We start from the raw sequence: 57,275 nt of genomic DNA on the forward strand, positions 1-57,275 counted from the left end.
CCTTGGCGTGACGGCTGAACAGGCTGACGCCGATTTCCTCTTCCAGTTGCTGGATCGCCAGGGTCAGGGTCGACTGGGAAATGAACGCGGTTTGCGCGGCGGCGGAAATCGAGCCGGTCTCGGCCACCGCGATGAAGTGACGGATCTGACGCAGGGTCATCATGAGAAGGGTACCCGGTGGGCGGTTTTTATCGATTGGCCTGAGTGTATATCTGTTTTCACGAAGGGCTGTTGCAGGCGAAGCAACATCTGGAAGCACACTCGCAGGTCGGGCCGGGGCACTTTCGAACTAGGCTGAGGGCCTGATAGATCCGGATAACCCCTGTTTTGGAGGCGGAACATGAACACCCGTGGATTGCTCGATCAACTACTCAAATCCGGCCAGGATCTGTTGCAGAACAAGGCTGGCGGTTCGCAAAACAAACCGTCGGCTGGCGGGCTGGGCGGTTTGCTTGGTGGCTCTTCAGGTGGCAGTGGCCTCGGCGGTCTGCTGTCAGGTGCTGGCGGTGGCGCATTGGCGGCGGGCGCCATGGGCCTGCTGCTCGGCAACAAGAAAGTGCGCAAGGTCGGCGGCAAAGTCGCGATCTACGGCGGCCTCGCGGCGCTGGGTGTGCTGGCGTACAAGGCCTACGGCAACTACAACGCACAAAAAGGCACCGCACCGCAGAACGAACCGCAAACTCTGGATCGCCTGCCGCCGGCACAAGCCGAACAACACAGTCAGGCGATTCTAAAAGCGCTGGTCGCCGCCGCCAAAGCCGACGGCCATATCGATGATCGCGAGCGCCAACTGATCGAAGGCGAATTCACCAAACTCGACAACGATCAGGAACTGCAACACTGGCTGCACGCCGAGCTCAACAAACCCCTCGACCCGACCGATGTCGCCCGCGCCGCGAGTACTCCGGAGATGGCCGCCGAGATGTACATCGCCAGCGTGATGCTGGTGGACGAGGAGAACTTCATGGAGAAGAGCTACCTGGATGAACTGGCGAAGCAGTTGAAGCTGGAGCCGGGGTTGAAGGTGGAGCTGGAGAAGCAGGTGCGACAGTTGTGAATTGCTAACTCATCCAGGCCGATGAACATCATCAAAATCATCGGCCTTCGGAGTAGCAACGATGCCTTTCGCTTCTTGAGCGCGGTAATACGCCTCAATCGTCAACGATGGATCGATACGCGCTTTGACAATGCAAGCTTCCTTTTGCCATGGATACTCTTGTAGCTGCTTGGACAGAGTCTTCAGACCACCTGTGATCCATCCCTTTTCCGACTGATCCCTCCATCGTCTTGGGTTGCGGCCTGTTTTCACATCGTAGGCTGCGGTTACGGGATCAAGATGGCGGCTTTGCTCAAGCACCGGCAAGTCGGGCAATGGCTGCGTTACATCCATGTAGCGCTGCAGGCAGTCCCAGAATGCGAGTGCGTTGGCCTGATCCAGCCCCAGCGAGTGAACCTTGGTGGCCAAGCAAATTTTATTATCCGTGTAGCGGTGATTTAACCACAGCGCATAGTCATGGGAGCCGAAGCCATTAGGAAGTAGCTGAAGCACTGGGTCGAACTCTTCAAATGGGGCAACGAATACCTGTCGGAAACGCCTTTTGAACCTGAGCATGCCGTCAGTTCGATTGAATTCGCTGCCATCGTGCGTGCTGATTTTGCTATGAATCCACAGCAGCGCGTCGGTACCAAGGGACGCTATAAAATACAGAAAAGCGCCCGCCCATAGGGCGATACACATAGAGTTCACACTGAATAATGAGTCTTTTATCCAATAGGTAGCAATTGCACCGGCTACAAATCCCAAGATTTGCATGTGGTGAAGAAATTTATTTCCCGTCATGAATAACACGAGAGAGGTGAGCATCAGAATGGCAGTGGAAATACCAATGATCGCACCTCCTGCTGTGCCACTGTTGCCAGATCCTGACTCTGTTCCTATAGAACCAAAGACCCCCAAAACCCAAGGCGCCCAGATGAACGAATAGCTGATGAGCTTAAGTACAAAGAAAAAATGGGTGGCTTTGCTGGAGTTCTGAAACTTCCAGCGTTTATGGTTGCAAAAGGATTCTACGTCGTTATCGATGTTTTTTTCCGAGTCAGAGAGTCTGATCGCTTCAAGTTGAGAACTGACTTCTACCTCTGGTTCTAAATTGGCGTAATTGCCAAATGCGAGATGAGTGTTAAACATACCGGTTCGGTTTGCATCCTCCGGCCAGCGAGGTGGCGGCAAAGGTTTTTTGCTATCGCTTCGATATGCTCCAATCGTATAAGCCGTATCTCTTTCTGTAATCATACCTTAGACTCGATTATTTCAATCTGCCAATAAGCTGGCGCATCCTCGGCTGGAATATTATCCGGAGGTGTTAGGCGATCTTTAGAAGTAAATGCTTTCCATTTTTTTGGGCTAGGTTGAGGCAGCACTAAAATATCTTCTGCTTCGTTAACGCTGAGCTCAAATTGCGCGCTGATTTTAAGCCCCTCTGTCATTTCGAAGCTATAGCGTTGCAGTGGATTGACATGCGCAACGGGAAGGCTAGGTGACAGAATGTACAGTACACTGGTCGCATCGAGTGGTAAGGCAGAGATCTTAGGGTTTGTCGCCGGTACACGGTTGTATCGTTTGACAGCTAATAATCCAGACTTCTCTAATTTGCTTTGGAATTCTTGTACGATCAATCGGAACTTTTTTTCATTTTCAAACATTGAGAGTAGAGGCGAACTCAAAACTACAGCCCAGTCATTGTCATTCAGCAGTTGCTTTTCAGGAAGCACACATTCCAGTGCTGAGTCAGGTTTTTTTGACCGATTGTTATCTGCGTTTTGTAATGCGATTCGATGAGCCGCAGGTGCCTTTTTGCGCCATTGCGATAAGCGCTCAACAAATATCTGGGGTCTCCCGATGATGCCCAGAAGTTGCTGGTAAGCTATTTTCTGGTCTTTTAAATGGGCAAAAATATCACTCTTGCCAATGAGGCTGTCCAATATTCCTGCCTCGGCAAATTGAATGCCAAAAGGGCCTTTTTTTACGATTATTTCAGTATCACTGTCAGTGAATATATTTGCAGCAATTGTGCCGCCGATAGTCATTAATACGCCAGCCAACAAGATGTATGGATTGACAACCAGACCTAATCCATAAGCGCCCCACAAGCCGCTGCCAACTGCAACAACTCCATACGCTGCGGCGGCATCAGTATCGCCTTGGCTGAAAGATCGGTAACTATCCCAACCACCCAGTATGGCACCTCCAAGGGTTGCGATACCGCCTACCGAACGAAGTAATGGTAGTTTTGAACTACCCGTTTGGTTTTTTAGATTCTTTGCCCAGTTTGTGGAGATTTTCGCTATGTCAAATCGCGGCTTGGTTAGCTTCTGCTCCATTGTTGAACCGAGTAATAGCTTGCTGTGGCTTCCCAGTGCTGCAGATAAATCCAGTGTTGCGCTGGCTATCCCTGCGCTTCCTCGAAGGGACTCATCGCTGCTGGTGAGGTCTTTATAGGCTTTTATCTGCGCCCAAATATTATATGTTGCAAACGCAACCATGAGTGTTGGGATTGTCTTGTTTTTCTCTAGAGCTTGTGTAGCTGAACTCATTTGTACGCGAAAGGCGCTGTAGCTTGCCAGATCCGGGTGGTCCTTGGGTATTGCAATTACGGTTAAGTTGCGCAGGCTTGGGCGTGATGAGGCGCCGGTTCGTGGACTTGTGCTACCTAAAATTCCACCTGATTGATTATGCAGCGTCGCATAGCGATAACTTTTTCTGGTTAGTGCCTGGCGTTCGACTTCAGTGAGTCCACCGCGCAAACCAGCGCCTTGTACACCAATAACGACATAATCCTGTGCGAGCGCTTGGCCTTGTTGCATCAGTTTAATAGTTGCTACTTTTGGTAGTAGCACTGAGAGTGTCGAGAATGCCGGCGTAAATATCCGATCAAGCTGAATTTTTGAGGCATCTTGAGATATTCGCCCAATTTGAGCTACTACACTTGCGCCAAAATTATCGAATAAGTCAGCGAGAAAATAAACGAAACCCTTCCCCGCACTTGGCTGATCCACTGCTCCGGTCAACGTGGAGGTCAGGATCAAAGTACTCAGCCCGGTCAATGCTGGGTCGGGCGCTTGGGCTGTTTTTCGAAGTTTGATAATTCGTTCTATCGTCTCTGGAAGCTGTTCCTGGTTTTTTGCTAATAACAGTGAGCCAAGCGGGTGCTCACCTTTCAATATGGCCTCGCAAATGCGACTTGAGGACGCAGTAATCTCTTTGTATTCTTCACCGGTATACATTGCATCGCAACGATCAGGTAACTGATTGAGCGCCTCAAGTATTTCGGTCATTAAACTGTAAGGCTCTAAGAGGCCCTCATCATTTCTATAACACCAGTCAAGAAGGACTGTATGCACTTTCTTGTCAGTTACTTCAATAAGGCGAGCCAGTCTTGCGGCCAATTGCTCTCGACATTTTTTTCGCTCGTCTTCAAATACGACACTCTGCAATTTGGGCAAATCGACCTTGTCTTTTAAGTCGGCCAATGGCCCTTCGAGTGTGCTATACAAAACCTGAGCATATTGTCCATGTTGTTGATGGGGAACAAGAGCATTCAGGGTCTGCAGATAATCAACACATTCGCGAATTTGCGCCGTCGCATGGCGCACTTCGTATAACGGATCGTCGAGAATCATCCCAATCAGATGCGGGTAACCACGCAGTCCGTTTTGGGTTAGCAAATCCTCTCCAGCCTCCAGGGTCGGTAGAGCCGGCGGTGGCGCGTGTTTGATTTTTTGAGCCAGCTCTTCCTTGCGCTTTTGCAGCTTCACGATTAGCGCATCGGGTTCGAAGGCTGCGAAGTCCGGCGTGAACTGTGCAGGATCTTCCATAGTCGCTTCAATGCTGAAGTCGCGTGAACGCAGGCCTTTGGTCAGTTTTGCGATCGGTGTCGCGGGGTGAATTGATGTCGCCTTCCAGATCGTCGTCTCACCCGCTGTTGCTGCCCAGGCGGAGACCATATTTTGGCTGCGGGCCCTGATTCGGTTTGGGTCTTCTTCCAGCCAGGTGATGTATTCCCACGTCCAGGAAACTTCACTAAAAGCCATGCTGAATTGTCGACCCAAAAAGCGGCCGTCGAGCATCATCGGTACCAAGATCAACTGCTGATTGACGCCTACCGGCTCACGTTTATCGGCGTTGCCTTTTTGATTCGCCACTTTTCGCCAGTGGACCAGGTCGACTTCGGCCAGTTGCCCTTTACCATCAGTAACGAGTTCACGCCAAACCTTGTTGTTTTGGAACACATAGACGCGACCCACTCGTGGCACGCCGCCCTGCAGCGATTCATTGAGTTTGTCGTGGCCGGGCAGGCGAGCGAGAGGTGTGACTGCAAGCACAATATTTTTCTGGAACCTGTCCAGTTCTTCAGTAGTTTTCGCGTCCACCATGACGGGAATCTGCAGGTGCCCGCCGTCGATTCGTTCTACGTTAAGCACCAGCCGGTATTTTTGATCATTCTCGTAGTCGACCTTCTTACGCGTTCCTTCGTTAATGGACTTGTCCTTGAACTCACTCATGCCTTGTCCTCTGGCCCCAGCAATTGCAATTGGCTGCCTGATTCGGGATCGCCCCACACATCGACGATGAGGGCCTCTTTACCTTTTTCGCTGGTATTTCTCGCGGCGGGTTTATTTAGCGGTGCATTGCCCAGGAGTTGTCCGACCGGCGCGGTATCTGCTGGCTTGGGTGGCATTGGCAGTGCCGCTGCAGCTCCCGTCCCGCTAACTGGACTGCCGCCGGAGTTCATGTCTATCACCGGGCCGCTCAGTGTAACGCCACTGGCGTCGATCTTGATGAAACTGCCGCCGCCAATCAGGGTCAGTTCGCTACCGGCTTCCATTACGATTTTGGTGCCACTATCAAGATGAATTTCCTGGCCAGCGTCGATGAACTGGCCGGTGCCGATCTTGATGTGCTGGTTGACGCCCACGGTCAGGTGGTCGTTGGCGCGGGCTTCGACTTTGCGGTCGGCGTAGACGGTGTGGTGTTCTTCAGCCTTGAATTCGGTGTAGCTGTTTTGCTCGACGGTGTCGTGGCGTTCGTTGCCGACGCGGATCTTCTGGTCGTGCTCGATGTTCTCGTCCCAGTCGCGCTGGGCGTGGAGGAAGATCTGCTCCTGACCTTTCTTGTCTTCGATGCGCAGTTCGTTGTAACCGCCGCCGCCCATGGAGCTCAGGGTTTTGAAGGTGCTGCGGGTCTTGTTCGCCGGCAGTGGATAGGGGACGGTGTTTTCCTTGTGGTACAGGCAGCCGCTGATCAGTGGTTGATCGGGGTCGCCTTCAAGGAAGGTGACCAGTACTTCCATGCCGATACGCGGGATGGCGATGCCGCCGTACTGGGCGCCGGCCCAGGCGCTGGAGACGCGTAGCCAGCAACTGGTCTTGTCGTCGGCCTGGCCTTCGCGATCCCAGTGAAATTGCACTTTGACGCGACCGTACTGGTCGCAGTGAATCTCTTCACCTTTGGGGCCGGTAACCACGGCGCTCTGGCTGCCGAGGATGCGCGGTTTCGGGTGGCGCAGCGGTGGACGGTTCGGCACGTCCCACGGGGTGGCCTGGAAGCGGTTGCGATAGCCCTGATGGAAATCGTCTTTCAGTGCGGTGGTGTCGCTGGTCACCGATTCTTCGAGCACCTGCGGCTGCTTGCCTTCGTGGAGGACTTCGGTGAGCAGCCACAGGTCATTCCATTTGGCTTTCGGGTGCTCGGTCAGGGCGAGGAAATGGCCGCTGACCAGCAGCGGCTGATCACTCTTGCCTTCGGCGAGCTGGAAGTCGCTGCGGTGGCGTTCGAGGGCGCGTTTGGCCAGGTGCTTGCCGCGCTCGCGGTCGATGAAACGGCCCGGGTAGTCGTAGTCTTCGAGGTCGGGCAGGGCGTCGCCACGGTTCTCGCTTTCCAGCGTCAGGCGCGGTTTTTCGAAGTCGTAGTCGCGGCGGGTGGTGCGGCTGGTGCGGGTTTCCAGGCGCAGGTCGAAACGCTTGATCACCGGATTGCTGGCGACCATGCCGGAATCTTGCTGATAGGCCACTGGCTTGAGTTTCGGGAACACTGTCTGGTCATCGCCGAACACCAGCTTGTGCGCCGTGGCGCTGTGCTGGAAGTGGTAGTGAATACCTTCTTCCTCGCACAGGCGCTGGATGAAATGCAGGTCCGATTCATCGTATTGCACGCAGTAGATGCGCTCGGGATAGATCGAACCGGTCTTGAATTCGTAGGCGTTGCTCTGGATGCCGTGCTCTTCGAGAACCATGCTGATGATTTTCGGCACCGTGAGATTCTGGAAGATGCGTTGGTTGACGCGGTGCGCCAGGTACGACAGTTGCGGGCGCAGGGTCACCGAATAACGGGTCAGGCGTTTGCCGGAATCACCTTGCGCGGCGCGATAGATCTGGCCGTGAATACCGCTGCCATCGGGCGACAGCTGCAGAAAGGCCGGTTTGTGCAGCAGGGTTTCGAGGTCCAGCGACGGCTGCTCACTGACCAGCTCCACCTCGAACACAAAAGGCTGGCTGATGGCTTCCCGGCCGGTCAGGGTAAACACCTGAAAGTCGGCGGAGAGCCCTTCGATGGTCAGGGCAAAGTGGGTTTCATTGGCCGGCGCGAACATCCCTTGTTCCTCGTGCTGTACAGCGGCGTTCGTCGACGGCCGCAAAAAACGGCTCAACGTACGCGAAATTCTGGAGGGGCGTAAACAACATCGACCAGCAGGGCTGGTCGATGCTTGTAACGATCAGCCGTAATTAAACGACTGGAGCACGCCAGTCATCGGAACCCGAAGTACCGGATACTTCGTGGGTCCAGGTGATTTTGCGGTAGGTGAACTGCACTTCTTCCAGGTGGGTGAAGTGCGAGTTGCCTGGATCCTGGCAGTTGTGCATTTTGTTGTTGATGGCGACGATGATCGCGTCTTCCAGTTTGGTGGTGTAGTAGTGCTCTTGAGTACCTTGAGCCGAAGTACGGTACCACTGGATAACGATTTCGCTCATGCGCTCGCCGGAGGTCAGAGCAGCTTGCAGCAGAGGCGAAGCCTTGTCGTAGACCTTGGTGATGATCACTGGCTTGTGAACGCGCTGACCGGTTGGCTGACCGGATTGTGGGTCACGCGGGATGATCACGTCGTGGCTGAAAGCCTGAACCATGACCTGGTCTTCGTGGCCTTCCTGGTAGGTGTTGCCAACGGAGTCGGCGGTGAAGGCGCCGGCAGTGATCAGGCCTTGTTTTTCGCCGGTAACCGACATGTACGCTGGTGTTGCCATGGGGTGCTCTCCTTGCGGATAAATTTAGGGTGCCCGGGAGGCGAAATCGCCCGGTGGGTGCCTGATTGTTATCAAGGAGCGTGCCAGGTTTGCCAAAGTCTCCGTGATGCGGGGGTTAAACTGCTCTAAAGCTCATGTTTCAAGATGTTTCATGCCAAAATAAGGCGAAAAGTGCGCAACTTCTTGCGCAGTGGTGTGCAAGAAGTTGCGCACTCGGCTACAGGCTCCGGCACATGGGCTCTGTAGCAATTCGAGTAGCGAAAAAACGCGATCAAGTGCGCAAGAAGTTGCGCATAAAGGCGTATTGCCATTACTTGGCGAGATGTCGAGGGCCGCAAATGACCGAACCAGCGCCCCTTTTTGCCATTCCATCACTGGCACGCCAGCCCCGGATTGTCGGACAGTCCCACCCCAGAGCCGTCCTGCCAACCACGTCGGGCCGGCTCGAGGGTTAAAAAGCGTCTTATAAATGAAACACCGCCCTCGGCTATACTCCCCGCATTTCGACTTACGGCACGAGGAATCACTGTGAAGAACTGGACGTTGCGCCAACGCATTTTGGCGAGCTTTGCGGTGATTATCGCCATCATGTTGCTGATGGTCGTCGTTTCGTATTCGCGCCTGCTGAAGATCGAGGCCAGTGAAAACAGCGTGCGTGATGACGCGATTCCCGGCGTCTATTACAGCTCGATGATTCGCGGTGCGTGGGTCGACAGCTATCTGCAGACCCAGGAACTGCTCGGGCTCAAGGAAGGTCAGGGGATTTCCAGCGAGGACGCGGCAGACTACAAGGCGTTTGAGGCGCGCTTGCAGGAGCAGATGGCCAACTATCGCAAAACCATGGCCACTGACGAGGACCGTAGCGAATTCGCCGCGTTCGAGAAGTACCACGATGCCTACATCCAGATTCAGGATGCCGTGTTGGACCTGCATAAGCGCAACCTGGAAGCGGACGCGGTCAAGATGTTCACCGAGAAGCTGACCCCGGCCTGGTATTCCGGGCGCATGAAACTCAACGACATCATTGGCGAGAACAAGCGGGTCGCTGATCAGGCCATGGCCAACATCGACGAGGCGGTGGCGGCGGCCAAGGTCAGCATGTTCGTCTCGCTGCTGGTGGCCGTGCTGGCGGCCGGTGCCTGCGGTCTGCTGCTGATGCGCGCGATCATGGCGCCGATGAACCGCATCGTGAAGATTCTCGAAATCATGCGTACCGGCGACCTGAGCAGCCGCCTGAATCTGGACCGCAAGGACGAGTTCGGCGCGGTGGAAACCGGTTTCAACGACATGATGACCGAGCTGACCTCGCTGGTGTCCCAGGCCCAGCGCTCCTCGGTGCAGGTGACCACTTCGGTGACCGAAATCGCCGCCACGTCCAAGCAGCAACAGGCCACCGCCACCGAAACTGCGGCCACCACCACCGAAATCGGCGCGACCTCGCGGGAGATTGCCGCGACTTCGCGGGATCTGGTGCGCACCATGACCGAAGTGTCCACCGCCGCCGATCAGGCCTCGGTGCTCGCCGGTTCCGGCCAGCAAGGGCTGGCGCGCATGGAAGACACCATGCACTCGGTGATGGGCGCAGCCGATCTGGTCAACGCCAAACTGGCGATCCTCAACGAGAAGGCCGGTAACATCAATCAGGTGGTGGTGACCATCGTCAAGGTCGCCGACCAGACCAACCTGCTGTCGCTCAACGCCGCCATCGAGGCCGAGAAGGCTGGCGAATACGGGCGCGGTTTTGCCGTGGTCGCCACCGAAGTGCGGCGTCTGGCGGATCAGACGGCCGTCGCCACTTACGACATCGAACAAATGGTCCGCGAGATCCAGTCGGCGGTGTCTGCCGGGGTGATGGGCATGGACAAGTTTTCCGAAGAAGTACGCCGGGGCATGGCCGAAGTGCAGCAGGTCGGCGAGCAGCTGTCGCAGATCATCCATCAGGTGCAGGCCCTGGCGCCGCGGGTGTTGATGGTCAACGAAGGCATGCAGGCCCAGGCCACTGGTGCCGAACAGATCAACCATGCGCTGGTGCAGTTGGGCGACGCCAGCAGCCAGACCGTCGAGTCGCTGCGTCAGGCCAGTTTCGCCATTGACGAACTGAGTCAGGTGGCCGTCGGGCTGCGCAGCGGCGTTTCGCGATTCAAAGTCTGATGAGCGAAATCACTGCCAAACGCAGCGCTGCGCCAGTGGCGAAACAGGCGTTGTTCCTGCTGTTTCGCATCGGCAGCGAGCGTTACGCCTTGCGCGCCACCGAGGTCGCGGAAGTGCTGCCGCGCCTGCCGTTGAAGCCGATTGCCCAAGCGCCGAACTGGGTTGCCGGGGTGTTTGCCTATCGCGGCACGGTGGTACCGGCGATCGACCTCAGCGCGTTGACCTTTGGTCAACCGGCCGAGGCGCGCACCAGCACCCGGCTGGTGCTGGTGCATTACCGTCCGGATGAACTGCAGCCGTCGCACTGGCTCGGGCTGATCCTTGAGCAGGCGACCGACACCTTGCGCTGCAACCCCGAGGATTTTCAGCCGTATGGTCTGGACAATCGCCAGGCACCGTACCTCGGCCCGGTTCGCGAAGATGCGCAGGGGCTGGTGCAGTGGGTGCGGGTCAACGACCTGCTGGATGACGCGGTGCGCAGTCTGCTGTTCCCCGCGCCGCATGAGGCGCAGTCATGAGCAGCGATCAGCGTTTTTTCGATTTCCTCAAGGAACGCATCGGCCTGGATGTCACCTCGGTCGGGCCGGCGATCATCGAGCGCGCGGTGCGCCAACGCACCACCCTCTCGCAAGCGGCACACAGCGATGAATACTGGCAACTGCTGCAAGGTTCGCGGGACGAACAGCAGGCGCTGATCGAAGCGGTGATCGTTCCCGAAACCTGGTTTTTCCGTTATCCGGAATCCTTCGCCACCCTTGGCAAGCTGGCGCGCAAGCGGCTGGACGAATTGAACAACATGCGCGCGCTGCGCATCCTCAGCCTGCCGTGCTCCACCGGTGAAGAACCCTATTCGATTGCCATGGCCTTGCTTGATGCCGGCCTCAAACCGCACCAGTTCAAGGTCGACGGCATGGACGTCAGCCCGCTGTCGGTGGACAAGGCGCGACGGGCGCTGTACGGCAAGAACTCGTTTCGGGGGCAGGATCTGGATTTCCGCGAGCGTCATTTCACGGCCGAGCAGGACGGCCATCGAGTCAGCGATGCCGCACGCGAACAGGTGCGTCTACAGGCCGGCAATGTGCTGGACCCGACGCTGCTGGCGGGTGAGCCGCCGTTCGACTTCGTGTTCTGCCGCAACCTGTTGATCTATTTCGACCAGCCGACCCAGAAGCAGGTGTTTGAAGTGCTCAAGCGTCTGACTCACGTTGATGGCGTGCTGTTCATCGGCCCGGCCGAGGGCAGTCTGCTCGGGCGTCTGGGCATGCGCTCGATCGGCATCCCGCAGTCGTTTGCCTTCAGTCGACACAATGATCCGGTACCGGAACCGCTGTCGTTGCCGACCCCGACGCCATTGCCCGTACGCCAACCGTTGCGCAGTCCGCCACCACCACTGCCGGTGCGCCCGCGTCCGTTTGCCAGCGTTGCACCGATGCCTGTCAGCAGCAAAAGCGCCAACCCGGACGCGGCGACCTTGCTCGCCAACATCGCCGCGCTGGCCAACGAAGGCAAAAGCGCCGAGGCCCGTGCGGCGTGCGAGCAATACCTGCGCAGCCACGAACCGGTGGCGCAGGTGTTCTACTGGCTCGGCCTGCTCAGCGACGTGGCCGGCGCCGCGCTCGAAGCCCAGAGTCATTACCGCAAGGCCTTGTACCTTGAACCGCAACACCCCGAAGCGTTGATGCACCTGGCCGCGTTGCTGCAGGCCCAGGGTGACAGCGCCGGTGCCAGACGATTGCAGGAACGCGCCGCCCGCAGCGGCCGCACCGCCGACAGTGAGCGTAAACGATGATCCCGTCCGACACCTTGAACGTCACCCACGAAGACGCCCGGGCCATCGATGATTGCTGGAACCGTATCGGTATTCACGGCGACAAGTCGTGCCCGTTGCTGGCCGAGCATATTCATTGCCGCAACTGCGCGGTGTATTCCGCCGCTGCCACGCGCCTGCTCGACCGTTATGCGTTGCAGCAGGACGAGCGCGACCCGGTGGCCATCGCGGTCGAAACCGACGTCAAAACCCGTTCGTTGCTGATGTTTCGTCTCGGCGAAGAATGGCTGGGGCTGGCCACCCGCAGCCTGGTGGAGGTAGCGCCGCTGCAGGCGATTCACTCGTTGCCGCACCAGCGTTCGCGGGCCTTGCTCGGCGTGGCGAACGTGCGCGGGGCGTTGGTCGCGTGCCTGTCGCTGGTCGAGTTGCTCGACCTTGATGGCAACGCCGCACCGGCCACTGGCGCGCGGATCATGCCGCGCATGCTGATCATCGCCGCCCACGGCGGACCGGTGGTGGTGCCGGTGGACGAGGTCGACGGCATCCACGCCATTGACGAACGTATTCTCGACGCTGCCTCGCGTGCCGGCGCTGAACACCACAGCACGGCCAGCGCCAAATACACCCGTGGCGTCCTGCAATTCCGGGGCCGCAGCCTGCGTTGGCTGGATGAAGAACAGCTGCTGTCCGCCGTGACCCGGAGCCTCACATGACCCCCGAGCAAATGCGCGACGCCTCGCTGCTGGAGCTGTTCAGCCTGGAAGCCGAAGCCCAGACCCAGGTGCTCAGCAGCGGGCTGCTGGCGCTGGAGCGTAACCCGACTCAGGCCGACTATCTGGAATCGTGCATGCGTGCGGCGCACTCGCTCAAGGGCGCGGCGCGAATCGTCGGCATCGACAGCGGTGTCAGCGTCGCCCACGTGATGGAAGATTGTCTGGTCAGCGCCCAGGAAGGGCGGCTGTTGCTGCGTCCCGAGCACATCGATGCGTTGTTGCAGGGCACCGATCTGTTGATGCGTATCGCCACGCCGGCCAATGCTCCGCAAGCGCCGGACATCGAAGCGTATGTGGCGTTGATGGGCCGCCTGCTCGACCCTTCGGCACCGCCCGCAGTCGCGCCGCCGCCGATGGCCGAATTGCAGATGCAGGCGTCACCGGCTGCACCTGCACCGATTGAAACCCCGGCGCCATTGATCGATACACCTCTGGAAGCCTCCGATCCGGCACCGCCCAAGAACAAGCGCACCACCGAAGGTGGCGAACGGGTGCTGCGGGTCACCGCCGAACGCCTGAACAGCCTGCTCGACCTGTCGAGTAAATCGCTGGTCGAAACCCAGCGCCTCAAGCCGCATCTGGCGACCATGCAGCGTCTCAAACGCATGCAGAACAACGGCCTGCGGGCACTGGAAAGCCTCAATGTGCACCTCAAGGAGCACGCGCTGAGCCTTGAGGCACAGGAAGCGCTTGAAGATGCGCGGCGCTTGCTGGCCGAGTCCCAGCAATTGCTCGCGGAAAAGAACGCCGAGCTCGACGAGTTCGCCTGGCAAGCCAGCCAGCGCGCGCAAGTGCTCTATGACACCGCGCTGGCCTGCCGCATGCGCCCGTTCGCCGACGTGCTCACCGGTCAGGTGCGCATGGTTCGAGACCTGGGACGCAGCCTGGGCAAACAGGTAAGGCTGGAGATCGAAGGCGAGAAGACCCAGGTCGATCGCGACGTATTGGAAAAACTCGAAGCGCCGCTGACTCATCTGCTGCGCAACGCCGTCGATCACGGCATCGAAACCCCGGAACAACGCCTGCTCAAAGGCAAATCCGCAGAAGGCCTGATTCGCCTGCGGGCCTCGCATCAGGCGGGTTTGCTGGTGCTCGAACTGAGCGATGACGGCAATGGCGTCGATCTGGAAAAGGTCCGCCGCAGCATCGTCGAACGCCAATTGTCACCGGCAGAAACTGCCGCGCAGTTGAGCGAAGAGGAACTGCTGACGTTCCTGTTCCTGCCGGGTTTCAGCTTGCGCGACACGGTGACCGAAGTGTCCGGGCGTGGCGTTGGTCTCGATGCGGTGCAGCACATGGTGCGGCAGCTGCGCGGCGCGGTGGTGCTGGAGCAGACGGCGGGCGAGGGCAGCCGCTTTCATCTGGAAGTGCCGCTGACCCTGTCGGTGGTGCGCAGTCTCGTGGTGGAAGTCGGCGAGGAGGCTTATGCGTTTCCGCTGGCGCATATCGAACGCATGTGTGATCTGGAGCCACAGGACATCGTGCAGATCGAGGGCCGTCAGCATTTCTGGCATGAAGGCCGACACGTCGGACTGGTCGCGGCCAGCCAGTTGCTGAATCGTCCGGCCAGTCAGAGCAGCGGCGAAACCCTCAAAGTCGTGGTGATCCGCGAGCGCGACGCGATCTACGGGGTGGCGGTGGAGCGTTTTGTCGGCGAGCGTACGCTGGTGGTGCTGCCGCTGGATGAGCGACTGGGCAAGGTTCAGGATATTTCTGCCGGGGCGCTGCTCGACGACGGTTCGGTGGTGCTGATCGTCGATGTCGAAGACATGCTGCGTTCGGTGGACAAACTGCTCAATACCGGGCGTCTGGAGCGCATCGCGCGTCACGGCAATCAGGCCGCCGAAGTGGCGCGCAAACGGATTCTGGTGGTCGATGACTCGCTGACCGTGCGCGAGTTGCAACGCAAGCTGCTGCTCAATCGCGGCTACGACGTGGCGGTGGCAGTGGACGGCATGGACGGCTGGAACGCGCTGCGTTCGGAGGACTTCGATTTGCTGATCACCGACATCGACATGCCGCGCATGGATGGCATCGAACTGGTCACCCTGTTGCGCCGCGACAACCGCCTGCAATCGCTGCCGGTGATGGTGGTCTCGTACAAGGATCGTGAAGAGGACCGGCGTCGTGGACTGGACGCTGGCGCCGACTATTATTTAGCCAAGGCCAGTTTTCATGACGACGCCCTGCTTGATGCAGTGGTTGAGCTCATTGGAGGAGCGCGGGCATGAAAATCGCAATCGTCAACGACATGCCCCTGGCGGTGGAGGCTTTGCGCCGTGCGCTGGCCTTCGAGCCGGCGCATCAGGTGGTCTGGGTCGCCAGCAACGGCGCCGAGGCCGTGCGTCTGTGCGCCGAAAACACCCCGGATCTGATCCTGATGGATCTGATCATGCCGGTGATGGACGGCGTCGAGGCCACGCGACGGATCATGGCCGAGAGCCCTTGTGCGATCGTGATTGTCACGGTCGACCGCCAGCAGAACGTGCACCGGGTCTTCGAAGCCATGGGCCACGGCGCGCTGGACGTGGTCGATACCCCGGCCATTGGTGCAGGGAACGCGCAGGAAGCGGCGGCGCCGTTGCTGCGCAAGATCCTCAACATCGGCTGGCTGATCGGCGAGAAAACCCCGCGCTCGCGCCCGGTGCCGACGCCCCATCGCAGTTCGGCGTCGTGCAAGCGCCTGGTGGCGATCGGTTCGTCTGCCGGCGGGCCGGCAGCGCTGGAAGTGCTGCTCAAGGGCCTGCCACGCAATTTCTCGGCAGCCATCGTGCTGGTGCAGCACGTGGATCAGGTGTTTGCCGCGGGCATGGCCGAATGGCTGGCCAGCGCCAGCGGTCTCGACGTACGTCTGGCCCGCGAAGGCGAGCCACCGCAGGCCGGCGCGGTGCTGCTGGCCGGCACCAACCACCATATTCGTTTATTGAAAAACGGCACGCTGGCCTATACCGCCGAGCCGGTCAACGAGATCTACCGGCCTTCGATCGACGTGTTTTTCGAAAGTGTCGCCAGCTACTGGAACGGCGATGCCATCGGGGTTTTGTTGACCGGGATGGGACGCGACGGGGCGCAAGGGCTTAAGCTCATGCGCCAGCAGGGTTATCTGACCATCGCGCAGGACCAGCACAGCAGTGCGGTGTACGGCATGCCCAAGGCCGCAGCGGCCATTGATGCTGCCGTCGAAATCCGTCCACTGGAAAAGATCGCGCCACGGTTGCTGGAGGTTTTCCCCAAATGAACAGGCTATTCCGCAATCCTGGCCCCCGCAGTATTCAGGTGACCGCCCATGAATGATTTACAGATCGACGACATTAAAACCGACGAAAACGCCGCCATGGTGTTGTTGGTGGACGATCAGGCGATGATCGGCGAAGCCGTGCGCCGTGGGCTGTCGAACGAAGAGAACATCGACTTCCACTTCTGCTCCGACCCGCACCAGGCCATCGCCCAGGCGGTACGGATCAAACCGACGGTGATCCTGCAGGATCTGGTGATGCCCGGCCTCGATGGCCTGAGCCTGGTGCGCGAATACCGCAATCACCCGGCGACCAAGGACATCCCGATCATCGTGCTGTCGACCAAGGAAGACCCGCTGATCAAGAGCGCGGCGTTTTCCGCCGGGGCCAACGATTATCTGGTGAAACTGCCGGACACCATCGAACTGGTGGCGCGGATTCGCTACCACTCGCGTTCCTACATGACCCTGCTGCAGCGGGATGCGGCGTACCGTGCGTTGCGTGTCAGCCAGCAGCAGTTGCTCGATACCAACCTGGTGCTGCAACGCCTGATGAACTCCGACGGCCTGACCGGGCTGTCCAACCGCCGGCACTTCGACGAGTACCTGGAGCTGGAGTGGCGCCGCTCGCTGCGCGACCAGAGCCAGCTGTCATTGCTGATGATCGATGTCGATTACTTCAAGTCCTATAACGACAGCTTCGGCCACGTCGAAGGCGACGAGGCGCTGCGCAAGGTCGCCACGGCGATCCGCGACGCCAGCGCCCGGCCGTCGGACTTGCCGGCACGTTACGGCGGTGAAGAGTTCGCGCTGGTGCTGCCGAACACCTCGCCGGGCGGCGCACGGTTGGTGGCGGAAAAACTGCGCCAGACCGTGGCGGCGCTGAAAATTCCGCACAACACCCCGAGCGACGGGGCGAGCCTGACCATCAGCATCGGCCTGGCGACCATGGTGCCGCAGGCGGGCAGCGATTGCCGGCTGCTGATTTCGGCGGCGGATCGCGGGTTGTACCTGGCAAAAAACAATGGGCGTAATCAGGTGGGCATCGAATAGGTCTCTCGAACCTGCAAATCCCCCTGTGGGAGCGGGCTTGCTCGCGAAGGCGGAGTATCACTCGACATCAATGCTTAATGACACACCGCCTTCGCGAGCAAGCCCGCTCCCACAGAGGATGCGCATCAGGCCATGTCAAGTGAATCGCCTTAACAGCCGCCAGACGGGCTGCCGTGACAGCCTGATTACGTTATACTCGCCGGCTTTCAAAAGTTCGCCAACGAGTGCTGCCCGTCATGGAAATCAACCCGATCCTGAACACCATCAAGGACCTGTCCGAGCGCTCCGAAACTATTCGGGGGTATCTTTGACTACGATCAAAAGCATGAGCGTCTGACTGAAGTCAATCGCGAGCTTGAAGATCCGAGTGTCTGGAACAAACCTGAATACGCCCAGGAACTGGGCCGCGAGCGCTCGGCGCTGGCGCAGATCGTCGACACCCTCGACGAACTGAACGCCGGTCTGGCCGATTGCCGCGACCTGCTGGACATGGCCGTCGAAGAAAACGACGAAGGCGCAGTGGGCGATGTCATCGCCGAGCTGGCCCGTCTCGAGGAAAACCTCGCCAAGCTTGAATTCCGCCGCATGTTCAGCCACGAGATGGACCCGAACAACGCCTACCTGGACATCCAGGCCGGCTCCGGCGGCACCGAGGCACAGGACTGGGCCAACATCCTGCTGCGCATGTACCTGCGCTGGGCCGACAAACGCGGTTTCGACGCGACCATCATGGAATTGTCGGCCGGTGAAGTCGCCGGTATCAAAGGCGCGACCGTACACATCAAGGGCGAATACGCCTTTGGCTGGTTGCGTACCGAGATCGGCGTGCACCGTCTGGTGCGCAAGAGCCCGTTCGACTCCGGCAACCGTCGCCACACCTCGTTCTCTGCGGTTTTCGTCTCGCCAGAGATCGACGACAAGGTCGAAATCGAAATCAACCCGGCAGACCTGCGGATCGACACCTATCGTTCCTCCGGTGCCGGTGGTCAGCACGTAAACACCACCGACTCGGCCGTACGTATCACCCACGTACCGACCAACACCGTGGTCAGCTGCCAGAACGAGCGTTCCCAGCACGCCAACAAGGACACCGCCATGAAAATGCTGCGGGCCAAGTTGTACGAGCAGGAAATGCAGAAGCGCAACGCCGCTTCCCAGGCGCTGGAAGACACCAAGTCGGACATCGGCTGGGGTCACCAGATCCGTTCGTACGTGCTCGACGCGTCGCGGATCAAAGACCTGCGCACCAACATCGAACGCAGCGACTGCGACAAGGTGCTCGACGGCGACATCGACGAATACCTGGAAGCCAGCCTGAAATCGGGGCTGTAAAAGACGCACACAGGATCGCCGATGCAACGCGATCCCTGTAGGAGCCAGCCCTGCTGGCGATTCCCGGGCCGTCAGGCCCGGGGGCAACGAACCTGATGGAATATCTGAAGACATGAGCGACCAACAACTCGACCCGCAAGCCCTGCAACAGGAAGAAAACTCCCTGATCGCCCTGCGCAAGGAAAAGCTGGCTGCCGAGCGCGCCAAGGGCAACGCCTTCCCGAACGACTTCCGTCGCGAAAACTACTGCGAAGATCTGCAGAAGAAATACGCGGACAAGACCAAGGAAGAGCTGGCCGAGGCTGCAATCCCGGTCAAGGTTGCCGGTCGCATCATGCTCAACCGTGGCTCGTTCATGGTGATCCAGGACATGACCGGTCGCATCCAGGTCTACGTCAACCGTAAAACCCTGTCCGAAGACACCCTGGCCGCCGTCAAGACCTGGGACATGGGCGACATCATTGCCGCCGAAGGCACCCTGGCGCGTTCCGGCAAGGGCGACCTGTACGTCGAAATGACCAACGTGCGCCTGCTGACCAAGTCGCTGCGCCCGCTGCCGGACAAGCACCACGGCCTGACCGACACCGAACAGCGCTACCGTCAGCGTTACGTTGACCTGATCGTCAACGAAGACGTGCGTCAGACCTTCCGTGTACGTTCGCAAGTGATAGCGCACATCCGCAGCTTCCTGATGAAGCGCGACTTCCTCGAAGTCGAAACGCCGATGCTGCAGACCATTCCTGGCGGCGCTGCGGCCAAGCCGTTCGAAACCCACCACAACGCGCTGGACATGGAAATGTTCCTGCGTATCGCGCCTGAGCTGTATCTGAAGCGTCTGGTAGTTGGCGGTTTCGAGAAAGTGTTCGAGATCAACCGCAACTTCCGTAACGAAGGCGTTTCGACCCGTCACAACCCTGAATTCACCATGTTGGAGTTCTACCAGGCTTACGCCGACTACGAAGACAACATGGACCTGACCGAAGAACTGTTCCGTGAACTGGCACAGCTGGTGCTGGGCAGCACCGACGTGCCGTACGGCGACAAGGTGTTCCATTTCGGCGAGCCGTTCGTGCGTCTGTCGGTGTTCGACTCGATCCTCAAGTACAACCCTGAGCTGACTGCCGATGATCTGAATGACATCGACAAGGCCCGTGCCATCGCCAAGAAAGCCGGCGCCAAGGTGCTGGGCTTCGAGGGTCTGGGCAAGCTGCAGGTGATGATTTTCGAAGAGCTGGTCGAGCACAAGCTGGAGCAGCCGCACTTCATCACCCAGTACCCGTTCGAAGTGTCGCCGCTGGCCCGTCGTAATGACGAGAACCCGAACGTCACCGACCGTTTCGAGCTGTTCATCGGCGGCCGTGAAATCGCCAACGCCTACTCCGAGTTGAACGACGCGGAAGACCAGGCCGAGCGCTTCATGGCGCAGGTGGCCGACAAGGACGCCGGCGACGATGAAGCCATGCACTACGACGCCGACTTCGTGCGTGCGCTGGAGTACGGCATGCCGCCAACGGCCGGTGAAGGTATCGGCATCGACCGTCTGGTGATGTTGCTGACCAACTCGCCGTCGATCCGCGATGTGATCCTGTTCCCGCACATGCGACCGCAAGCGTAAACGTTTCAGTTAAAAAGCCGCCTAAAACAGGCGGCTTTTTATTGCCTGTCTGGTACAAATGTATCAGTTGGTTAATTTTGCAATAGCAGAGGAAGTCCAGTCGTGATGGTTGCAATCGCTCAAGAAGGTGCAGCGGGTATCGCCACTGCGGTCGCTGAAAGTGTTCAGTACCAAGGCCGCAAGGCCAGCCGACAGGGCAGTGAGCAGCGTCGACAGGACATTCTCGACGCGGCGATGCGCATTGTCGTGCGTGACGGCGTGCGCGCCGTGCGCCACCGGGCCGTGGCGGCCGAGGCCGGCGTGCCACTGTCGGCCACTACTTATTACTTCAAGGATATCGATGACCTGCTCACCGATACCTTCGCCCAATACGTCGAGCGCAGCGCGGCCTACATGGCCAAGCTGTGGATCAACAACGAAGGCCTGCTGCGCGAGATGGTCGTGAGTGGCGACGGCAGCCCCGAGTCGCGCTCGCAACTGGCGGACGACATCGCGCGGCTGATGGCTGACTATGTGCACCGGCAACTGGTTAACCGTCGCGAACATCTGATGGCTGAGCAGGCGTTCCGCCAGGAAGCGCTGCTCAACCCGCGTCTGGCGGATCTGGTGCGCTCGCATCAGCAGATTCTGCTGCAGGGCACCTGCCAGTTGTTTCAGGTATTGGGCTCGCGTGAACCGCAGCAGGATGCCAAGGTGTTGACGGCGATTATCGGACGGATGGAATATCAGGGCCTGCTCAACGACGCCGAGCCATTGGCCGAAGAGGACATGCTCGGGATTCTGACGCGGTATATGCATCTGGTCCTGGCCTCGGTCTGACAGCTGATGGAGGTCCCCTGTGGGAGCGGGCTTGCTCGCGAATGCGGTATCACATTCAACGCTTCAGTTGACTGACCCACCGCCTTCGCGAGCAAGCCCGCTCCCACAAGGGACTGAGCCGATCATCAGGGCGACGCGTGTTCATAGGGAGTATTGAATGAAAGCCTGGCGTGGCGTGCTGATCGCCTTGTCGTTCCTGCTGCTCAGCGGTTGTCTGGTGACTTTCAAGGATCCGCTGCCTGCCAGTGAGCCGGCGCCCAAGGGCCTGCTGGGCACGTGGGCGAGCACCAATGCCTGGGGCGAGCCGATGAACCTGGAGCTGACCCGCATCGGCACCAATCGCTATCAGGCCGTTACCTGGTTCAAGGCCCGACCCCACGAGCGCGAGGCGCACCCGTTCACTGTGTCGCGCCATGGCAGCCGCTGGTACCTGTCGGCGAAAGTGCCGGCGCGTTACGGGGGGCAATACACCATTGCCGGGTTCGAACTCACCGACAAACACGAGCTGGTGGTGTACAACCTCGACCTCGAACAGATCAATCAGGCGATCAAACAGCAAACCCTCGACGGCAAGGCTTTCCAGACCGAGGACGACGGTGACGGCGTGCAGGTCGACAGTCGCCTCGACAAGGTCTTTGCTTACCTCGACGATCCGGCCAATTCCGATGTATTCGTCGAGGCCGCGCGCTATCAGCGCCAGGCCCGCGCCAAATAATTCAGTTTTCTACAGGAGTTTCGGGTGGACGATTACCAGCAGACGATACGCACGCTGTCCGATCGCATTGTGCTGGCACAGACGCCGATTCGCGTGCTCGATGCGGTGAAGTGGGACGAGAACATCCGCAAGGGCTTTCTCAAAGCCAAGGGCAAGGAAATGCCGGCGGTGGATCGTGATTACTACCTCAATCGGCCGCTATCTTTCGATTCGAGCAAGGTCAAACTGGAATTCCAGAACATCGAGCGCGACATCACCCGCCAGCTCGGCCAGTTCAACCCGGTCGGGCAGATCATGCGGCGCATGTGCAAGGAATACCGCATGGTGGTGCGCATGCTCGAAGCGCGCGGCACCGAGGATTTCGGCCTGATTTCGCAAGAGCTGTACGGCGCCGCCTCCGATGCGTTCCACGCTGGTGACCCGACCCTGGCCGACCTTGGCCTGATGATGTCCGACTACCTGAACAACATCGATGGCCGTGGCGACCTCAAGGACGAGCCGAAGATCCTCACCGCCAAGGATGCCGTGCACCTGCTGCAAACCCGGTTGAACAAGGTGTTTGGCGAGGCCGAGGAAACCATCCGCGTGTTCGAGTCCGACGGCATCGTCGCTGACGCGGCGGCGGGCGCCGACTACATCAAGATCCGCACCGACGCGCTGTTCAACGACCGCGATGTGCGCGCACTGGAAGTCCACGAAGGTCTGGTGCACGTCGGCACCACGCTCAATGGCTTGAACCAGCCGATCTGCACCTTCCTGTCCAAGGGCCCACCGTCGTCGACGGTGACTCAGGAAGGCCTGGCGATCCTGATGGAAATCATCACCTTCGCCTCCTACCCAAGCCGTCTGCGCAAACTGACCAACCGCACCCGTGCCATTCACATGGTCGAGGAGGGCGCGGACTTTTTGCAGGTGTTCGAGTTCTTCCGTGAGCAGGGTTTTGAAATGGCCGAAAGCTACGGCAACGCCAGCCGGGTGTTCCGTGGTTCGACCCCGACCGGTCTGCCATTCACCAAAGACTTGTCCTACCTCAAGGGCTTTATCATGGTTTACAACTACATTCAGTTGGCCGTGCGTAAAGGCAAGCTCGAGCAGGTGCCGCTGCTGTTCTGCGGCAAGACCACGCTGGAAGACATGCGCACCCTGCGTCAACTGGTCGATGAAGGTCTGGTGGTGCCGCCGAAATATCTGCCGGAACAGTTCCGCGACATGAACGCGCTGTCGGCGTGGATGTGCTTCTCCAACTTCCTCAATCACTTGAGCCTGGACCGGATCGAGGCGGATTACTCAAACATCCTCTAATCCACACACAAATCCCTTGTAGGAGTGAGCCTGCTCGCGATAGCGGTGTGTCAATCAACATAAATATCGACTGACACACCGCTATCGCGAGCAGGCTCACTCCTACAGTTTTTGACGGTATTCCAACCCGAATTCTGCGAGGTTTCACCGGATGAGAATCCTCGGCATCCTTTGCCTGCTCCTGACCCTCAGTGGTTGCAGTTCGCTGCTGTTTTACCCCGAACCGGGCCAGATCTTCACCCCGGAAAAAGCCAAGCTCGAATACCGCACCGTGACACTGGTCACGGCGGATGGCCTCAAGCTCAATGCCTGGTGGCTGCCGGCCAAACCCGGGGTCGAGGTCAAAGGCACAGTGCTGCACCTGCACGGCAACGGCGGCAATCTGCCGATGCACCTCGGCGGCAGTTGGTGGTTACCGAAAAACGGCTATCAAGTGCTGTTGGTGGACTATCGCGGGTACGGCTTGTCCGAGGGCGAACCGAGCCTGCCGGCGATCTATCAGGACATCGACGCCGCGTTCGCCTGGCTCGACAAGGCCCCAGAGGTCAAAGGCAAGCCGCTGATCCTGCTCGGCCAGAGCCTCGGCGGCTCGATGGCCGTGCATTGGCTGGTGCAGCACCCCGAGCGGCAGAAACAGCTAAAGGCCTTGGTGCTCGACGGTGTGCCCGCCAGTTACCGCAGTGTCGGCCAGTACGCCCTCAGCACCTCGTGGCTGACCTGGCCGTTGCAGGTGCCGCTGTCGTGGCTGGTGCCGGACAGTGACAGCGCGATCAACTCGATGCCGCAGCTTAACGGCGTGCCGAAACTGATCTTTCACAGCATCGACGACCCGCTGGTGCCGATGTCCAACGCCATCCGCCTGTATCAGGCTGCGCCGCCACCGCGCGTGCTGCAGCTGACCCGCGGCGGCCACGTGCAGACCTTCGGTGATCCGGTCTGGCGCCAGGTAATGCTGCGCTATCTGGAAGATCCCGAACACTTCAACGGCCTGCGCCGTCTCGGCGAGATCCCGAATTATCCGCAACCTCCGAATTCTGAAGATGAGAGTCCGCAATGACTGAAGAACGTAACGCCATCCCGCTGATCATCACCGGTATCTGCAGCATCCTCGGCACGGTCGGGGCGCTGTGGTACTACGGCTACCTGCACTTCGCCAAACCCGAGGATGCGCTGCTGCTCAACGAATTCACCATGCTCAAGACCGTGCCGGGCGAAGACTACAAAGTCTCGCTCACCCCGGCGCCGCAGGTGGCGCAGTGCATCGACGGCGTGCTGGTGCTGTTCGACACCGAACAGAAAGGCCTGACCGGGGTGCTGATCAATGCGCAGAAAAAAGCCGTGCGCTGCATGGGCCAGGAAACGCCGCAGAAACTCGAGCAATAATTCGATCCATTGTAGGAGTGAGCCTGCTCGCGATAGCTGTCTGACATTCAATATATATGTTGGCTGACACACCGCTATCGCGAGCAGGCTCACTCCTACAGGGTTTTGTGTTCGTGTATGAAAAAGCCCCGCCTGATCACTCAGGCGGGGCTTTTGCGTTAACGCGTGTTGCTTAGTTCGAGCTGACCGCCGAACGTGGCATCACTGGCTGGTTGTCGTTGGAAATGGTCACTTCCACACGACGGTTCATCGCACGACCGGAAACGCTGCTGTTATCGGCAACCGGGTATTCCTTGCCATAACCCTGAACCACGATGCGCGAAGGATCTACGCCCATCTTGATCAGTGCGACTTGTACCGAGGTCGCACGACGCTCGGACAGCGACTGGTTGTACGAAGCCGCGCCGGTGCTGTCGGTGTAACCCTCGACGATCACTTTGCGATCAGGGTTTTCCTGAAGGAATTGCGCCAGTTTGTTGATGTTCACCAGACCGCTGGATTTCAGGTCAGCCTTGTTGGTGGCGAACAGTACGTCACCGAAGGTCACCAGGGTGCCGCGATCGGTCTGCTTGGCGTTCAGGCTCTGCTGCAGTTGTTTGATCTGCTGATCACGAGCGTCCAGACGCGCCTGGGCACGTTGCGCGGCAGCGTTCTTCAGGTTGTTCTCAGCGGTGCGCAGGGCGATGGTCTGCTTGGCCACTTCCACGCGCTGGTTGGTCAGGTAGGCCAGTTGGTCAACCTTGGCCGCGTCTTGCTTGTCCAGATAAGCCTTGTCGGCCTTGTCCAGGTAATCGCTGGCGTCCTTGGTTTCCAGGGCAGCGACTTTGCTCGCCTGTGGGTTGGCCTGCAGGCCGGCGTAGTTGGTGCGCGCCTGTTCCAGGTTAGGGTTAGGCGGGGTGGAGCAGGCAGCCAGGGCAACGCTTGCGGCCAGAAGAGCGGGGATCATCAGTTGCTTACGCATAATTTGTCGTCCTTTCTATCGATAAAAGTTTCAGCTTTGCGATTCGGGATGCGCGCTTACTGCACGGTGCGCTGACTTTCCTGACGCAGTTCCTGAACACCTTTCTGGGAATCCTTCACAGCCTGTTCGGCCTTGGCAGCCTGAGCCTTGCGTTCTGCTACGCGAGCGTCCCATTCGGCTTGCTCGGCGAGGGTACGAGCCTCTTCATACTTCTTGTCGTGCATGGCGATTTCGGCTTGCTTGAGCTTGTCCTGAGCCTGCTTCATTTCCACTGCAGCGAACTCGGTACCACCGGCGCTGACGGCGCTGTTGACGGCCGATTGAGTCACAGCGTACTGCTCGGTCGGCGGGTTACCGGCGCAACCGGCCAGAACGAAGCTGGAACCGATAGCCAGAGCAGCCAGTTTCAGACCGCGCAGGTGGGAGAACGAGGTTTGGGTCTTCATGGTCTTCAACTCCATTGTTTAACTCCTGATAAAACCGAAAATCCATCCTGGTCGAGGAGCCGCAAGCGTCATGTGAAAGCGCGTTTTTGAAACGCTCGTTCCAGGCGTGGTTACAGGTTCCGACCGGAGGCGTTTTTCAAAAGTTCAGAAAAGATGGCCTATCGCCAAATTTTTTTTTGACCAAATCGACAAGGCTCTAAGCCGGGAACTTTGGAGGCGGGGAGAGGTACGCGCGAGTAAAAAATGTACGATTTTTGAAATTGAACACGATCAATGTGGGAGCGGGCTTGCTCGCGAATGCGGTGAATCAGTCGCTATCAATGTCGGCTGAAATACCGCATTCGCGAGCAAGCTCACTCCTACAGTTTGATCTTTGTTGTGTCAGTGCTTTTGCTTGCCGGCAGCGGCGGACAAATCCTGCAGATGCCGCCGGGACAGCGCCAGAAACCGTGGCGTCGGCCCGACGTCCTCATACAGCGGATCACCTTCTTCATCGGTGGCTACCACCGTCGACCCTTTCACATACGGCAGGCTCGCCTCGAACTCTTCAAGCGCGGCGCCAATCAGTTCGCCAAGCAATTCTTCCGGGTGGCGTTTGGGGTACATCTCGGCAATCGCCGCCAGTCGCGCAGCGGCCTCGACGTCCAGATGAATCGTGTAGCCGGTGTCGGTCAGGCGACCCTTGGCGTTTTCTTCCCAATGCTGGGCGAGTTCACGAATTTTCATGATGACCTCATTTCGCGCCTGCTCGTGGCAGGCCTGGGTGAGTGTCCGGCGGGGCCGGCGGCAAGCCGTTGTGCGGCTTGCTATTGAGACTAGCTCCAAGCCCCAAGGTTTAAAGTCCCTTCGTCGTCTGCTTGTAAGAAGCGCCGTAGAGCGGCACTCTCTGGGCAAAGCATTCGTTTCTGCGCCGTCCCGATTAACGCTGGAGAACTGCTGATGACCGATATTGATGCACGCTTGCGCGAGGACGTTCACCTGCTCGGTGAGCTGTTGGGCAATACCATCCGTGACCAGTACGGCGAGGAATTTCTCGACAAGATCGAGCAGATTCGCAAGGGCGCCAAGGCCGACCGCCGTGGCTCGATGGACGCCGAACTGAGCGCCAGCCTCAACCAGTTGAGCGAGGACGAACTGCTGCCGGTGGCGCGGGCGTTCAACCAGTTTCTCAACCTGGCAAACATCGCCGAGCAGTATCAGCTGATTCATCGCCGTGAAGAGTCGCAACCGGCGCCGTTCGAGTCCCGCGTGCTCCCGGAACTGCTTGCCCGCCTGCGCAACGAAGGCCACAGCGCGGAATCGCTGGCGCGGCAACTGGCGCGCCTGGAAATCGAACTGGTGCTGACCGCACACCCGACCGAGGTGGCGCGGCGCACGTTGATCCAGAAGTACGACGCGATCGCCGCGCAACTGGCCGCGCAGGATCATCGCGACCTGACCAGCGCCGAGCGCGAACAGATCCAGAACACCCTGCAGCGGCTGATCGCCGAAGCCTGGCACACCGAAGAAATCCGCCGCACCCGGCCGACCCCGGTCGACGAAGCGAAATGGGGTTTTGCGGTGATCGAGCATTCGCTGTGGCAGGCGATTCCCAACCATATGCGCAAGGCCGACAAGGCGCTGTATGAAGCGACGGGCCTGCGCTTGCCACTGGAAGCGGCGCCGATTCGCTTTGCTTCGTGGATGGGCGGCGACCGTGACGGCAACCCCAACGTCACTGCGGCAGTGACCCGCGAAGTGCTGTTGCTGGCGCGCTGGATGGCTGCCGATCTGTACCTGCGCGATGTCGATCACCTGGCCGCCGAGCTGTCGATGCAGCAGGCCAGCGATGCGCTCAAGGCCAAGGCCGGTGACAGCGCCGAGCCTTATCGGGCGGTGCTCAAGCAATTGCGCGAACGCCTGCGCGCCACGCGTAACTGGGCCCATGCGTCGCTGACTGCGACCACGCCGGCACCGGTCGACGTGTTGCACAACAACCGCGATCTGCTCGATCCGCTGGAGCTGTGTTTCAACTCACTGCACGAGTGCGGCATGGGCGTGATTGCTGACGGGCCGTTGCTCGATTGCCTGCGTCGGGCAGTGACCTTCGGCCTGTTCCTGGTGCGCCTCGATGTGCGCCAGGATTCGACGCGGCACAGCTCGGCGATGACCGAAATCACCGATTACCTCGGCCTCGGTCGCTACGAAGACTGGGACGAAGAACAGCGCATCAGCTTCCTCACCCGCGAATTGAGCAATCGCCGGCCACTGCTGCCGGCGCATTTCAAACCGTCCGCCGACACTGCTGAAGTGCTCGCCACTTGCAAGGAAATCGCTGCCGCACCGGGCGCCTCGCTGGGCTCTTACGTGATCTCGATGGCGGGTGCCGCCTCCGACGTGCTGGCGGTGCAACTGCTGCTGAAAGAGTCCGGTGTGCTGCGGCCGATGCGTGTGGTGCCGCTGTTCGAAACCCTTGCCGACCTCGACAACGCCGGGCCGGTGATGGAGCGTCTATTGCTGCTGCCGGGCTACCGCGCGAGGCTGCAAGGCCCGCAGGAAGTGATGATCGGTTATTCCGACTCGGCCAAGGACGCCGGCACCACCGCTGCGGCCTGGGCACAATATCGCGCGCAAGAGCGGCTGGTGGAGATCTGCCGCGAGCAGCAAGTCGAACTGCTGTTGTTCCACGGTCGCGGTGGCACCGTGGGCCGAGGCGGCGGTCCGGCGCACGCGGCGATCCTGTCGCAGCCGCCGGGGTCGGTAGCGGGGCGTTTCCGCACCACCGAGCAGGGCGAAATGATTCGATTCAAATTCGGCCTGCCGGACATCGCCGAGCAGAACCTCAATCTGTATCTGGCTGCCGTGCTCGAAGCGACGCTGTTGCCACCCCCGCCGCCAACGCCGGAATGGCGGCACCTGATGGATGAACTGGCCGCCGACGGCGTCGCTGCGTATCGCGCCGTGGTGAGGGAGAATCCGCAGTTCGTCGAGTACTTCCGCCAGTCCACACCGGAGCAGGAACTGGGACGCTTGCCCCTCGGCAGCCGTCCGGCCAAGCGCCGTGCCGGTGGGATCGAGAGCCTGCGGGCGATTCCGTGGATTTTCGGCTGGACCCAGACTCGTCTGATGCTGCCGGCCTGGCTCGGCTGGGAAACCGCGTTGAGCAAGGCGCTGGAGCGCGGCGAGGGCGAGTTGCTCGGGCAGATGCGCGAACAGTGGCCGTTCTTCCGCACCCGTATCGACATGCTGGAAATGGTCCTGGCCAAGGCCGACGCCGACATCGCGCTGTCTTACGATCAGCGGCTGGTCGAGCCGGACCTGCTGCCGTTGGGCGCGCAGTTACGCGACCTATTGTCGCAGGCGTGCGCGGTAGTGCTCGGCCTGACCGGTCAGTCGCAACTGCTGGCACATAGCCCCGACACCCTGGAATTCATCCGTCTGCGCAACACTTACCTCGACCCGCTTCATCTATTGCAGGCCGAGCTGCTGGCCCGTTCACGGCAACAGAATGTCGAGCAGGGCAGCCCGGTGGAGCAGGCGCTGCTGGTGTCTGTGGCGGGGATTGCCGCCGGTTTGCGAAATACCGGCTAAGGTTTTTGCGGTGGTATCAGGCGCCCGGTGCACAGGCCGGGTGCTGCTTTGTACACAGGCACAAAGTGCGGGCAGGCGACAGTTAATGATGGGGTTGCGACTTGGGTTACCGCGTCGCAAGGTCGCGGCAGGCGCCGGTTTCTCCGACTTTTGGCGTCTTGTGTGGGCGCAGCCTGCTGTGTATCTTGATCAGCCTTTGGCCGTTTGTGCGGCCACGACCCGTTTTTTAAGATTGGCCCAAAGAGGCGAATCCCGTTGTTTTCTATATAAAAAATTGAGGAGCACATCGATGCGCGTCATTCTGCTGGGAGCTCCCGGGGCCGGTAAAGGTACTCAGGCTAAGTTCATCACCGAGAAATTCGGCATTCCGCAAATCTCCACCGGCGACATGCTGCGTGCTGCGGTCAAGGCCGGCACTCCGCTGGGCGTGCAAGCCAAGAGCATCATGGATGCCGGCGGCCTGGTGTCGGATGACCTGATCATCGCGCTGGTCAAAGATCGTATCGCTCAGCCTGACTGCGCCAACGGCTTCCTGTTCGACGGCTTCCCGCGCACCATTCCGCAGGCGGAAGCACTGGTTACCGCCGGCGTCGAGCTGGACGCTGTAGTTGAAATCGCTGTTGAAGACGAAGAAATCGTTCAACGCATCGCCGGTCGTCGTGTTCACGAAGCCAGCGGCCGCGTTTACCACATCGTCTACAACCCGCCGAAAATCGCTGGCAAAGACGACATCACTGGCGAAGAGCTGGTGCAGCGCAAGGACGACACCGAAGAAACCGTGCGTCATCGCCTGTCGGTCTACCATTCGCAGACCAAGCCGCTGGTGGAGTTCTATCAGAGCCTGTCCGCCAAAAACGCTGGCAAGCCAAAGTACAGCCACATTCCGGGCGTTGGTTCGGTTGAAGCGATCACCGCCAAGGTGCTTGAAGCGCTGAGCTGAAAAAGCTGATTGGCTGCATCATCCACGGCCCGCTTGCGGGCCGTAGTTGTTTATACTGACGCACTTTTTCCCTCACCTGTTTTGGATACATCGATGAGCACCTTGCTGGCCCTGGACACCGCGACCGAAGCTTGCTCCGTTGCCTTGCTGCATGACGGCAAGGTCACGAGTCATTACGAGGTGATCCCGCGTCTGCACGCGCAGAAACTGCTGCCGATGATCCAGCAACTGCTGGCCGATGCCGGCACCACGCTGCAAGCGGTGGATGCGATCGCGTTCGGTCGCGGGCCGGGTGCGTTTACCGGGGTGCGGATTGCGATTGGCGTGGTGCAGGGGCTGGCGTTTGCCCTTGATCGGCCGGTGCTGCCGGTGTCGAACCTGGCGGTGCTGGCGCAGCGTGCCCTGCGCGAGCATGGCGTGAGCCAGGTCGCCGCCGCCATCGATGCGCGTATGGACGAAGTGTATTGGGGCTGCTATCGCGAGACGGCGGGGGAGATGCGTCTGCTCGGTGCCGAAGCGGTGCTGCCGCCGGAAGTCGCGGCGCTGCCGGCCGATGCCAGCGGTGAGTGGTTCGGTGCCGGTACCGGTTGGGGTTACGGTGAGCGGATCGCGGTCAAACCGAGCGGTTCCGATGCCGGCATGCTGCCTCACGCCGAAGATCTGCTGACCCTGGCGCGGTTTGCCTGGGAACGCGGCGAGTCGATCCCGGCAGACGATGCACAACCGGTTTACCTGCGCGACAAAGTCGCCACCCCGAAGGCTCGCTGATTCACCACAAAACCTGTGGGAGCGGGCTTGCTCGCGAAGAGACCATGTCAGTCTCTATCCAAGTGCCTGACACACCGCTTTCGCGAGCAAGCCCGCTCCCACAGGTTCGGTGTTCACTTAAAGTCACTGCCAATCGTCAGTTTCCAACTCCCCGTTTTAAACCTTTTGCGCTTTATGTGTTCTAGTTATCACTCGGCAGTTTGCTAAGTCGGTCAGGTGCCGCTAAATTGCCATCATCGATACCGAGCATGAAATTATGCGTATAGACGGCCTTTCCTCTCAGTCCTACCCGATCAAGCGCAAGCCTCGCAAAGGCAATGTGGCGCTGGATGAGTCCGTCGACGATATCGACGGCGAGCTGGAATTCCCGACTGAAGAGCAACTGGCCGCCCGCGCTGCCAAAGCCTCCGCACAACGCCTGGCCAATCTGCCTGCCCGTCAGCAAGACATGATTTATCACCGCGCCATGAGCAAAAGCGTAGCGATGGCCCTGGCTAGCTACCTGAGCACCGCCGGTTTTGTCGATTGGGATGCGGATGTGCTGGGCCTCGATCTGTACATCTGATGGATCTGCCTTACTACCTCGGTTGTCCGTCCTGGAGCGAAAACGCCTGGCGCGAGTATCTGTACCCCGAAGACGCCAAGACCTCCGACTTCCTCGCTCTCTACTCCCAAGTGTTCAACGCCGTCGAAGGCAACACGACCTTCTACGCCAGCCCCTCGCCGGCCACCGTGCAGCGTTGGGCCGAGACCATGCCCGAACACTTTCGCTTCACCGCCAAGTTTCCCGGCGACATCAGCCACAGCGGTGACCTGCGCGATCAACTGACTGCCGCTGAAACTTTCGTAAATCTTCTCGGCCCACTCGGTGAGCGTGTCTCGCCGCTGTGGCTGCAACTGTCGAAAAGCTTCACCCCGCATCGATTGCCGGAGCTGACCGCGTTCATCGATGCGCTGGACCGGCCACTGGCGGTGGAAGTGCGTCACGAGCAGTTCTTCGCCAAGGGCGAGAGCGAACGCCTGCTCAATCGCCTGCTGCTCGACCGTGGCGTGGAGCGCATCTGCCTCGATCCACGGGCGCTGTTCAGTTGCCTGTCGACCGAGTCTTCGGTGATCCACGCGCAATCGAAAAAGCCCCGGGTGCCAACCCGTCCGGCGGCGTTCACCCAATTTCCGCAGGTGCGCTTCATCGGCCACCCGGAGCTGGAAGCCAACGATCCGTTTTTGGTGCCGTGGGTGGCGAAAATCGCCGAGTGGATCGAAGAGGGCCGCACGCCGTACATCTTCCTGCACACCGCCGACAACGTCATGGCGGCGAAGCTGGCGCAACGTTTTCACGCACAATTGATGCAACGTTTGCCTGGCCTGCCATCCTTGCCTGAGCTATACAGAGAACCCGCCGCCGAGCAACTTGGTCTGCTCTGAGGCGGTTTTTCATGCCTGCCCAGGAGCCTGCCGATGGACGCCCACGCCCATAACCAACAAGCCCGCAAAGCCCAGGCCTTCAAGGCCCTGCACGAGCGTCCGGGGATTTTCGTGATTCCCAATCCGTGGGATGCCGGCTCGGCTAAGATGCTCGCCAGTCTGGGCTATCAGGCATTGGCGACCACTAGTGCTGGTTATGCGTTTTCCCAAGGCAAGGCTGACGGCGCCCTGAGTCTCGATGACACCCTGGCCAACGTCCGGGCGATTGTCGCGGCCACGGATTTGCCGGTGGCGGTGGATCTGGAAAACGGTTTCGCCGATGACCCCGCCGAGTGCGCGAAAAGCCTGTTGCGCGCCGCCGAGGCCGGCGCGGTGGGTGGTTCGATCGAAGACGCCACGGGCCGCGCCGACGCACCGATCTACTGCTTCGAACACGCCGTCGCACGTATCGAAGCCGCCGTCGCTGCGGTGCGCACGCTGCCATTTCCCTTCACCTTGACCGCCCGCGCGGAAAACTATCTGCATGGCAATCCCGATCTCAACGACACCATCCGCCGCCTGCAAGCCTTTGCCGAGGCGGGCGCCGACGTGTTGTATGCGCCGGGTTTGCGCAGCGCCGAAGAGGTGCTGGCGGTGGTGCGCGCGGTGGCACCCAAACCGGTCAATGTGCTGATGTCCGGCGGTTTGAAACTGACCGTGCAGGAGTTGGAAGAAATGGGTGTGCGGCGAATCAGTACCGGGTCGGCATTGGCGCTGGCGGCATTTGGCGAGTTCTTCCGCGCGGCTGAAGAGATCCAGCAGCGCGGGACGTTCGGCTTTACGTCGCAGTCGATGCCGTACGCCAAGGCCAATCAGTTTTTCAAAGGCTGAGTATGAGTCGCTGGATCGCGCTGTCGGTACTGTTGATGATCGCTGGCGCCGTGGTCGGCGTCTGGCGTGGCTGGCTCGACGTGCCGGCCGAGTGGAACCCGTGGGCGCCGCTGGACGTGAAGGCCACGCCGAACTGGCTGACCGGTTTCAAACTGATGCGCCTGCGCGGCAATCCCGAATTATGCGCACAAGTCCTGAGCAACTCGGGTCTGCGCGTCACCGCGCAAGCCGACAGCCCCGACGCCAAATGCCCGCTGATCGGCACCGTGCGCGTGCAGGGCGCAGAGGTGGCGCTGAGCAGCAGCTTCCTCGCCAGTTGCCCGCTGGCGGTGGCTTACGCGATGTTTGAACGGCATAGCCTGCAACCCGCCGCGCAATCTGTTTACGGGCAGAGTGTGGCGCGGCTTGATCACCTCGGCAGCTTTGCCTGTCGCAATGTCTATAACCGCGAGAGCGGGGCGCTCAGTCGGCATGCCAGTGCCGATGCGCTGGACATCAGCGGTTTTCGGCTGGCCGACGGGCGCAGCATCAGCGTGCTCAAAGACTGGCCGAAACAGAATCAGGACGCGCAGTTTCTACGTCAGGTGCGCGATGGCGCCTGTGAGGCTTTCAGTGTGGTGTTGAGTCCGGATTACAACGCCGCCCACCGCAATCACTTTCATGTCGATGTCGGGCGCTGGAGCGTGTGTCGCTGAGGGATCAGGCGGCGAGGCGCAGGTTCTGCAAGACGATCGGGCGCGCCCAGCCGTTATCGAAGTCCAGCGCCTTCTGCTGCTCGACGATTTCTTCCGGCGGGAACGGCGGATAAGGTTTTTGCAGCAGGTCGAGGTCGAATTCGGCAATCGGCAGGTACAGCGGCTTCTTCTGCGGCGCCGGGCCAGGCTCTGGCACCGGCTGACCATTGTTGATCACGATCGGACGTACCCAGCTGCTGTCGAAATCCTGCTGCTCTTGCTGAGCCTTGAGTTCTTCTGGCGGGAACGGTGGGAACGGCTTGTCCAGCAGATCGGTTTCGAACTCGGCGATCGGCAGGAACAGCGGCTCCGGCGGACGCACTTCGGTCTCGACCACGTCGCACTGACGCTGCTCGACGATGTGCGCGTGCAACTCGCTGCCCAGGGTCGGTTCTTCCGGGCTGTTCAGGTCAACCGGTGGAAAGGTGCCACAGGCCGGCACCACATCACTCGTTTGTTCGGCCATCGCCTGGGCAAAGAAATCCTGCCACAGGTGACTGACGCCGCCCAATGCTTGAGTGTTATGACGGCTGAAGTCGCCCTTGGGCGAAATGTAGCCAATCGATGTGGGAAGAATGCCTGACATTTTTTTCGGTTGACGCTCAGCTCTGGCAAAATGCGCGTTGATTGGTTTATCGGCCACTTTTTGCCGATCCTTAACTTTTTTGAGCGTGTTTTCATGATTGAGCAACCCGCGGCCTGCCGCATCCATGTTCAGGCCCTCGGCCCGACGTTTGAAGCGCAAGCCGATCAGTGGGCCGAGCGTCTGGGCCTGCCGCTGCAGGTGGACGACGGCGAGTTCGCCTTGCAGGTGGGCGAGCAGGGTTTGCAGCTGCAACAGCTCGGCCCGGATGCGCCGGGGCCGGTGCGGGTGGACTTTGTCGAGGGGGGCGCGGCGCATAGGCGTCTGTACGGCGGCGGCAGCGGGCAGATGATCGCCAAGGCGGTCGGCATCGCTCAAGGCGTGCGCCCACGGGTGCTGGACGCCACGGCGGGGTTGGGCAAGGATGCGTTCGTGCTGGCCAGTCTGGGCTGCGAGATGAGCCTGATCGAGCGTCAGCCGTTGATCGGCGCGTTGCTGGAGGATGGTCTGGCGCGGGCGGCGGAAGATTTCGACGTGGCGCCGATTGTCGCGCGGATGAAGTTGCTCAAGGGCAACTCGATCGAGGTCATGCGCAATTGGGAGGGCGAGCCACCGCAGGTGATCTACCTCGACCCGATGTTCCCGCACCGCGAGAAAACCGCGCTGGTGAAGAAGGAAATGCGCCTGTTCCGGCCGCTGGTCGGGGATGATCCGGATGCGCCGGCACTGCTCGAAGCGGCGCTGGCCCTGGCGACACACCGGGTGGTGGTCAAGCGCCCGCGCAAGGCACCGTGCATCGAGGGGCCGAAGCCGAGCCATGCGCTGGATGGCAAATCCAGTCGGTATGACATTTACCCGAAGAAAGCGTTGAAACCCTGAGACCGAGTTGTCTCTTTCGCGAGCAAGCCCGCTCCCACATTGGAATGCATTTCAAATGTGGGAGCGAGCTTGCTCGCGAAGGCGTCCGCAAAAACACCGCAAAATCAGGGCCGATACGCCCGCATGAACAACCCCACCACTTCCTGCACATGACTCTCTGCAGCTTCTTCGCTCAGCGGCTCTCCGCAGCAATACAACAAGCGAAAATTCCCCGCGCCCTTGATCAGGCAGAAGAAATGCTCGGCCGCATTACGCGGCAGGTCGATGCTCAGCGCACCGGTCTCGTCGATGCGTTTCAGCAGCCGCTCCATGCCTTGCACCATGCGCTCGGGGCCGGCCTCGAAGAAGATCTGCGACAGCTTCGGATCCTGCGTGCCCAGTGCCATCATCAAACGGTGCAGATTCACCGACTCGTCGCTGTTGATCAGCTGATGAAAGCCTCGGGCAATGTTCAGCAACACATTTTCCACGGGGATTCCGGCGGGCAATTCGAAGAACAGCGGCGGTAGTTGCTCCTCGCATTTGGCCATCACCGCCGAGGAGAACAGCGTCTCCTTGTCGTTGAAGTGGCTGTAAACCGTCAGTTTCGACACGCCTGCCTCGGCGGCGACCGCGTCCATGCTGGTGTTGGCGTAGCCGTGACTCAGAAACAGGGTTTTCGCCGCGTCGAGGATCGCCCGGCGCTTGGCCGGATCCTTCGGACGGCCCGGGCCGTTTGGAGCTGCAAGATTGTTCGACATTCTTCGCTTTTAATACTGGACTGGTGAGTTTGCTATTAATACCATACCGACCAGTATAAATATTCCAAGCACCATTAGCGAAAGGTCCGTCACCATGTTCCGCCATGCGTTGTCGTTTGCCGTGCCAGTCAGCCTGGCTGTTTTATTGTCCGCATGCGGTCAGGAAGAGGCGACGCAAGTCAGCATTCGACCGGCCATGGTGGTGCAGCCAGAGCCTTCGGCGCAGGCAATGGAAAGTTATCCGGGCGAAGTTCGCGCCCGTTACGAACCGGATCTGGCATTCCGCATTGGCGGCAAAGTCAGCCGACGACTGGTCGAGGAAGGCCAGCGCGTCAAGGCTGATCAGCCCCTGGCCGAGCTCGATCCGCAGGACGTGCGCCTGCAACTGGAAGCCACCCGCGCACAGGTCGCCGCCGCCGAAGCCAACCTGAATCTGGTGCGCGCCGAGCGTGACCGTTACAAGACCCTGATGGAGCGGCAGATGGTCAGCCGTTCCGCCTATGACAACGCGGAAAACCTCTACCGCTCCGGCGAAGCGCGCCTCAGGCAGATCAAGGCCGAGTTCAACGTCTCGACCAACCAGGCGAGTTACGCCGTGCTGCGCGCGCCGCAGGACGGCGTGGTGGCCAAGCGTTCGGTGGAAGTCGGACAAGTGGTTGCCGCCGGGCAAACCGTGTTCACCCTCGCCACTGATGGCGAGCGCGAAGTGTCGATCAGCCTGCCGGAGCAGAGCTTCGGGCGGTTCAAGGTCGGCCAGCCAGTGACCGTTGAACTGTGGACCCAGCAGAACCAGCGCTTCGCCGGGCAGATTCGTGAGCTGTCGCCGGCAGCCGACCCGAAATCCCGTACCTTCGCCGCGCGCATCTCGTTCACCAGCGGCAAAGTTCCGGCTGAGCTCGGCCAGAGCGCCCGGGTGTTTGTGCAATCGGCCGATGCCGTGCCGCTGTCGGTGCCGCTTTCGGCTCTGACTGCCGAGAACGGCGCGACCTACGTCTGGGTCGTCAACGCCAACAACACCCTGAAAAGGACCCCGGTGCGCATCGGCCCGTTCGGCGAGAAAAGCGTGCCGGTACTCGAAGGCCTGAATGCCAGCGACTGGGTGGTGGCCGCCGGTGTTCACGTATTGCTCGAAGGCCAGCAGGTGCGTCCAGTGGATCGCTCCAACCGTGTGGTCAATCTGGCGGACAAGGAGTAAGTCCCGATGCGCTTCAACCTTTCCGAATGGGCGCTGCGTAATCGCCAGATCGTACTGTTTCTGATGCTTTTGCTGGCCATCGTCGGCGCCTTGTCCTACACCAAACTCGGCCAGAGCGAAGACCCGCCGTTCACCTTCAAGGCCATGGTCATCCAGACCCGCTGGCCGGGGGCGACCGCGCAGGAAGTCTCGCGCCAGGTCACCGAACGCATCGAAAAGAAACTGATGGAAACCGGCGAGTACGAGCGCATCGTGTCGTTCTCCCGCCCGGGCGAGTCGCAGGTCACCTTCATTGCCCGCGACTCGATGCACTCCAAGGAAATTCCCGACCTGTGGTATCAGGTGCGCAAGAAGGTCAGCGACATTCGCCAGACCTTGCCGCCGGGGATTCAGGGGCCATTTTTCAACGATGAATTCGGTACTACCTTCGGCAATATCTACGCGCTGACCGGCGACGGTTTCGACTACGCGGTGCTCAAGGATTACGCCGACCGCATCCAGATCCAGCTGCAACGGGTCAAAGATGTCGGCAAGGTCGATCTGCTCGGTTTGCAGGACGAGAAGATCTGGGTCGAGCTGTCCAACGTCAAACTCGCCACCCTTGGCTTGCCACTGGCGGCGGTGCAGCAGGCACTGGAAGAGCAGAACGCAGTGTCCACCGCCGGCTTCTTCGAGACCGGCAGCGAGCGTGTGCAATTGCGGGTTTCAGGGAATTTCCAGACGGTCGAGGAGATCAAGAACTTCCCGATCCGCGTCGGTGATCGGACGTTCCGCATCTCCGATGTCGCCGATGTGCATCGCGGTTTCAACGACCCACCGGCGCCGCGCATGCGCTTCATGGGCGAAGACGCCATCGGACTAGCGGTGGCGATGAAGGACGGCGGCGATATTCTGGTGCTGGGCAAAGCGCTGGAAGGCGAGTTCTCGCGTTTGCAGAAAAACCTCCCGGCCGGCATGCAACTGCGCAAGGTGTCCGACCAACCGGCGGCGGTGAAAACCGGGGTCGGCGAGTTCGTCCAGGTGCTGGTCGAGGCGCTGGCGATCGTGTTGCTGGTGAGCTTCTTCTCCCTCGGCGTGCGCACCGGCATGGTCGTTGCGCTGACCATTCCGCTGGTGCTGGCGATGACCTTCGCCTGCATGTATTACCTCGGGATCGGCCTGCACAAGATCTCCCTCGGCGCGCTGGTGCTGGCGCTGGGCTTGCTGGTGGACGACGCGATCATCGCCGTGGAAATGATGGCGATCAAAATGGAGCAGGGCTTCGACCGCATCAAGGCTGCGAGCTACGCCTGGACCAGCACCGCGTTCCCGATGCTTACCGGTACGCTGATCACCGCCGCCGGCTTCCTGCCGATCGCCACCGCGCAGTCCGGCACCGGCGAATACACCCGTTCGATCTTTCAGGTGGTGACCATCGCGTTGCTCGCCTCATGGGTGGCAGCGGTGATGTTCGTGCCGTATCTGGGGGAAAAACTCCTGCCGGATCTGGCAAAGATTCATGCGGCCAAACACGGCACGACCGACGGCCAGGCCGACCCGTATGGCACGCCGTTCTATCAACGGGTGCGACGTCTGGTGGAGTGGTGCGTGGCGCACCGCAAGACCGTCATCGTGCTGACGGTGGGGCTGTTTATTGCGTCGGTGATGCTGTTCCGGTTCGTGCCTCAGCAGTTCTTCCCGGCCTCCAATCGACTGGAGTTGATGGTCGACCTGAAACTGGCCGAAGGTGCGTCGCTGGCCAACACCACGGCCGAGGTCAAACGCCTGGAAGCGCTGCTCAAGGATCACGCCGGCATCGATAACTATGTGGCGTATGTCGGCACCGGTTCGCCGCGTTTCTACCTGCCGCTGGATCAACAACTGCCGGCGGCGAGCTTCGCCCAGTTTGTGGTATTGGCGAAAAACATCGAAGAGCGCGAGACCCTGCGCACCTGGTTGATCGAGACCCTTAACGAGCAATTCCCGTCCATGCGCTCGCGGGTCACGCGTCTGGAAAACGGTCCGCCGGTTGGCTATCCGGTGCAATTCCGCGTCACCGGTGAACACATCGAGGAAGTCCGCGCGCTGGCGCGCAAAGTGGCGGCCAAGGTGCGCGAGAACCCACACGTGGTCAATGTGCATCTGGATTGGGAAGAGCCGAGCAAAGTGGTGTACCTGAACATTGATCAGGATCGTGCGCGGGCGCTTGGTGTGAGCACGGCCAATCTGGCGAAATTCCTCCAGAGTTCGCTGACCGGTTCGAGTGTCAGCCAGTATCGCGAGGACAACGAGTTGATCGAGATTCTGCTGCGCGGCACGGTGCATGAGCGTACCGAGTTGTCGTTGCTGCCGAGTCTGGCGGTGCCGACCGATAACGGTCGCAGTGTGGCGTTGTCGCAGATTGCCACGCTGGAATACGGGTTTGAGGAAGGGGTCATCTGGCACCGTAATCGTCTGCCTACGGTGACGGTGCGTGCGGACATTTATGGCAAGGAGCAACCGGCGACCTTGGTCAGGCAGATCGAGCCGACGCTGGATCCGATCCGTGCCGAATTGCCTGACGGGTATCTGCTGGATGTTGGCGGGACGGTGGAGGATTCGGAGCGTGGGCAGAAGTCGGTGAATGCCGGGGTGCCGATGTTTATCGTGGTGGTGCTGACGTTGCTGATGGTGCAACTGCGCAGTTTCTCGCGCACGGCGATGGTGTTTTTGACGGCGCCGCTGGGGTTGATCGGGGTGGTGTTGTTTCTGATGGTGTTCCGCCAGCCGTTCGGGTTTGTGGCGATGCTGGGGACGATCGCGCTGTCGGGGATGATCATGCGTAACTCGGTGATTCTGGTGGATCAGATCGAGCAGGATATTGCCTCTGGTCTCAAGCCTTGGCAGGCGATTATCGAGGCGACGGTGCGGCGGTTTCGGCCTATTGTCTTGACGGCTTTGGCGGCGGTGCTGGCGATGATTCCTTTGTCGCGCAGTGTGTTTTTCGGGCCGATGGCGGTGGCGATCATGGGGGGGTTGATTGTGGCTACGGCTTTGACGCTTTTGTTTTTGCCTGCTTTGTATGCGGCCTGGTTCAGGGTTCGTCGCGACGCTTGATGGTTTTGGACGTGGCGGCCTTTGGGCCGACCATGTTCTTGGGTTTTGGGTGAATATCCGTTCCTTTGGGTGTTGCGGCTGGCGGTTTCGCCCTTACGGCGACTCCCTTTGGCAAACGCCCCAAAGGAAGCAAAGGTCTTGGCCCCGGCGTACGGCCCTCGCCTAGGCTCGGGTTCCTTCGTTGCGGGGTTCATCCGGGCGCATCGCCTCCGGTTTGCTTCGCTGCACCTCCTCTCGATGTGTTTGGCTGCGCCAAACGTCGCTGCGCTCCCACCCCCGGATAAACCCCTCCACTCAGCCTGCCGAAGGGGCCGGCACGGCAAGATCAAGAGCTGCAGCCGAGCTTGCGCTCATCCTGTTGAGTGGTGAAAAGCGTGCGGTCGGCTTTTGCTTTTCTGTAGGAGTGAGCCTGCTCGCGAAGGCGGCCTGACAGCCGACCAATCTCCAACTGCCTGCACCCAATCCAACTGTGGGAGCTGGCCTGCCAGCGAAGGCGGCCTGACAGCCGACCAATCTCCAACTGCCTGCACTCAATCCCACTGTGGGAGCTGGCCTGCCAGCGATGGCGGCCTGACAGCTGACCAATCTCCAACTGCCAGCACTCAATCCCACTGTGGGAGCTGGCCTGCCAGCGATGGCGGCCGACAGCCAACCAATCTCTCACTGAATACACCCAATCCAGTGTGGGAGCGGGCTTGCTCGCGATGGCGGCCTAGTAGCCGACCAATCTCCAACTGCCCACACCCAATCCAAATGTGGGAGCGGGCTTGCTCGCGAAGAGGCCCGTCCAGCCAGCCAACCTCTCTGGTCTGTTTAAAAATGTTCCAGATAACCAGAACCTTCCCACAAGGTTTTCAGGTTGCCCGTCGGAAGCGCGATCTCTAGCCTGAGTCTGTCGCTGCAAAAATCAGCGACCGGGTTTCGCAGCCCGGTTAAACTTCAGGCGCACAGCGTCCACCATCCGAAAGCGGGCGCTTTTTTATGCCTGTGTCATGGCGGTTGTGCGCGGGATACCTTCGGGTATGCCGGGTGCCTGAAGTCCCGGTCTGCGAACCTGCGTACAGCTGCCACCCTACATTCGTTTCGCAGCGAACGGTTCCGGCTCCACTTACTTCAGGAGTTCCACCATGTTCAAACACACCCCCAATCCCCCAGAATCCGCACCCGAAACCACCCCCGAACGGCCAACCGACCCCGTCTCGCCCTACGCCTTCCTCGATTCTCGCAAGCTCCACGACGCAGCCCTGCGCGCGCTCGATCACTACCTGCTGCCCCAGCCTGAAAAACAGCCCAAGCCCGTCACTCAGCCGAGCACAATCTTCACTGTCCTCCCCGAAGTCGATTCCGAGACCCTGCTGGCTCATGCCTGTGAAACGCTGGCGTCGGCCAATGTCATGGCCAGTGAGTTGGCGTTTACCCTGAGCGGCCCGACGTGCAGTCAGCTGCTTGGCATTCAGCAGATGATTTCGCTCGCTGAGCTGTCGGTAAACCGCGTGCTCGATCAGGTCGATCCGCAAGGCTGACCCACAATAAAAAGCCCGCTGACCTTCACCGGTTCAGCGGGCTTTTTCGTGCAGCGGCAAAAATTACAAGGTGCCGAACACCTTCTTCGCCAGACCGGTCGCTGCAGCAGCCGGATTCTTGCGGATGGTTTCTTCCTGTTTGCCGATCATTTCGAACAGGCCGTTCAGCGCTTGTTCGGTGACGTAGTTTTCGACGTTGGCGCTTTTCGCATCCACTACGCCCAGGGTCGCGGCCTGGCCGGCGAAGGCGTTGTACTTTTGCGCTACGCCGACTTTGTCGGTGGCTTGTTTGACGATGGGCAGGAACTTGGCGCGGATCTGTTCGCGGCTGGTTTTGTCCAGGTATTGGGTGGCCGAGTCGGTGCCGCCGCTGAGGATGCCTTTGGCGTCGGCCACGGTCATTTTCTTCACGGCGTCGACGAGGATCGGCTGGGCCTGGGTCACGGCGCTTTCTGCGGCCTTGTTCATCGCGGTTTCGAGTTCGTCGACCTGGGCGCCCATGCCGAAGGCCTTCATCTTGCCGGCGACTTTGCCGAGTTTGCCCGGCAGTTCGATTTTCACATCCGGGTTGTTGCTGAAGCCGCCCGGGGTGCCGAGTTGTTTGACGGCGATTTGCGCGCCTTGGGTCAGGGCGTCCTTGAGGCCGCCGGCGGCGTCTTGTTGCGAGAGGTCGCTGAGCGACAGTGCCAGAGCGCTGGCAGAGATCATCAGGCCCGCGCACAGGCCGGCAAAGCGAAGGGTAGGGCGGAGCATGGCAGCTTCCTTGAAAGACAATTAGCGAATGGCGTCGACGCGGATTTTCAGCGGCTGCGGATCATTGCCGTCCAGTTGCACGGCGTGGTTTTCGGTGGTGATGAACATCAGCTCGCCGTTGACTTCTATGCGCGCGCTGACTGAGTAGCGGTGGCCGGGTTTGACCTGGGCCGGATCGTAACTCAAGTGGAACGGCAGCGGCACCTGGCCTTTGACCGGGCCTTTCTGTTCGTCGAGGACCACCGCCGGGGCGTCGGCCAGCGACACGTCCTGCAGGCTCACGCTCAAAGTCGCGCTCGGTGGCAGGGCGATGCGTTGCAGGTAGAACACTTCGCCATCGAGGCCGACTTTGCCGGCGGGGGTATTCGACTGGCAGGCGCTCAACAGGGTGGCTGCGGCGAGAAGGGTGAGTTTTTTCATCGGGGCCTCTGAGACTTTTGCGCCGGAAGAATCCCGGCGCCGATGGAAATCTAGCGGATTTTGACGCCAGCGTCAGTGAACAAACGTAAGGGCTTTTCCAGCCACTGCATCAATTTCTGAAACGACAGCGCGCTGGTACTGGGCACCGCGGGAGCCAGTTCGACTTGTTCAGGCGAGATCACAAGACGTTGATGGTAGCGGTTTTCAATACCCGTCAGTGCATAGCGTTTACCGGGCATAACGCTGTCAGGATCATATTTCAGATAAAACCCGGACACTGACTGTTCGTCCTGTTTGACACTTACCAGCTCAACATCGGGAGACTCTGCTTCATGCAGACTGATGGTGACCGCTTCTTCTGGCGCGACAATTTCGGCTTCTTGAGCCTCGACATATAGAAACCCGATCGGGCTCAGGTGCAGGGTTTGGCGATGGGGAGTGTTGTTGACAGTAACGAAGTAGTCCTGCTCGATCAGCAAGGGTATTTGGTCATGAAGGATCTGCACATTGACTTGGTACCTGACGCCTATATCGCCGTAGTGATGAGGGAAGTCGAATTTCCAGCCGGCGTCGAAGATCGCAGCACGGTGCCAGTCCTTGATGTTAACAGGCGATTGGGAATTGAATACTTTGACGCTGACAATGGTTTCATTGACACCATCGGCAGGTGCGTGGAATTCGGGCGGTAGGCGGAAGTCCAGGATTACTGCGCAAGTTTCTTCGTTTAACAGGCTCATCTCGATATCCGTATCGTGATTGATGGAGTGAGCCTATTAATCCATGAATCAACTAACGGGGCCATTGAAGTGCGCGCCCGTTAGTTGTCAGCAAGTTTCAGACTTGTGGTGTATCCGCTGTTTCGGCGGCATCTTCACTGCGATGCAAGGCCACTTGACGAATCGACAGGCGAATCTCCGCCGGCAACACGCGTTTGGCCGCGCCTTCGGCCAGTTCGCCGAGCAGTTCGTGGTAGCTCAGCTTGCCCGCTTCGTCGCGCCGCAGCACGTCGAGGTCGAGCAGGGTCTGGATGAAGTGGCGGAACAGGCTCTTGTCGAAGAACTCCGGGGCGTTCAAACCGTGGAGGATCGACAGGCGCTGGGCCATGACCGTGCACAGGTCTTCCAGCTCTTCGGCGCTGATGCTGTTCTGGCCGCTGTTGAGCAGCAGGGACACGGTCATGTAGAAGCGCTGCAGGGTCTGCGCAATGCTTTTCGACAGCAGGGTCAGCAGCACAAAGTGCCGTGAACTTGGCGCCGGGCGCATATACACGTCCTTCTCGAAACGCAGCAGGCCTTGCTCGACGAAGGCTTCCAGCCATTGATCGACCACGCCGTCCAGTTCTTCCAGCGACCAGCGAATGAACAGCTCCGACTGCAAGTACGGGTACAGCGCGCGGGTGTAGCGCAGGATCTGTTCGCGACTCATGCGCGAGGTGCTCTGGAAGAAGCTCGCCAGCAGCGCCGGCAAGGCGAAAATGTGCAGCACGTTGTTGCGGTAGTAGGTCATCAGGACGGCGTTCTGCTCGTCCAGATAGAGAATCTTGCCCAGCGCATCGTTCTGCTCGGACAGCAGATCCATGTCCTTCACATGCTCGATCAGCGCGCGGCCATCGCCTTCCGGCAGGGTCGTGTGCGGCGAGTAAGGGACTTTGCGCAGCAGCGCCAGATACAGATCCAGCACTCGCGCCATGGCCCGATCATCCAGCGCCAGACGCGTAGTCGAGAGCAGCGCCAGCGCTACCAGGTTGACCGGGTTGATTGCCGCCGCTTCGTTCAGGTGCTGCGCGACTTTCTCGCCGAGGCGATGGGTGGTTTCGTTGAGCCATGCCGGTTTGTACTGCGGGCCGAGTTCCTGTTGGCGCCAGTCTGGCTGTTCGCTGTCGAGGAATTCCGCGAGTTTGATCGGCTCGCCGAAGTTCACCGCGACCTGACCGAAGCGTTGCTTGAGCGCGCCGATGACTTTGAAAATGTCGAAGATCGACTCTTTCTTCTTGCTGGCGCCACGCAGTTCGCCGAGGTAGGTGCGACCTTCAAGAACGCGTTCATAGCCGATGTACACCGGCACGAAAACGATCGGCATCCGCGACGAACGCAGGAAGCTGCGCAGGGTGATCGCGAGCATGCCGGTCTTCGGTTGCAGCATGCGTCCGGTGCGCGAGCGGCCGCCCTCGACGAAGTATTCGACCGGGAAACCTTTGGTGAACAGGGTGTGCAGGTATTCGTTGAACACCGAGGTGTACAGCGGATTGCCCTTGAACGTGCGGCGCATGAAAAACGCGCCGCCACGGCGCAGCAGGCTGCCGATCACCGGCATGTTGAGGTTGATCCCGGCGGCGATGTGCGGCGGGGTCAGGCCGTTGCGGAACAGCAAGTACGAGAGCAGCAGGTAGTCGATGTGGCTGCGGTGGCACGGCACGTAAATCACTTCGTGACCCTGGGCGACCTTCTGCACGCCTTCAATGTGGTTGACCTTGATCCCGTCGTAGATCTTGTTCCAGAACCAGCTCAGCACCACTTCGAGGAAACGGATCGCGGTGTAGGTGTAGTCCGAGGCGATCTCGTTGCCGTAACGCAGGGCCTGGGCCTTGGCTTTTTCCGGGGAGATGTTCTCGCGCTCGGCTTCGTCGAGGATCGCTTGCTTGACCAAGGGCTGGTTGAGCAGGCCCTTGACCAGGTTACGGCGGTGGGAAATGTCCGGGCCGATCACTGCCGCCTTGAGGTTGCGGAAGTGCACGCGCAGGATCCGCTGGGCCATGCGCACGGTGCGTTCGTGGCCCTTGTTGTGCTCGATCAGTTCGCGCAGGTGAATCGGCGCTGAGAATTGCACGCGGGTCTTGCGCCCCAGAACGATGATGCTCAGCAGCCGGCGCAGGCGCCCGGTGACGGCCCAGCTGTCGGCAAACAGCAACTTCCACGGACTGTTTTCGCTGTCCGGCGACTGGCCCCAGAACACGCTGACCGGAATGATCTGCGCGTCTTCGGCGGCGTTCTGGGTCAGGGCGCTGACCAGGCGGGTCAGGGTCGGCGGTGCGCCGCGCTTGTCCTGCCGGCCAAGCCAGTCCGGGTCCGGCGTCAGATAGAAAAACGCCGCCGGTTCGATCAACGGCCCTACCGACACCGGCAGTACCGGACGCGGCAGACCGGCCTTGGTGCACTCGGTGTCGACCACCGCCAGATCGGTGAGCGAAGGGTTTTGCAGGACGTAGAACACCGGACGACTGCGGTCGAGGTTGAGGGTGAGCGACGACTGGTTGATCGTCTCGGAGCGAACCCAGAGGTACAACAGTCGGCGCAAGGTGCCAAACACTAGACGGCGGAACGGGGAACGGGTCATACGGCTTCTGCGTGAGTGAATAAAACCGAGCGTTTGCTCGGGCGGTCGACAGTTTGCCGGATTCATCGAAAATCGGCAAAAAAGCGGCGAAGTAATCTCCTGTTGAGAGTTTTTGCGCCTGTCATATACTCGGCAATCTGTCGCCGGGGCCCTTTATGGACGTCGGGCGCAGGCTGACGTTCCGCAAAGGCTTTCCTGCGAAAAGCCTGTTCAATAATAAAAAAGGAGTATGAACAGATGGCAACACGTGAAACCGGCAATGTGAAGTGGTTCAACGACGCCAAGGGCTACGGCTTCATTCAGCGCGACGACGGGGTGGACGTGTTCGTGCACTACCGCGCGATTCGCGGTGAAGGGCATAGGTCGCTGACTGAAGGTCAGCAGGTTGAGTATGCGGTGGTGACGGGGGAGAAGGGATTGCAGGCTGAGGATGTGGTTGGTCTGTAACACAACCCTCCAAAGCACCCTAAAACCAAATGTGGGAGCGGGCTTGCTCGCGAATGCGGTGTATCAGTCGATATCAATAGTGACTGATACACCGCATTCGCGAGCAAGCCCGCTCCCACATTTGGATCTGCGTTGACAGTTGTTACGCGGTTTTCCAGGTGATCTCTTCTTCACCGTCGGCGCTGATGCGAATCCAGCGATCAGCCGTTTCCTCACCTTCTTCCTCGACCCACGTGCCCGGTGCGCAACGCACCTCGACGTTCAGCGCAGCAAAGGCTGCACGGGCGCAGGCGATGTCGTCGTCCCAAGGGGTCGCATCGCTTTCCAGGTACAGGCTGTTCCATTTGCCCACGGCTTTCGGCAGCCAGGTCACCGGTACATTGCCGGCCTTGCACTTGTAGGTCTGGCCTTTCTGTACCCAGTCGCTGCACGGGCCCAGAGCCTCACCGAGCCAGGCGGAAATCGCCTTGTGGTCGACGTCGGCGTCTTTCAGGTAAATCTCGATATCCGGTTGGCGCATGGATGTCCTCACTGCGGGTCTGAAAAATCCATTCGCGGATTTAGCCGGCCCCGGGCACTTGCCCGAGACCAAAAGTTATTGAAGAACGAAATAATCGTAGCGCATCGACACGGTGGTCACGAACGGCTCGGGCTGTTCGATCACGGCGGCGCGGCGTTCGGCACTGGCGCGCCAGCCGTGGGGCGTCATCGCCAACAGGTTGGCGCGATCCTCGGGCTTGTCCAGCGTCAGTTTGAATTCCAGGGTTTCGCTGTGCGCCAGCGCCATGCCTTCGGGCACTAATGCCAGATGCTTGTCGTCGGTGTATTCGCGCACTTCGTCGTACAGGCGTTCGCGCAGTTCCATCAGGTGGCCGCTGGTCGGGCCGACCTTCATCAGGCCGCCGCCGACGCTGAGCAGGCGCTTGGCCTCTTCCCAGTCCAGAGGACTGAAAACGCTGGCGAGAAACTGGCAACTGCCCGATGCCAACGGCACGCGGGCCATGCTGGCGATCAACCAGGTGATTGCCGGATTACGCTTGCAGGCGCGTTTCACCGCCTCGCGGGAGATGTCCAGCGCGTAGCCATCGGCATCCGGCAAGGCATTGGCAATCTGCGCGGTGTAGTAACCCTCACCGCAACCGATATCGACCCAGCGTGCCGGCGCATAACCCGCCGCCAGCTCGGCCAGACGCTTGGCCACCGGCGCGTAATGCCCGGCATTCAGGAAGTCGCGGCGCGCCTCGACCATGGCCTGGTTGTCGCCAGGATCACGGCTGTTCTTGTGCTGCACCGGCAGCAGGTTCAGATAACCCTGCCGCGCACGGTCGAAGCGGTGGCCGGCGGGGCAGACCACACCGTTATCGACGCTGTTCAGCGGTTCACTGCAGATCGGGCACGCGAGCATCAGGCGAGCAACTTGATCAGGGTCTGGTAGTAGATCTCGGTCAGCACGTCGAGATCGGCCGCCAGCACACGTTCATTGACCTGGTGAATGGTCGCGTTGACCGGGCCCAGCTCAACCACTTGCGTGCCCATGGTCGCGATGAAACGGCCATCGGAGGTACCGCCGCTGGTCGACGCCTTGGTCTCGCGGCCGGTGATGTCTTTGATGCTCGACGACACCGCGTCGAGCAGCGCGCCCGGCTCGGTGAGGAACGGCAGGCCGGACAGTGCCCAGTCGATGTGCCAATCCAGACCGTGCTTGTCGAGGATGTCGGCCACGCGTTTCTGCAGGCCTTCGACGGTGGATTCGGTGGAGAAGCGGAAGTTGAACACCGCCACCAGATCACCCGGGATCACGTTGGTCGCGCCGGTGCCGGAGTTGAGGTTGGAAATCTGGAAACTGGTCGGCGGGAAGAAGTCGTTGCCGTGATCCCAATGCTCGGCAGCCAGTTCGGCCAGTGCCGGGGCGGCGAGGTGGATCGGGTTCTTCGCCAGATGCGGGTAGGCCACGTGACCCTGCACGCCGCGCACGGTGAGCTTGGCGCCCAGCGAGCCACGACGGCCGTTTTTCACCACGTCACCGACCAGCGTGGTGCTCGACGGTTCGCCGACGATGCACCAGTCCAGACGTTCCTTGCGCGCCACCAGACGTTCAACCACCGCTTTGGTGCCGTGGTGGGCCGGGCCTTCTTCGTCGCTGGTGATGAGGAACGCGACCTTGCCCTTGTGGTTCGGGTAGTCGGCGACGAAACGCTCGGCGGCCACGGTCATCGACGCCAGACTGCCTTTCATGTCCGCTGCGCCGCGACCGCAGAGCATGCCGTGCTCATCGATCACCGCGTTGAACGGGTCGATCTGCCAGGCGGTCACCGGACCGGTCGGCACCACGTCGGTGTGGCCGGCGAAGCACAGCACCGGGCCGTCGTCGTTGCCGTGGGTGGCCCAGAAGTTATCCACATCTTCGATGCGCATCGGCTCCAGGGTGAAACCGGCATCGCCCAGGCGCTGCATCATCTGCTTCTGGCAATCGGCGTCGACCGGCGTCACGGACGGACGGCGGATCAGGTCGATGGCGAGTTGGAGGGTCGGCGAAAGGTCGGCGTGGGCCGTCATGGAAAACTCCGGAGTCATGAATGTGGGCGCGGACTGACTGTAGGAGTGAGCCTGCTCGCGATTGCGGTGTGTCAGTCAACTTAAACATTGATTGTTACACCGCAATCGCGAGCAGGCTCACTCCTACAGGGGATAGTGTTCGGTCAGTCAGACCGTTATCCCGCCAAGCCCCGCAAAATGGCGGTTATCTTAAAGCAAAACGGCGACCATTGGCCGCCGTTTAGTGGATCAAAGAGGAATTAGACGACAGGCGCCGGCTCAGGCGCAGCGGCCGGTTTCGGCAGCGACGAGAGGAACGCCATGATCAGCGCCGCGACGTACGGCAGCGACTGCACCAGCAGCATCGCCACCCAGAAGCGCATGTCGTTGCTCGGAATGCCCTGCACCAGGTAGATCCCCAGCGCCGCGCCCCACAACAGCAGCATGATGAACAGCTCTTCGCGAGCTTCGGAAATCGCCACCCAGAAGCCATGGTTGTCGGCGTTTTTCGGCGTGCGGAAGAACGGAATGCTGCTGGTGAAGAAACCGTACAGCACCGCTTTGGCGATGGTGTGCGACAACGCCAGTCCGGCCAGTGCCGCGCAGAACGCATCCTTGAGGTTCACGCCGACGGCGCGACGGTAGAGGAAGATGATCTTGCCGACCTTGAACACGAACAGTGCCAACGGCGGGATGGCGAAAATCAGCAGCGGCGGATCGACCCGTTGCGGCACGATGATCATCGCCGCCGACCACAACAACGCGCCGACGGTGAAGAAAATGTTCATGCCGTCCGCGACCCATGGCAGCCACCCCGCGAGGAAGTGGTAACGCTGGCCACGGGTCAGCTCGGTGTCCTTGCCGCGCAGCAGGCTGCGGGTGTGGCGCTTGATGATCTGGATTGCGCCGTAGGCCCAGCGGAAACGCTGCTTCTTGAAGTCGATGAAGGTGTCCGGCATCAGACCCTTGCCGTAACTGTCGTGGTAATACGCCGCCGACAGGCCTTTCTCGAACACGCGCAGACCGAGTTCGGCGTCTTCACAGATGCACCAGTCAGCCCAACCCAGCTCTTCCAGAACCGAACGCCGGGTCATGGTCATGGTGCCGTGCTGAATGATCGCGTCGCGGTCGTTACGGGTGACCATGCCGATGTGGAAGAAGCCCTTGTATTCGGCGTAGCAGAGCTTCTTGAAAGTGCTTTCGTTCTGGTCGCGGTAATCCTGCGGCGACTGCACCACGGCGATTTTCGGATCGGCGAAGTGCGGCACCATGTGCTTGAGCCAGTTCGGGTGTACGCAGTAGTCGGAGTCGATCACCGCGATCACTTCGGCGTCCTTGGCGGTGTGCGGAATCAGGTAGTTCAGCGCACCGCCCTTGAACCCGGCCAATGGCGCAACGTGGAAGAACTTGAAACGCGGACCAAGAGTCGCGCAGTAGTCGCGCACCGGTTCCCACACGGCTGGGTCTTTGGTGTTGTTGTCGATGATCAGGACTTCATAGTCCGGGTAATCGAGGGCGGCCAGGGCGTCGAGGGTCTGTTTGACCATCTCCGGCGGCTCGTTGTAGCAAGGGACGTGGATCGAGACTTTCGGTCTGTAGTCCGAATCGCCCACAACTGGCAGGAATTCACGCCGGCGCTTGTGGGTCCAGACCGCTTCGGCCAGTTCATGCGCCTCGGTCAGCAACACGATGAACACCCCGAGCGCACCCAGTGCCAGGAGGAAACCCACCGTCAGGCTGAACCACGTGCTGTATTGCTGGCTGTAGTCGTAACCGATCCACACCAGCACCGAACCGCAAAGGAACGCGATAAAGGTCAGGAAGGTCCGGCCGCGCTGACGCAGGGCGGAGCCGTCGATCATCAGCAGGGTCAGCGACAGCAGCGCCAGCACCACCGAGCCGATGGCCAGTACGCGCCATTGCGGAATCGCGACGACCGGGCCTTCGAAGTTGAATTTCTGCTGGCGCGCAGCGTTGAACACGCCCCAGTAGGCGCCCACCGAACCTTCGTCACTGGCCTTCCATGGCTGGTCGAACGCTTCGATCACGAAGTAGTTGAAGCCCTGACGGTTGAGCTTGTTGACCAGCGTGCGCAGGTAGATCGCCTGATCGGCCGGCGACGCATCGGCGCCACCACGCATGCGACCGTTGCTCGGCCAGCCGACTTCGGACAGCAGCAACGGTTTTTTCGGGAACAGCTTTTTCAGGTCACGGGCGCGGTCGAAGACGAATTGCCCGGCCTTGTCGACGGGGATGAATTCCCAGTACGGCAGCACGTGCGCAGCGATCAGGTCGACGTGCTTGGCCAGTTCCGGGTGTTCTTCCCAGACGTGCCACTGCTCGGAGGTGGTCACCGGCACTTTCACCGCCGCGCGCACGCGATCCAGCAGCACGCTCAGTTGCTCGGCAGTGATTTCCTTGCGGAAGATCGCCTCGTTACCGACCACCACGCGAACCACGCTGCGCGAGGTGTTGGCCAGTTCAATGGCGCGCTGGATTTCCCTTTCGTTGCGTTCCTGATCGGGGCTGATCCAGATCCCGAGGGTCACGCGCAGACCGAACTCTTCCGCCAGTTTCGGGATGTCCTGCAGCGAACCGTCGACCGAGTAGATGCGGATGTTGTCCGTCAGCTTGCTCATGATCTCCAGATCGCGGCGCATTTCATCGTCAGTCGGATACTGATCCTTCTGCGGGAATTGGCCCTGCTGGAATGGCGAATAAGAGAAACCGGAGATCTGCTCCGGCCAGTTGGGCGCGGAGACCGGGCGGTTGATCAGCGCCCAGAAACCGGTGAACAGGGCGGCGATTGCCAGAACCACCACCAGGTTGAGACCAAATTTACGCGATGACATAGCTATTTCGGGTTCCAAAGGCTGTGGAACGGAGGATCGGTCGGCTATACGCCCGAGGGGCGCGCATCCTACACCGGCAGTTCGCAAGTCGTACATCGGACAGGGAAATGCCCGACGTTGGGCAGTCCAACCTGATTTAAGTTCTTTAGTTACAGCTTGTAAGAGAAAACTTTGTTGTTCAGTTATAGCAATTCCCCGTGGCGAGGGAGCTTGCTCCCGCTGGACTGCGAAGCAGGCCGCTTCCAAAGGGCCGCTTGGCGACCCGGCGGGAGCAAGCTCCCTCGCCACAAGGTTCGTGCAAACGGCTGCGTTCACCGTTCATAGCGTCAAGGATGCTCTTGGCCGCCGACGGCCCTATAATGCGCGCCGGTTTTTGGGGTAATGGTCATGAGTACAGAAGATCCGCGGTTTGCAGGCATCGCCCGTTTGTATGGCATCGAGGGCCTTGAGCGCCTGCGTGCGGCCCATGTGGCGATTGTCGGCGTCGGTGGCGTCGGTTCCTGGGCGGCGGAAGCCATGGCCCGCTGTGGCGTCGGCGAGATTTCGCTGTTCGACCTCGATGACGTCTGCGTCAGCAACGCCAACCGCCAGTTGCACGCATTGGACAGCACAGTCGGCAAGCCCAAGGTCGAGGTGATGGCCGAGCGTCTGCGCGGGATCAACCCGGACTGCAAAGTGCATGCGGTGGCGGATTTCGTCACCCGCGACACCATGGCCGAGTACATCACGCCGAACATCGACTGCGTGATCGACTGCATTGACGCGGTCAACGCCAAGGCTGCGCTGATCGCCTGGTGCAAGCGCCGCAAGATCCAGATCATCACCACTGGCGGTGCCGGCGGGCAGATCGATCCGACGCTGATTCAGGTCTGCGACCTCAACCGCACGTTCAACGACCCGCTGGCCTCGAAAGTGCGTTCGACGTTGCGTCGCGACTATGGCTTCTCGCGTACCGTGACTCGCCATTACAGCGTGCCGTGTGTGTTCTCCACCGAACAACTGCGCTATCCGAAACCGGATGGCAGCATTTGTTTGCAGAAGAGTTTTGTCGGCGATGGCGTGAAGCTGGACTGCGCCGGCGGGTTTGGCGCGGTGATGATGGTCACGGCGACGTTCGGCATGGTCGCGGCGACCAAGGCGGTGGACAAGATTGTGGCGGGTGTGCGGCGACCGGCTGACCGAGTAAAACCTCAGGTTTGATGCCGGGGCTGAGGGCCTCTTCGCGAGCAAGCTCGCTCCCACAGGGGATTTGTGAACGCCACAGATCCCCTGTGGGAGCTGGCTTGCCAGCGAAGGCGATTAACCGGCCAACTCATTCATCCGCTGGAGCACGGCATTCAAGCCATTACTGCGCGAAGGCGACAACTGCCGCGACAGCCCCAGCTGATTGAACCAATCGGGCAGATCCACCTGCTGCAACTCGGCAGCGCTCAAGCCGTTGACCCGCAACAGCAGCAACGCCACCAACCCACGAATCATTCGCGCATCGCTGGCAGCGCTGAACTGCCAGTGGCCGTTCTGCAACTCACCCACCAGCCACACCTGACTTTCACAGCCATGCACGCGATTGGCTTCACATTTGTCCGCGTCATCCAGCGGCGGCAGACGATCGCCAAACTGCATCAGCAACCGCGCCCGTTGTTCCCAACCGGCGGCATTCTGAAAGGTCTGCAGCGCTTCGGCGGCGGCGAGCGGCAGGCTCATCGCAGCAACTCCAGGGCTTGATCCAGTGCCTCGAAGAAGCGTTCGAGATCCTCCGAGTCGTTGTACAGCGCCAGCGACACGCGAATAGCCCCGGCCAGTTCGAAGCTTTTCAGCAACGGCATGGCGCAGTGATGTCCGGCGCGCACGGCAATACCTTGCTCGGTCAGCAGATGCGCCAGATCGGCGTTATGCACGCCCTCGACGACAAAACTCGCCAGCGCCAATTGCGGCTTGCCCAGCAGACGAATGCCATTGCGGGCGGCCAGGCCTTGCAGCAGGTAGGCGTGCAGCGCCGCTTCGTGGGCCGACACCGCGTCCTGATCCAGCCCGGCCAGATAGTCGAGGGTCGCGCCGAGGCCGATCACACTGGCAATCGGCGGCGTGCCCGCTTCGAAGCCCAGCGGAGCAGGGCGGAAGCGTGAATCGTGATAATTGGCTTCCAGCACCATTTCTCCGCCGAACTGCCATGGCTGCAGTTGCTCAAGTGCCTTGTTGCGCCCGAACAGCACGCCGAGACCATCGGGGCCGTACAGCTTGTGGCTGGAAAACACATAGAAGTCGCAACTCAGCGCCTGCACGTCGTGGCGACCGTGCACCACACCCTGGGCGCCATCGACCACGGTCAGCGCGTTGTGCGCCTTGGCCATCGCCAGCAGCGCCGGCAATGGTTGCCAGGCACCGAGCACGTTGGACAGCTGACTGACCGCCAGCAAGCGAGTACGCGGGGTGATCAGACGCACGGCGGCGCCGAGGTCGATCACGCCGTCGGCGTCCAGCGGCAGGATCACCAGTTTCAGCTCGCGACGTTGTGCCAGTTGCTGCCACGGCAGCAGGTTGGCGTGATGCTCCAGGGCGCTGATGACAATTTCATCGCCCGGGTGGAAAAGATGTTCCAAGCCATAGGCCAGGAGATTCAGCGCACTGGTGGCGCCGTGTGTGAAGATGATCTGCCCGCTGTCACCGGCGTTCAGCCACTGGGCAACCTTGAGCCGACTGTCTTCGAACGCCTGCGTCGCGTGCGCGCCGGGCAGATGCTGCGCACGATGCACATTGGCCGCGCCGTTGGCGTAGTAATGCGTCAGTGCGTCGAGCAGGGCCTGGGGTTTTTGCGTGGTGGCGGCGTTGTCCAGATAGGTCTGGTCTTGCCGTTGCAGGGCGGCGATGGCCGGAAAATCGGCGCGCCACGGGGAGGGAATCATCAAAGTTTTCAGCCCTGGTGAAGAGGGGCGGGATGTACGCCGAACCTTGTGGGAGCGGGCTTGCTCGCGAATGCGTCGTGTCATTCAGCACTGTTGTTGACTGACCGGACGCCTTCGCGAGCAAGCCCGCTCCCACAGGGGGGATCGTGTGGCTGCTTAGTTGTGAGCGTGCAGCGCTTCGTTCAGCTCGATCGCCGATTTGTGGGTTTTGCACTCCACGGCACCGGTTTCCGAGTTGCGACGGAACAGCAGGTCGGTCTGGCCGGCCAGCTCGCGCGCCTTCACGACCTTGACCAGGTTGTTGTTTTCGTCGAGCAGCGCGACCTTGGTGCCGGCGGTCACGTACAGGCCCGACTCGACGGTGTTGCGGTCGCCCAACGGGATACCGATACCGGCGTTGGCGCCGATCAGGCAGCCTTCGCCCACCTTGATCACGATGTTGCCGCCGCCCGACAGGGTGCCCATGGTCGAGCAACCGCCGCCCAAGTCCGAGCCCTTGCCGACGAATACGCCAGCGGAAACGCGGCCTTCGATCATGCCCGGGCCTTCGGTGCCGGCGTTGAAGTTGATGAAGCCTTCGTGCATCACGGTGGTGCCTTCGCCCACGTACGCACCCAGACGCAGACGAGCAGCGTCAGCGATACGCACACCGGCCGGCACCACGTAGTCGGTCATTTTCGGGAACTTGTCCACCGAGAACACTTCCAGCAGCTCGCCACGCAGACGGGCTTCCAGTTGCAGTTCGGCCAGTTCGCTCAGGTCGATCGCGCCCTGGCTGGTCCAGGCAACGTTCGGCAGCAGCGGGAAGATCCCGGCCAGGCTTACGCCGTGTGGCTTGACCAGACGATGGGACAGCAGGTGCAGCTTGAGGTACGCCTCAGGCGTCGAGGTCAGTTGTGCGTCTTCGGCCAGCAGGGTGGCGACCAGCGGCTTGTGGCTTTCGGCCAGACGGGTCAGCAGCTTGCCTTGAACGGCGTCGATGCCTTTGACCGCTTCAGCCAGTTGCGCAGCCTGTGCAGTGGTGAAGGTGATGGCCTGGTTGCCTTCGGTGTAACCGAGGATCGGCGCAACAGCGGCGACCAGTTCGGCCGACGGGTTGAGCAGTGGCTGAGCGTAGAACACTTCCAGCCACGCGCCTTGACGGTTTTGCGTGCCGACACCAAAGGCGATGCTGAACAGAGAGTTGGACATGTGAATACCTCTAGCAATAAGTGACGGGCTGCTTACTTGAGTGCGGCCGCGTAGATGTCTGGCTTGAAGCCAATCAGGGTTCGGTCACCGAGATCGAGCACCGGGCGCTTGATCATCGAGGGTTGAGCGAGCATCAGTTCGATGGCTTTCGACTGGTCGAGATCGGCTTTACGTTCGTCGTCGAGTTTGCGAAAGGTCGTGCCTGCACGGTTCAACACCGTTTGCCAGCCGTGCTCGTCACACCATTGGGTCAGGTGCTCACGGTCGATACCGGCGGTTTTGTAGTCGTGAAAGTCGTAGCTGACAGCGTGTTCATCGAGCCAGGTGCGCGCCTTCTTCATGGTGTCGCAGGCTTTGATGCCGAAAAGGTGCAACGTTTTACTTGAAACGGTCAAGGAATCGCCCCCTTTACAGGTGCTGGAAAAAAATGGTGTCGGATTATGCCATGACCAAACGGTTTCGCGGCGCCTGAGGTTTATCTGCTTGCAGATTACCCTGTGGGAGCGGGCTTGCTCGCGAAAGGGCCGTTTCTGTCGAAATCATTACTCAATGACCCACCGCCTTCGCGAGCAAGCCCGCTCCCACAGGGGATCTGCGACAGGGCTGCGACATAGGTGCAACGGTCAGACGCATCCTAAGCGGCTAATATGGCAGTTCAACGCTGTCGATTGTCTGAGATTTCCGCTTT

Annotated in this window: 50 protein-coding genes (1 of these 50 only partly in view); 28 read left to right on the forward strand and 22 right to left on the reverse strand. The window is 60.2% G+C overall.

All coding sequences use genetic code 11. The annotated features are described in order from the left end of the window. Positions 1-163 carry the start of a LysR family transcriptional regulator gene (locus ACS4NR_RS27195; protein WP_007967749.1) on the reverse strand. It extends 752 nt beyond the left edge of the window, so 163 of the gene's 915 nt are visible here — the first part of the coding sequence; the start codon lies at positions 161-163; the stop codon falls past the left edge of the window. 177 nt (positions 164-340) lie between these two features. On the opposite strand from ACS4NR_RS27195, the gene ACS4NR_RS27200 reads away from it, so the two are divergent. After that, positions 341-1,057: a tellurite resistance TerB family protein gene (locus ACS4NR_RS27200; RefSeq protein ID WP_456018783.1), complete on the forward strand. Its 717-nt coding sequence runs from the start codon at positions 341-343 to the stop codon at positions 1,055-1,057. Positions 1,058-1,066: 9 nt separating this feature from the next. Here the strand turns inward: ACS4NR_RS27200 and ACS4NR_RS27205 are convergent, their stop codons facing one another. From ACS4NR_RS27205 to ACS4NR_RS27220, 4 genes are all read right to left on the reverse strand, one after another. Beyond that, positions 1,067-1,738 (reverse strand): hypothetical protein, encoded by a 672-nt coding sequence (locus ACS4NR_RS27205; protein ID WP_456020415.1) that lies wholly within the window; start codon positions 1,736-1,738, stop codon positions 1,067-1,069. A gap of 551 nt (positions 1,739-2,289) precedes the next feature. Next, a complete protein-coding gene (locus tag ACS4NR_RS27210) occupies positions 2,290-5,562 on the reverse strand; it encodes a hypothetical protein (protein ID WP_456018784.1) in 3,273 nt (1,090 codons plus the stop codon). Next, the gene (gene tssI, locus ACS4NR_RS27215; RefSeq protein ID WP_456018785.1) at positions 5,559-7,649 is read right to left on the reverse strand and encodes a type VI secretion system tip protein TssI/VgrG; all 2,091 of its coding nucleotides are present in this window, start codon (positions 7,647-7,649) and stop codon (positions 5,559-5,561) included. Before tssI ends, ACS4NR_RS27210 begins: the two co-directional genes overlap by 4 nt. Before the next feature lie 133 nt (positions 7,650-7,782). Further along, complete coding sequence (locus tag ACS4NR_RS27220) at positions 7,783-8,298, reverse strand: Hcp family type VI secretion system effector (RefSeq protein WP_003226246.1); 516 nt, start codon at positions 8,296-8,298, stop codon at positions 7,783-7,785. A gap of 528 nt (positions 8,299-8,826) precedes the next feature. Here ACS4NR_RS27220 and ACS4NR_RS27225 point away from each other — a divergent pair. From ACS4NR_RS27225 to ACS4NR_RS27290, 14 genes are all read left to right on the forward strand, one after another. After that, on the forward strand, positions 8,827-10,449 hold the full coding sequence (locus ACS4NR_RS27225; protein ID WP_095138313.1) for a methyl-accepting chemotaxis protein: 1,623 nt from the start codon (positions 8,827-8,829) through the stop codon (positions 10,447-10,449). Next, positions 10,449-10,967: a chemotaxis protein CheW gene (locus tag ACS4NR_RS27230; protein WP_456018786.1), complete on the forward strand. Its 519-nt coding sequence runs from the start codon at positions 10,449-10,451 to the stop codon at positions 10,965-10,967. Before ACS4NR_RS27225 ends, ACS4NR_RS27230 begins: the two co-directional genes overlap by 1 nt. After that, positions 10,964-12,238 (forward strand): CheR family methyltransferase, encoded by a 1,275-nt coding sequence (locus tag ACS4NR_RS27235; protein WP_456018787.1) that lies wholly within the window; start codon positions 10,964-10,966, stop codon positions 12,236-12,238. The genes ACS4NR_RS27230 and ACS4NR_RS27235 overlap by 4 nt, the downstream gene beginning before the upstream one ends. Beyond that, complete coding sequence (locus ACS4NR_RS27240) at positions 12,235-12,930, forward strand: chemotaxis protein CheW (RefSeq protein WP_456018788.1); 696 nt, start codon at positions 12,235-12,237, stop codon at positions 12,928-12,930. Before ACS4NR_RS27235 ends, ACS4NR_RS27240 begins: the two co-directional genes overlap by 4 nt. Beyond that, a complete protein-coding gene (locus ACS4NR_RS27245; RefSeq protein ID WP_456018789.1) occupies positions 12,927-15,221 on the forward strand; it encodes a response regulator in 2,295 nt (764 codons plus the stop codon). Before ACS4NR_RS27240 ends, ACS4NR_RS27245 begins: the two co-directional genes overlap by 4 nt. Continuing rightward, on the forward strand, positions 15,218-16,228 hold the full coding sequence (gene cheB, locus ACS4NR_RS27250) for a chemotaxis-specific protein-glutamate methyltransferase CheB (RefSeq protein WP_456018790.1): 1,011 nt from the start codon (positions 15,218-15,220) through the stop codon (positions 16,226-16,228). The genes ACS4NR_RS27245 and cheB overlap by 4 nt, the downstream gene beginning before the upstream one ends. Positions 16,229-16,276: 48 nt before the next feature. Then, positions 16,277-17,278, forward strand: coding sequence for a diguanylate cyclase domain-containing protein (locus tag ACS4NR_RS27255; RefSeq protein WP_095138319.1), 1,002 nt, complete (start codon positions 16,277-16,279; stop codon positions 17,276-17,278). 236 nt (positions 17,279-17,514) lie between these two features. Beyond that, positions 17,515-18,610, forward strand: a protein-coding gene (gene prfB / locus ACS4NR_RS27260; protein WP_456018791.1) for a peptide chain release factor 2 whose coding sequence is annotated in 2 segments (ribosomal slippage) — positions 17,515-17,586 and positions 17,588-18,610 — 1,095 coding nt in all. Because the reading frame shifts where the segments join, the coding sequence is not laid out codon by codon here. A gap of 112 nt (positions 18,611-18,722) precedes the next feature. Continuing rightward, a complete protein-coding gene (gene lysS / locus ACS4NR_RS27265; protein WP_095138320.1) occupies positions 18,723-20,225 on the forward strand; it encodes a lysine--tRNA ligase in 1,503 nt (500 codons plus the stop codon). Positions 20,226-20,330: 105 nt separating this feature from the next. Beyond that, positions 20,331-21,044, forward strand: coding sequence for a TetR/AcrR family transcriptional regulator (locus ACS4NR_RS27270; protein ID WP_095138321.1), 714 nt, complete (start codon positions 20,331-20,333; stop codon positions 21,042-21,044). A gap of 157 nt (positions 21,045-21,201) precedes the next feature. Next, entirely contained in the window at positions 21,202-21,759 is a 558-nt protein-coding gene (locus tag ACS4NR_RS27275) for a hypothetical protein (protein ID WP_115986528.1), read from the forward strand. 24 nt (positions 21,760-21,783) lie between these two features. Further along, a complete protein-coding gene (locus tag ACS4NR_RS27280) occupies positions 21,784-23,061 on the forward strand; it encodes a flavohemoglobin expression-modulating QEGLA motif protein (RefSeq protein WP_003222055.1) in 1,278 nt (425 codons plus the stop codon). A gap of 151 nt (positions 23,062-23,212) precedes the next feature. Continuing rightward, positions 23,213-24,118, forward strand: coding sequence for an alpha/beta hydrolase (locus ACS4NR_RS27285; RefSeq protein ID WP_456018792.1), 906 nt, complete (start codon positions 23,213-23,215; stop codon positions 24,116-24,118). After that, the gene (locus ACS4NR_RS27290; RefSeq protein ID WP_456018793.1) at positions 24,115-24,444 is read left to right on the forward strand and encodes a hypothetical protein; all 330 of its coding nucleotides are present in this window, start codon (positions 24,115-24,117) and stop codon (positions 24,442-24,444) included. Before ACS4NR_RS27285 ends, ACS4NR_RS27290 begins: the two co-directional genes overlap by 4 nt. Positions 24,445-24,616: 172 nt before the next feature. Here the strand turns inward: ACS4NR_RS27290 and ACS4NR_RS27295 are convergent, their stop codons facing one another. The 3 genes from ACS4NR_RS27295 to ACS4NR_RS27305 form a co-directional block, all read right to left on the reverse strand. Continuing rightward, the gene (locus ACS4NR_RS27295) at positions 24,617-25,405 is read right to left on the reverse strand and encodes an OmpA family protein (RefSeq protein ID WP_007964218.1); all 789 of its coding nucleotides are present in this window, start codon (positions 25,403-25,405) and stop codon (positions 24,617-24,619) included. Between the two features lie 56 nt (positions 25,406-25,461). Then, positions 25,462-25,866, reverse strand: a complete 405-nt coding sequence (locus ACS4NR_RS27300; RefSeq protein ID WP_095138324.1) for a DUF4398 domain-containing protein — start codon at positions 25,864-25,866, stop codon at positions 25,462-25,464. A 366-nt stretch (positions 25,867-26,232) separates the two neighbouring features. Beyond that, a complete protein-coding gene (locus tag ACS4NR_RS27305; protein ID WP_003222064.1) occupies positions 26,233-26,577 on the reverse strand; it encodes a hypothetical protein in 345 nt (114 codons plus the stop codon). Between the two features lie 213 nt (positions 26,578-26,790). Here ACS4NR_RS27305 and ppc point away from each other — a divergent pair, with 213 nt between their 5' ends. The 7 genes from ppc (at position 26,791) to ACS4NR_RS27340 (ending at position 34,119) form a co-directional block, all read left to right on the forward strand. After that, positions 26,791-29,421 (forward strand): phosphoenolpyruvate carboxylase, encoded by a 2,631-nt coding sequence (gene ppc / locus ACS4NR_RS27310; RefSeq protein WP_456018794.1) that lies wholly within the window; start codon positions 26,791-26,793, stop codon positions 29,419-29,421. Positions 29,422-29,710: 289 nt separating this feature from the next. After that, positions 29,711-30,361 carry an adenylate kinase gene (adk, locus tag ACS4NR_RS27315; RefSeq protein ID WP_095138326.1) on the forward strand — a complete coding sequence of 217 codons (651 nt, stop codon included), beginning with the start codon at positions 29,711-29,713 and terminating at the stop codon, positions 30,359-30,361. A gap of 93 nt (positions 30,362-30,454) precedes the next feature. Next, positions 30,455-31,129, forward strand: coding sequence for a tRNA (adenosine(37)-N6)-threonylcarbamoyltransferase complex dimerization subunit type 1 TsaB (gene tsaB / locus ACS4NR_RS27320; protein WP_456018795.1), 675 nt, complete (start codon positions 30,455-30,457; stop codon positions 31,127-31,129). A 256-nt stretch (positions 31,130-31,385) separates the two neighbouring features. Then, complete coding sequence (locus tag ACS4NR_RS27325; protein ID WP_003222071.1) at positions 31,386-31,694, forward strand: hypothetical protein; 309 nt, start codon at positions 31,386-31,388, stop codon at positions 31,692-31,694. After that, on the forward strand, positions 31,694-32,554 hold the full coding sequence (locus tag ACS4NR_RS27330) for a DUF72 domain-containing protein (protein ID WP_456018796.1): 861 nt from the start codon (positions 31,694-31,696) through the stop codon (positions 32,552-32,554). The genes ACS4NR_RS27325 and ACS4NR_RS27330 overlap by 1 nt, the downstream gene beginning before the upstream one ends. A gap of 33 nt (positions 32,555-32,587) precedes the next feature. Continuing rightward, the gene (locus ACS4NR_RS27335) at positions 32,588-33,424 is read left to right on the forward strand and encodes an isocitrate lyase/PEP mutase family protein (RefSeq protein ID WP_456018797.1); all 837 of its coding nucleotides are present in this window, start codon (positions 32,588-32,590) and stop codon (positions 33,422-33,424) included. Between the two features lie 2 nt (positions 33,425-33,426). After that, positions 33,427-34,119 carry an extensin-like domain-containing protein gene (locus ACS4NR_RS27340; RefSeq protein ID WP_456018798.1) on the forward strand — a complete coding sequence of 231 codons (693 nt, stop codon included), beginning with the start codon at positions 33,427-33,429 and terminating at the stop codon, positions 34,117-34,119. Between the two features lie 4 nt (positions 34,120-34,123). Here ACS4NR_RS27340 and ACS4NR_RS27345 read toward each other — a convergent pair whose 3' ends face one another. Then, positions 34,124-34,744 (reverse strand): hypothetical protein, encoded by a 621-nt coding sequence (locus ACS4NR_RS27345; protein WP_041063310.1) that lies wholly within the window; start codon positions 34,742-34,744, stop codon positions 34,124-34,126. Positions 34,745-34,837: 93 nt separating this feature from the next. Between ACS4NR_RS27345 and ACS4NR_RS27350 the strand changes: the two genes are divergently transcribed. After that, entirely contained in the window at positions 34,838-35,620 is a 783-nt protein-coding gene (locus tag ACS4NR_RS27350) for a class I SAM-dependent methyltransferase (RefSeq protein WP_456018799.1), read from the forward strand. 104 nt (positions 35,621-35,724) lie between these two features. On the opposite strand, the gene ACS4NR_RS27355 is transcribed toward ACS4NR_RS27350, so the two are convergent. Further along, positions 35,725-36,360 carry a TetR/AcrR family transcriptional regulator gene (locus ACS4NR_RS27355; protein ID WP_095138332.1) on the reverse strand — a complete coding sequence of 212 codons (636 nt, stop codon included), beginning with the start codon at positions 36,358-36,360 and terminating at the stop codon, positions 35,725-35,727. A 94-nt stretch (positions 36,361-36,454) separates the two neighbouring features. Here ACS4NR_RS27355 and ACS4NR_RS27360 point away from each other — a divergent pair, with 94 nt between their 5' ends. The 3 genes from ACS4NR_RS27360 to ACS4NR_RS27370 all read left to right on the forward strand — a co-directional run bounded on the left by ACS4NR_RS27360 (position 36,455) and on the right by ACS4NR_RS27370 (position 42,153). Continuing rightward, entirely contained in the window at positions 36,455-37,555 is a 1,101-nt protein-coding gene (locus tag ACS4NR_RS27360; RefSeq protein ID WP_456018800.1) for an efflux RND transporter periplasmic adaptor subunit, read from the forward strand. A 6-nt stretch (positions 37,556-37,561) separates the two neighbouring features. Beyond that, positions 37,562-40,630, forward strand: a complete 3,069-nt coding sequence (locus tag ACS4NR_RS27365; protein ID WP_456018801.1) for an efflux RND transporter permease subunit — start codon at positions 37,562-37,564, stop codon at positions 40,628-40,630. Between the two features lie 1,127 nt (positions 40,631-41,757). Continuing rightward, positions 41,758-42,153, forward strand: a complete 396-nt coding sequence (locus ACS4NR_RS27370) for a DUF6124 family protein (protein WP_027611012.1) — start codon at positions 41,758-41,760, stop codon at positions 42,151-42,153. 63 nt (positions 42,154-42,216) lie between these two features. Here ACS4NR_RS27370 and ACS4NR_RS27375 read toward each other — a convergent pair whose 3' ends face one another. The 4 genes from ACS4NR_RS27375 to plsB form a co-directional block, all read right to left on the reverse strand. Further along, complete coding sequence (locus tag ACS4NR_RS27375; protein WP_095138336.1) at positions 42,217-42,906, reverse strand: DUF4197 domain-containing protein; 690 nt, start codon at positions 42,904-42,906, stop codon at positions 42,217-42,219. 21 nt (positions 42,907-42,927) lie between these two features. Further along, positions 42,928-43,326: a YbaY family lipoprotein gene (locus tag ACS4NR_RS27380; RefSeq protein WP_095138337.1), complete on the reverse strand. Its 399-nt coding sequence runs from the start codon at positions 43,324-43,326 to the stop codon at positions 42,928-42,930. 50 nt (positions 43,327-43,376) lie between these two features. Continuing rightward, the gene (locus ACS4NR_RS27385; protein WP_456018802.1) at positions 43,377-44,063 is read right to left on the reverse strand and encodes a hypothetical protein; all 687 of its coding nucleotides are present in this window, start codon (positions 44,061-44,063) and stop codon (positions 43,377-43,379) included. Between the two features lie 97 nt (positions 44,064-44,160). After that, on the reverse strand, positions 44,161-46,659 hold the full coding sequence (gene plsB / locus ACS4NR_RS27390) for a glycerol-3-phosphate 1-O-acyltransferase PlsB (protein ID WP_095138339.1): 2,499 nt from the start codon (positions 46,657-46,659) through the stop codon (positions 44,161-44,163). A 237-nt stretch (positions 46,660-46,896) separates the two neighbouring features. Between plsB and ACS4NR_RS27395 the strand changes: the two genes are divergently transcribed. After that, positions 46,897-47,106, forward strand: coding sequence for a cold-shock protein (locus tag ACS4NR_RS27395; protein WP_003222087.1), 210 nt, complete (start codon positions 46,897-46,899; stop codon positions 47,104-47,106). A gap of 142 nt (positions 47,107-47,248) precedes the next feature. Here the strand turns inward: ACS4NR_RS27395 and ACS4NR_RS27400 are convergent, their stop codons facing one another. The 4 genes from ACS4NR_RS27400 to ACS4NR_RS27415 all read right to left on the reverse strand — a co-directional run bounded on the left by ACS4NR_RS27400 (position 47,249) and on the right by ACS4NR_RS27415 (position 52,493). Then, on the reverse strand, positions 47,249-47,626 hold the full coding sequence (locus ACS4NR_RS27400) for a hypothetical protein (protein WP_095138340.1): 378 nt from the start codon (positions 47,624-47,626) through the stop codon (positions 47,249-47,251). Positions 47,627-47,701: 75 nt separating this feature from the next. Beyond that, positions 47,702-48,511, reverse strand: coding sequence for a putative RNA methyltransferase (locus ACS4NR_RS27405; RefSeq protein WP_443534732.1), 810 nt, complete (start codon positions 48,509-48,511; stop codon positions 47,702-47,704). Beyond that, positions 48,511-49,662, reverse strand: coding sequence for a succinyl-diaminopimelate desuccinylase (gene dapE / locus ACS4NR_RS27410; protein WP_095138342.1), 1,152 nt, complete (start codon positions 49,660-49,662; stop codon positions 48,511-48,513). The genes ACS4NR_RS27405 and dapE overlap by 1 nt, the downstream gene beginning before the upstream one ends. A 239-nt stretch (positions 49,663-49,901) precedes the next feature. Beyond that, on the reverse strand, positions 49,902-52,493 hold the full coding sequence (locus ACS4NR_RS27415; protein WP_456018803.1) for a glycosyltransferase: 2,592 nt from the start codon (positions 52,491-52,493) through the stop codon (positions 49,902-49,904). A gap of 381 nt (positions 52,494-52,874) precedes the next feature. On the opposite strand from ACS4NR_RS27415, the gene tcdA reads away from it, so the two are divergent. Then, complete coding sequence (gene tcdA, locus ACS4NR_RS27420) at positions 52,875-53,693, forward strand: tRNA cyclic N6-threonylcarbamoyladenosine(37) synthase TcdA (protein ID WP_095138344.1); 819 nt, start codon at positions 52,875-52,877, stop codon at positions 53,691-53,693. Positions 53,694-53,792: 99 nt separating this feature from the next. Here the strand turns inward: tcdA and ACS4NR_RS27425 are convergent, their stop codons facing one another. The 4 genes from ACS4NR_RS27425 to ACS4NR_RS27440 form a co-directional block, all read right to left on the reverse strand. After that, positions 53,793-54,197 (reverse strand): SufE family protein, encoded by a 405-nt coding sequence (locus tag ACS4NR_RS27425; RefSeq protein WP_456018804.1) that lies wholly within the window; start codon positions 54,195-54,197, stop codon positions 53,793-53,795. Continuing rightward, complete coding sequence (locus ACS4NR_RS27430; protein ID WP_456018805.1) at positions 54,194-55,399, reverse strand: aminotransferase class V-fold PLP-dependent enzyme; 1,206 nt, start codon at positions 55,397-55,399, stop codon at positions 54,194-54,196. The genes ACS4NR_RS27425 and ACS4NR_RS27430 overlap by 4 nt, the downstream gene beginning before the upstream one ends. Positions 55,400-55,552: 153 nt before the next feature. Further along, positions 55,553-56,587 (reverse strand): 2,3,4,5-tetrahydropyridine-2,6-dicarboxylate N-succinyltransferase, encoded by a 1,035-nt coding sequence (gene dapD / locus ACS4NR_RS27435; RefSeq protein WP_011332675.1) that lies wholly within the window; start codon positions 56,585-56,587, stop codon positions 55,553-55,555. Positions 56,588-56,619: 32 nt separating this feature from the next. After that, positions 56,620-56,982: an ArsC family reductase gene (locus ACS4NR_RS27440; RefSeq protein ID WP_003222107.1), complete on the reverse strand. Its 363-nt coding sequence runs from the start codon at positions 56,980-56,982 to the stop codon at positions 56,620-56,622. Positions 56,983-57,275 lie beyond the last annotated feature (293 nt).

The sequence above is a fragment of the Pseudomonas sp. JQ36 genome, assembly GCF_053851495.1.

Excerpts from the sequence above, each read along its gene's own strand:
- ACS4NR_RS27345 (WP_041063310.1), bottom strand. The coding sequence starts at position 34,744 with ATGTCAGGCATTCTTCCCACATCGATTGGCTACATTTCGCCCAAGGGC.
- ACS4NR_RS27285 (WP_456018792.1), top strand. The coding sequence starts at position 23,213 with ATGAGAATCCTCGGCATCCTTTGCCTGCTCCTGACCCTCAGTGGTTGC.
- ACS4NR_RS27200 (WP_456018783.1), top strand. The coding sequence starts at position 341 with ATGAACACCCGTGGATTGCTCGATCAACTACTCAAATCCGGCCAGGAT.
- ACS4NR_RS27270 (WP_095138321.1), top strand. The coding sequence starts at position 20,331 with ATGGTTGCAATCGCTCAAGAAGGTGCAGCGGGTATCGCCACTGCGGTC.
- ACS4NR_RS27355 (WP_095138332.1), bottom strand. The coding sequence starts at position 36,360 with ATGTCGAACAATCTTGCAGCTCCAAACGGCCCGGGCCGTCCGAAGGAT.
- ACS4NR_RS27240 (WP_456018788.1), top strand. The coding sequence starts at position 12,235 with ATGATCCCGTCCGACACCTTGAACGTCACCCACGAAGACGCCCGGGCC.
- ACS4NR_RS27395 (WP_003222087.1), top strand. The coding sequence starts at position 46,897 with ATGGCAACACGTGAAACCGGCAATGTGAAGTGGTTCAACGACGCCAAG.
- ACS4NR_RS27405 (WP_443534732.1), bottom strand. The coding sequence starts at position 48,511 with ATGCTCGCGTGCCCGATCTGCAGTGAACCGCTGAACAGCGTCGATAAC.
- ACS4NR_RS27375 (WP_095138336.1), bottom strand. The coding sequence starts at position 42,906 with ATGCTCCGCCCTACCCTTCGCTTTGCCGGCCTGTGCGCGGGCCTGATG.
- ACS4NR_RS27230 (WP_456018786.1), top strand. The coding sequence starts at position 10,449 with ATGAGCGAAATCACTGCCAAACGCAGCGCTGCGCCAGTGGCGAAACAG.
- ACS4NR_RS27300 (WP_095138324.1), bottom strand. The coding sequence starts at position 25,866 with ATGGAGTTGAAGACCATGAAGACCCAAACCTCGTTCTCCCACCTGCGC.
- ACS4NR_RS27305 (WP_003222064.1), bottom strand. The coding sequence starts at position 26,577 with ATGAAAATTCGTGAACTCGCCCAGCATTGGGAAGAAAACGCCAAGGGT.
- ACS4NR_RS27205 (WP_456020415.1), bottom strand. The coding sequence starts at position 1,738 with ATGTGTATCGCCCTATGGGCGGGCGCTTTTCTGTATTTTATAGCGTCC.
- lysS (WP_095138320.1), top strand. The coding sequence starts at position 18,723 with ATGAGCGACCAACAACTCGACCCGCAAGCCCTGCAACAGGAAGAAAAC.
- ACS4NR_RS27325 (WP_003222071.1), top strand. The coding sequence starts at position 31,386 with ATGCGTATAGACGGCCTTTCCTCTCAGTCCTACCCGATCAAGCGCAAG.
- dapD (WP_011332675.1), bottom strand. The coding sequence starts at position 56,587 with ATGTCCAACTCTCTGTTCAGCATCGCCTTTGGTGTCGGCACGCAAAAC.
- ACS4NR_RS27255 (WP_095138319.1), top strand. The coding sequence starts at position 16,277 with ATGAATGATTTACAGATCGACGACATTAAAACCGACGAAAACGCCGCC.
- dapE (WP_095138342.1), bottom strand. The coding sequence starts at position 49,662 with ATGACGGCCCACGCCGACCTTTCGCCGACCCTCCAACTCGCCATCGAC.
- ACS4NR_RS27220 (WP_003226246.1), bottom strand. The coding sequence starts at position 8,298 with ATGGCAACACCAGCGTACATGTCGGTTACCGGCGAAAAACAAGGCCTG.
- ACS4NR_RS27275 (WP_115986528.1), top strand. The coding sequence starts at position 21,202 with ATGAAAGCCTGGCGTGGCGTGCTGATCGCCTTGTCGTTCCTGCTGCTC.
- ACS4NR_RS27380 (WP_095138337.1), bottom strand. The coding sequence starts at position 43,326 with ATGAAAAAACTCACCCTTCTCGCCGCAGCCACCCTGTTGAGCGCCTGC.
- ACS4NR_RS27385 (WP_456018802.1), bottom strand. The coding sequence starts at position 44,063 with ATGAGCCTGTTAAACGAAGAAACTTGCGCAGTAATCCTGGACTTCCGC.
- ACS4NR_RS27350 (WP_456018799.1), top strand. The coding sequence starts at position 34,838 with ATGATTGAGCAACCCGCGGCCTGCCGCATCCATGTTCAGGCCCTCGGC.
- ACS4NR_RS27365 (WP_456018801.1), top strand. The coding sequence starts at position 37,562 with ATGCGCTTCAACCTTTCCGAATGGGCGCTGCGTAATCGCCAGATCGTA.
- adk (WP_095138326.1), top strand. The coding sequence starts at position 29,711 with ATGCGCGTCATTCTGCTGGGAGCTCCCGGGGCCGGTAAAGGTACTCAG.
- tcdA (WP_095138344.1), top strand. The coding sequence starts at position 52,875 with ATGGTCATGAGTACAGAAGATCCGCGGTTTGCAGGCATCGCCCGTTTG.
- ACS4NR_RS27425 (WP_456018804.1), bottom strand. The coding sequence starts at position 54,197 with ATGAGCCTGCCGCTCGCCGCCGCCGAAGCGCTGCAGACCTTTCAGAAT.
- ppc (WP_456018794.1), top strand. The coding sequence starts at position 26,791 with ATGACCGATATTGATGCACGCTTGCGCGAGGACGTTCACCTGCTCGGT.
- ACS4NR_RS27400 (WP_095138340.1), bottom strand. The coding sequence starts at position 47,626 with ATGCGCCAACCGGATATCGAGATTTACCTGAAAGACGCCGACGTCGAC.
- tssI (WP_456018785.1), bottom strand. The coding sequence starts at position 7,649 with ATGTTCGCGCCGGCCAATGAAACCCACTTTGCCCTGACCATCGAAGGG.
- cheB (WP_456018790.1), top strand. The coding sequence starts at position 15,218 with ATGAAAATCGCAATCGTCAACGACATGCCCCTGGCGGTGGAGGCTTTG.
- ACS4NR_RS27295 (WP_007964218.1), bottom strand. The coding sequence starts at position 25,405 with ATGCGTAAGCAACTGATGATCCCCGCTCTTCTGGCCGCAAGCGTTGCC.
- ACS4NR_RS27340 (WP_456018798.1), top strand. The coding sequence starts at position 33,427 with ATGAGTCGCTGGATCGCGCTGTCGGTACTGTTGATGATCGCTGGCGCC.
- plsB (WP_095138339.1), bottom strand. The coding sequence starts at position 46,659 with ATGACCCGTTCCCCGTTCCGCCGTCTAGTGTTTGGCACCTTGCGCCGA.
- ACS4NR_RS27245 (WP_456018789.1), top strand. The coding sequence starts at position 12,927 with ATGACCCCCGAGCAAATGCGCGACGCCTCGCTGCTGGAGCTGTTCAGC.
- ACS4NR_RS27360 (WP_456018800.1), top strand. The coding sequence starts at position 36,455 with ATGTTCCGCCATGCGTTGTCGTTTGCCGTGCCAGTCAGCCTGGCTGTT.
- ACS4NR_RS27335 (WP_456018797.1), top strand. The coding sequence starts at position 32,588 with ATGGACGCCCACGCCCATAACCAACAAGCCCGCAAAGCCCAGGCCTTC.
- ACS4NR_RS27235 (WP_456018787.1), top strand. The coding sequence starts at position 10,964 with ATGAGCAGCGATCAGCGTTTTTTCGATTTCCTCAAGGAACGCATCGGC.
- ACS4NR_RS27415 (WP_456018803.1), bottom strand. The coding sequence starts at position 52,493 with ATGTCATCGCGTAAATTTGGTCTCAACCTGGTGGTGGTTCTGGCAATC.
- ACS4NR_RS27370 (WP_027611012.1), top strand. The coding sequence starts at position 41,758 with ATGTTCAAACACACCCCCAATCCCCCAGAATCCGCACCCGAAACCACC.
- ACS4NR_RS27290 (WP_456018793.1), top strand. The coding sequence starts at position 24,115 with ATGACTGAAGAACGTAACGCCATCCCGCTGATCATCACCGGTATCTGC.
- ACS4NR_RS27210 (WP_456018784.1), bottom strand. The coding sequence starts at position 5,562 with ATGAGTGAGTTCAAGGACAAGTCCATTAACGAAGGAACGCGTAAGAAG.
- ACS4NR_RS27330 (WP_456018796.1), top strand. The coding sequence starts at position 31,694 with ATGGATCTGCCTTACTACCTCGGTTGTCCGTCCTGGAGCGAAAACGCC.
- tsaB (WP_456018795.1), top strand. The coding sequence starts at position 30,455 with ATGAGCACCTTGCTGGCCCTGGACACCGCGACCGAAGCTTGCTCCGTT.